Annotated in this window: 56 protein-coding genes (1 of these 56 only partly in view); 40 read left to right on the top strand and 16 right to left on the bottom strand. The window is 35.2% G+C overall.

Annotation, left to right across the window (positions count from 1 at the left end):
* Positions 1 to 44, bottom strand: partial view of an NAD(P)/FAD-dependent oxidoreductase gene (locus ASG21_RS16750; protein ID WP_056083211.1) — the 5' end (the start) only. Its footprint begins 1162 nt before the window's first position; only the first 44 of its 1206 coding nucleotides appear in the window; it begins with the start codon at positions 42 to 44; the stop codon falls past the left edge of the window.
* A gap of 289 nt (positions 45 to 333) precedes the next feature.
* On the opposite strand from ASG21_RS16750, the gene ASG21_RS16745 reads away from it, so the two are divergent.
* The 3 genes from ASG21_RS16745 to ASG21_RS16735 all read left to right on the top strand — a co-directional run bounded on the left by ASG21_RS16745 (position 334) and on the right by ASG21_RS16735 (position 2280).
* Complete coding sequence (locus tag ASG21_RS16745; protein ID WP_056083208.1) at positions 334 to 828, top strand: acyl-CoA thioesterase; 495 nt, start codon at positions 334 to 336, stop codon at positions 826 to 828.
* Positions 829 to 880: 52 nt separating this feature from the next.
* Positions 881 to 1945 (top strand): thiamine-phosphate kinase, encoded by a 1065-nt coding sequence (gene thiL, locus ASG21_RS16740; RefSeq protein ID WP_056083205.1) that lies wholly within the window; start codon positions 881 to 883, stop codon positions 1943 to 1945.
* Positions 1946 to 2007: 62 nt separating this feature from the next.
* Positions 2008 to 2280 carry a CPCC family cysteine-rich protein gene (locus ASG21_RS16735; protein WP_056083202.1) on the top strand — a complete coding sequence of 91 codons (273 nt, stop codon included), beginning with the start codon at positions 2008 to 2010 and terminating at the stop codon, positions 2278 to 2280.
* 36 nt (positions 2281 to 2316) lie between these two features.
* Here ASG21_RS16735 and ASG21_RS16730 read toward each other — a convergent pair whose 3' ends face one another.
* Positions 2317 to 4446 (bottom strand): carboxy terminal-processing peptidase, encoded by a 2130-nt coding sequence (locus ASG21_RS16730; protein WP_056083198.1) that lies wholly within the window; start codon positions 4444 to 4446, stop codon positions 2317 to 2319.
* Between the two features lie 214 nt (positions 4447 to 4660).
* Here ASG21_RS16730 and ASG21_RS16725 point away from each other — a divergent pair, with 214 nt between their 5' ends.
* The 12 genes from ASG21_RS16725 (at position 4661) to surE (ending at position 13638) form a co-directional block, all read left to right on the top strand.
* Positions 4661 to 5650: a hypothetical protein gene (locus ASG21_RS16725; RefSeq protein WP_056083195.1), complete on the top strand. Its 990-nt coding sequence runs from the start codon at positions 4661 to 4663 to the stop codon at positions 5648 to 5650.
* Between the two features lie 63 nt (positions 5651 to 5713).
* On the top strand, positions 5714 to 6202 hold the full coding sequence (locus ASG21_RS16720; protein ID WP_056083192.1) for a DUF4280 domain-containing protein: 489 nt from the start codon (positions 5714 to 5716) through the stop codon (positions 6200 to 6202).
* A gap of 2 nt (positions 6203 to 6204) precedes the next feature.
* Entirely contained in the window at positions 6205 to 6546 is a 342-nt protein-coding gene (locus tag ASG21_RS16715; protein WP_056083189.1) for a hypothetical protein, read from the top strand.
* A gap of 183 nt (positions 6547 to 6729) precedes the next feature.
* Positions 6730 to 7275 carry a hypothetical protein gene (locus tag ASG21_RS16710; RefSeq protein ID WP_056083184.1) on the top strand — a complete coding sequence of 182 codons (546 nt, stop codon included), beginning with the start codon at positions 6730 to 6732 and terminating at the stop codon, positions 7273 to 7275.
* A 106-nt stretch (positions 7276 to 7381) separates the two neighbouring features.
* On the top strand, positions 7382 to 8077 hold the full coding sequence (locus ASG21_RS16705; protein ID WP_056083182.1) for a hypothetical protein: 696 nt from the start codon (positions 7382 to 7384) through the stop codon (positions 8075 to 8077).
* Positions 8078 to 8142: 65 nt separating this feature from the next.
* Entirely contained in the window at positions 8143 to 8859 is a 717-nt protein-coding gene (locus ASG21_RS16700; protein WP_056083179.1) for a hypothetical protein, read from the top strand.
* 64 nt (positions 8860 to 8923) lie between these two features.
* Entirely contained in the window at positions 8924 to 9766 is an 843-nt protein-coding gene (locus ASG21_RS16695; protein WP_128414345.1) for a hypothetical protein, read from the top strand.
* A 251-nt stretch (positions 9767 to 10017) separates the two neighbouring features.
* The gene (locus tag ASG21_RS16690; protein WP_056083173.1) at positions 10018 to 10272 is read left to right on the top strand and encodes a hypothetical protein; all 255 of its coding nucleotides are present in this window, start codon (positions 10018 to 10020) and stop codon (positions 10270 to 10272) included.
* Between the two features lie 183 nt (positions 10273 to 10455).
* Positions 10456 to 10719 (top strand): hypothetical protein, encoded by a 264-nt coding sequence (locus ASG21_RS16685; protein WP_128414344.1) that lies wholly within the window; start codon positions 10456 to 10458, stop codon positions 10717 to 10719.
* A gap of 19 nt (positions 10720 to 10738) precedes the next feature.
* Complete coding sequence (locus ASG21_RS16680; RefSeq protein WP_056083168.1) at positions 10739 to 11695, top strand: hypothetical protein; 957 nt, start codon at positions 10739 to 10741, stop codon at positions 11693 to 11695.
* Complete coding sequence (locus ASG21_RS16675) at positions 11676 to 12008, top strand: hypothetical protein (protein WP_056083165.1); 333 nt, start codon at positions 11676 to 11678, stop codon at positions 12006 to 12008. The genes ASG21_RS16680 and ASG21_RS16675 overlap by 20 nt, the downstream gene beginning before the upstream one ends.
* Before the next feature lie 859 nt (positions 12009 to 12867).
* Positions 12868 to 13638: a 5'/3'-nucleotidase SurE gene (gene surE / locus ASG21_RS16660; RefSeq protein WP_056083156.1), complete on the top strand. Its 771-nt coding sequence runs from the start codon at positions 12868 to 12870 to the stop codon at positions 13636 to 13638.
* 306 nt (positions 13639 to 13944) lie between these two features.
* Here the strand turns inward: surE and ASG21_RS16655 are convergent, their stop codons facing one another.
* The 4 genes from ASG21_RS16655 to ASG21_RS16640 are packed head-to-tail and all read right to left on the bottom strand — an operon-like array spanning position 13945 to position 16569.
* The gene (locus tag ASG21_RS16655; RefSeq protein ID WP_056083153.1) at positions 13945 to 15348 is read right to left on the bottom strand and encodes a radical SAM protein; all 1404 of its coding nucleotides are present in this window, start codon (positions 15346 to 15348) and stop codon (positions 13945 to 13947) included.
* Positions 15349 to 15358: 10 nt separating this feature from the next.
* The gene (locus tag ASG21_RS16650) at positions 15359 to 15565 is read right to left on the bottom strand and encodes a hypothetical protein (protein WP_056083150.1); all 207 of its coding nucleotides are present in this window, start codon (positions 15563 to 15565) and stop codon (positions 15359 to 15361) included.
* 9 nt (positions 15566 to 15574) lie between these two features.
* A complete protein-coding gene (locus tag ASG21_RS16645; RefSeq protein WP_056083147.1) occupies positions 15575 to 15808 on the bottom strand; it encodes a hypothetical protein in 234 nt (77 codons plus the stop codon).
* Positions 15805 to 16569 (bottom strand): prolipoprotein diacylglyceryl transferase family protein, encoded by a 765-nt coding sequence (locus tag ASG21_RS16640; RefSeq protein ID WP_056083143.1) that lies wholly within the window; start codon positions 16567 to 16569, stop codon positions 15805 to 15807. The genes ASG21_RS16645 and ASG21_RS16640 overlap by 4 nt, the downstream gene beginning before the upstream one ends.
* 70 nt (positions 16570 to 16639) lie before the next feature.
* On the opposite strand from ASG21_RS16640, the gene ASG21_RS16635 reads away from it, so the two are divergent.
* Together ASG21_RS16635 and ASG21_RS16630 are read left to right on the top strand one after the other, a co-directional pair.
* Positions 16640 to 17680 carry a GMP reductase gene (locus ASG21_RS16635; protein ID WP_056083139.1) on the top strand — a complete coding sequence of 347 codons (1041 nt, stop codon included), beginning with the start codon at positions 16640 to 16642 and terminating at the stop codon, positions 17678 to 17680.
* Between the two features lie 769 nt (positions 17681 to 18449).
* The gene (locus ASG21_RS16630; RefSeq protein WP_056083136.1) at positions 18450 to 19958 is read left to right on the top strand and encodes a tetratricopeptide repeat protein; all 1509 of its coding nucleotides are present in this window, start codon (positions 18450 to 18452) and stop codon (positions 19956 to 19958) included.
* Positions 19959 to 20014: 56 nt separating this feature from the next.
* Here the strand turns inward: ASG21_RS16630 and fabG are convergent, their stop codons facing one another.
* From fabG to ASG21_RS16615, 3 genes are read right to left on the bottom strand one after another with little or no spacing between them, the layout of a single operon-like run.
* Positions 20015 to 20758: a 3-oxoacyl-[acyl-carrier-protein] reductase gene (gene fabG / locus ASG21_RS16625; RefSeq protein ID WP_056083134.1), complete on the bottom strand. Its 744-nt coding sequence runs from the start codon at positions 20756 to 20758 to the stop codon at positions 20015 to 20017.
* A 10-nt stretch (positions 20759 to 20768) separates the two neighbouring features.
* Entirely contained in the window at positions 20769 to 21503 is a 735-nt protein-coding gene (gene rsmI, locus ASG21_RS16620) for a 16S rRNA (cytidine(1402)-2'-O)-methyltransferase (protein WP_056083131.1), read from the bottom strand.
* Between the two features lie 2 nt (positions 21504 to 21505).
* A complete protein-coding gene (locus tag ASG21_RS16615; RefSeq protein WP_056083128.1) occupies positions 21506 to 22951 on the bottom strand; it encodes a hypothetical protein in 1446 nt (481 codons plus the stop codon).
* A 60-nt stretch (positions 22952 to 23011) separates the two neighbouring features.
* Between ASG21_RS16615 and ASG21_RS16610 the strand changes: the two genes are divergently transcribed.
* From ASG21_RS16610 to ASG21_RS16585, 6 genes are all read left to right on the top strand, one after another.
* Entirely contained in the window at positions 23012 to 23605 is a 594-nt protein-coding gene (locus ASG21_RS16610) for a thymidine kinase (protein ID WP_056083125.1), read from the top strand.
* A 139-nt stretch (positions 23606 to 23744) separates the two neighbouring features.
* A complete protein-coding gene (locus ASG21_RS16605) occupies positions 23745 to 26192 on the top strand; it encodes a bifunctional UDP-N-acetylmuramoyl-tripeptide:D-alanyl-D-alanine ligase/alanine racemase (protein ID WP_056083123.1) in 2448 nt (815 codons plus the stop codon).
* 2 nt (positions 26193 to 26194) lie between these two features.
* Positions 26195 to 28351, top strand: a complete 2157-nt coding sequence (locus ASG21_RS16600) for a patatin-like phospholipase family protein (RefSeq protein WP_056083119.1) — start codon at positions 26195 to 26197, stop codon at positions 28349 to 28351.
* Positions 28352 to 28356: 5 nt separating this feature from the next.
* A complete protein-coding gene (gene ybeY, locus ASG21_RS16595) occupies positions 28357 to 28761 on the top strand; it encodes an rRNA maturation RNase YbeY (protein ID WP_056083116.1) in 405 nt (134 codons plus the stop codon).
* A 198-nt stretch (positions 28762 to 28959) separates the two neighbouring features.
* Positions 28960 to 30822 carry a tRNA uridine-5-carboxymethylaminomethyl(34) synthesis enzyme MnmG gene (mnmG, locus tag ASG21_RS16590; protein ID WP_056083114.1) on the top strand — a complete coding sequence of 621 codons (1863 nt, stop codon included), beginning with the start codon at positions 28960 to 28962 and terminating at the stop codon, positions 30820 to 30822.
* A gap of 100 nt (positions 30823 to 30922) precedes the next feature.
* Entirely contained in the window at positions 30923 to 31744 is an 822-nt protein-coding gene (locus ASG21_RS16585; RefSeq protein WP_056083111.1) for a class I SAM-dependent methyltransferase, read from the top strand.
* 640 nt (positions 31745 to 32384) lie between these two features.
* Here the strand turns inward: ASG21_RS16585 and ASG21_RS16580 are convergent.
* On the bottom strand, positions 32385 to 33575 hold the full coding sequence (locus ASG21_RS16580) for a phosphoglycerate kinase (RefSeq protein ID WP_056083108.1): 1191 nt from the start codon (positions 33573 to 33575) through the stop codon (positions 32385 to 32387).
* 700 nt (positions 33576 to 34275) lie between these two features.
* Between ASG21_RS16580 and ASG21_RS16570 the strand changes: the two genes are divergently transcribed.
* The 13 genes from ASG21_RS16570 to tsaB all read left to right on the top strand — a co-directional run bounded on the left by ASG21_RS16570 (position 34276) and on the right by tsaB (position 46806).
* Positions 34276 to 35895: a DUF4139 domain-containing protein gene (locus ASG21_RS16570; protein ID WP_056083102.1), complete on the top strand. Its 1620-nt coding sequence runs from the start codon at positions 34276 to 34278 to the stop codon at positions 35893 to 35895.
* Between the two features lie 36 nt (positions 35896 to 35931).
* Complete coding sequence (rpiB, locus tag ASG21_RS16565) at positions 35932 to 36366, top strand: ribose 5-phosphate isomerase B (protein WP_056083099.1); 435 nt, start codon at positions 35932 to 35934, stop codon at positions 36364 to 36366.
* A 199-nt stretch (positions 36367 to 36565) separates the two neighbouring features.
* A complete protein-coding gene (locus ASG21_RS16560; RefSeq protein ID WP_056083095.1) occupies positions 36566 to 38227 on the top strand; it encodes an ATP-binding protein in 1662 nt (553 codons plus the stop codon).
* A gap of 100 nt (positions 38228 to 38327) precedes the next feature.
* Complete coding sequence (rnr, locus tag ASG21_RS16555; RefSeq protein WP_056083091.1) at positions 38328 to 40478, top strand: ribonuclease R; 2151 nt, start codon at positions 38328 to 38330, stop codon at positions 40476 to 40478.
* Positions 40478 to 40990, top strand: a complete 513-nt coding sequence (locus tag ASG21_RS16550) for a hypothetical protein (RefSeq protein ID WP_056083086.1) — start codon at positions 40478 to 40480, stop codon at positions 40988 to 40990. Before rnr ends, ASG21_RS16550 begins: the two co-directional genes overlap by 1 nt.
* 132 nt (positions 40991 to 41122) lie before the next feature.
* Complete coding sequence (locus tag ASG21_RS16545) at positions 41123 to 41809, top strand: LysE family transporter (RefSeq protein ID WP_056083083.1); 687 nt, start codon at positions 41123 to 41125, stop codon at positions 41807 to 41809.
* Between the two features lie 160 nt (positions 41810 to 41969).
* A complete protein-coding gene (locus ASG21_RS16540; RefSeq protein ID WP_056083079.1) occupies positions 41970 to 42896 on the top strand; it encodes an LD-carboxypeptidase in 927 nt (308 codons plus the stop codon).
* A gap of 1 nt (position 42897) precedes the next feature.
* Complete coding sequence (locus ASG21_RS16535; RefSeq protein WP_056083077.1) at positions 42898 to 43251, top strand: MauE/DoxX family redox-associated membrane protein; 354 nt, start codon at positions 42898 to 42900, stop codon at positions 43249 to 43251.
* 54 nt (positions 43252 to 43305) lie between these two features.
* A complete protein-coding gene (locus ASG21_RS16530; protein WP_056083075.1) occupies positions 43306 to 43677 on the top strand; it encodes a YraN family protein in 372 nt (123 codons plus the stop codon).
* A gap of 92 nt (positions 43678 to 43769) precedes the next feature.
* Entirely contained in the window at positions 43770 to 44522 is a 753-nt protein-coding gene (locus tag ASG21_RS16525; protein ID WP_056083071.1) for an SDR family NAD(P)-dependent oxidoreductase, read from the top strand.
* Positions 44523 to 44534: 12 nt separating this feature from the next.
* Entirely contained in the window at positions 44535 to 44987 is a 453-nt protein-coding gene (locus ASG21_RS16520; RefSeq protein WP_056083068.1) for a DUF4440 domain-containing protein, read from the top strand.
* Between the two features lie 26 nt (positions 44988 to 45013).
* Positions 45014 to 46018 carry a virulence RhuM family protein gene (locus tag ASG21_RS16515; protein WP_056083065.1) on the top strand — a complete coding sequence of 335 codons (1005 nt, stop codon included), beginning with the start codon at positions 45014 to 45016 and terminating at the stop codon, positions 46016 to 46018.
* A 107-nt stretch (positions 46019 to 46125) separates the two neighbouring features.
* On the top strand, positions 46126 to 46806 hold the full coding sequence (gene tsaB, locus ASG21_RS16510) for a tRNA (adenosine(37)-N6)-threonylcarbamoyltransferase complex dimerization subunit type 1 TsaB (protein ID WP_056083057.1): 681 nt from the start codon (positions 46126 to 46128) through the stop codon (positions 46804 to 46806).
* Between the two features lie 15 nt (positions 46807 to 46821).
* On the opposite strand, the gene ASG21_RS16505 is transcribed toward tsaB, so the two are convergent.
* The 5 genes from ASG21_RS16505 to ASG21_RS16485 form a co-directional block, all read right to left on the bottom strand.
* A complete protein-coding gene (locus ASG21_RS16505) occupies positions 46822 to 49434 on the bottom strand; it encodes a tetratricopeptide repeat protein (RefSeq protein ID WP_128414342.1) in 2613 nt (870 codons plus the stop codon).
* Between the two features lie 83 nt (positions 49435 to 49517).
* Positions 49518 to 50072 carry a Maf family nucleotide pyrophosphatase gene (locus ASG21_RS16500; RefSeq protein WP_056083054.1) on the bottom strand — a complete coding sequence of 185 codons (555 nt, stop codon included), beginning with the start codon at positions 50070 to 50072 and terminating at the stop codon, positions 49518 to 49520.
* Between the two features lie 41 nt (positions 50073 to 50113).
* Positions 50114 to 50632 (bottom strand): HAD hydrolase family protein, encoded by a 519-nt coding sequence (locus ASG21_RS16495; RefSeq protein ID WP_056083051.1) that lies wholly within the window; start codon positions 50630 to 50632, stop codon positions 50114 to 50116.
* A 93-nt stretch (positions 50633 to 50725) separates the two neighbouring features.
* Entirely contained in the window at positions 50726 to 51481 is a 756-nt protein-coding gene (locus ASG21_RS16490; protein ID WP_056083045.1) for an SIMPL domain-containing protein, read from the bottom strand.
* 29 nt (positions 51482 to 51510) lie between these two features.
* Positions 51511 to 52263 (bottom strand): DUF2520 domain-containing protein, encoded by a 753-nt coding sequence (locus tag ASG21_RS16485; protein ID WP_056083042.1) that lies wholly within the window; start codon positions 52261 to 52263, stop codon positions 51511 to 51513.
* Between the two features lie 379 nt (positions 52264 to 52642).
* On the opposite strand from ASG21_RS16485, the gene ASG21_RS16480 reads away from it, so the two are divergent.
* From ASG21_RS16480 to ASG21_RS16465, 4 genes are all read left to right on the top strand, one after another.
* Positions 52643 to 53194, top strand: coding sequence for an RNA polymerase sigma factor (locus ASG21_RS16480; RefSeq protein WP_056083040.1), 552 nt, complete (start codon positions 52643 to 52645; stop codon positions 53192 to 53194).
* Between the two features lie 17 nt (positions 53195 to 53211).
* Entirely contained in the window at positions 53212 to 53919 is a 708-nt protein-coding gene (locus ASG21_RS16475; protein WP_241773520.1) for a hypothetical protein, read from the top strand.
* A 7-nt stretch (positions 53920 to 53926) separates the two neighbouring features.
* Positions 53927 to 54421 (top strand): hypothetical protein, encoded by a 495-nt coding sequence (locus ASG21_RS16470; RefSeq protein WP_056083037.1) that lies wholly within the window; start codon positions 53927 to 53929, stop codon positions 54419 to 54421.
* A gap of 106 nt (positions 54422 to 54527) precedes the next feature.
* Positions 54528 to 55556, top strand: coding sequence for a hypothetical protein (locus tag ASG21_RS16465; protein WP_056083035.1), 1029 nt, complete (start codon positions 54528 to 54530; stop codon positions 55554 to 55556).
* A gap of 39 nt (positions 55557 to 55595) precedes the next feature.
* Here ASG21_RS16465 and ASG21_RS16460 read toward each other — a convergent pair.
* A partial coding sequence (locus ASG21_RS16460; protein WP_241773519.1) for a GH92 family glycosyl hydrolase occupies positions 55596 to 57671 on the bottom strand: 2076 nt, incomplete at its 5' end.

Below are 57671 nucleotides of genomic sequence, written 5' to 3'. Positions count from 1 at the left end.
AAAAAGCCTGCTGCACCGCCTCCGATAATGATTATTTGTTTCATAGTCTTTACTTAACCACAAAAGGCACAAAAGTTTTCAGCTTTTTCAGTTCTTTCAATAAGTGCAAAAAAGTACTGCGAAATGACATACTTTTTTTTAAAATTAAAAGCTTTTATGCAATGGATTATTTCTGCAAAACTACAATTTTTATAAACCATCTTATTTGAGTAATTTTGTGACAGTAAATCAACTGCTCAGACACAATATTTTTTTGAACTTTAATAAGCTGAAATTTAGCTTTAAGATGATTATTTAATCTTTTGTGACTTTTGTGGTTTTAAATAAATTTAAATGACTTTCTATCATACTTTTGAAGTGCGCTGGAGCGACCTCGATGCCAATAAACACCTTGCCAACTCATCTTATGTGCAGTACTGTGCCCAAACGAGAATGGCTTTTATGAAAAAAGAAAAAATGGGTGTTACCCAAATGAGCCGTTGGGGAATCGGTCCTGTGATTATGCACGAGAGATTTTCTTTCTTTAAAGAAATTTTTGCAGATCAGAAAGTGATTGTGAGTCTTGAAATAGACGGATGTGCAGAAGATGCTGCGATCTACCGTTTTATACACAAGTTTTATCTTCCGGATGGTTCACACTGCGCTACTTCAGAAGCTACAGGGGTATGGATCGATACGATGCTCAGAAAAATGACTACTCCACCGGATGACGTTGTTGAAGCAATGAACAAATATAAAACCGCGGAAACAATTTTGATGACGAGAGAAGATTTTAAAAAGCTTCCTTTCCGCCCGGAGAATATTGACCCGCAAGTATTCAATATTTAAGATTTAAAATTTTAAAAATTACTCATTACCAATTACTTATTACTCATAAAAAATGTTTGAAGATAAAGAACCGGAATTGACGCCCATTTCCAAGTTAGGAGAATTTGGCCTGATAAAGCACCTTACACAGTTTTTTCCGATTGTCAATGATTCTACGGAACTCGGCGTAGGCGATGATGCCGCTGTGATTAATCCCAACGGTAAAAAAGTTGTTTTAACAACTGATGTTTTGGCTGAAGGTGTACATTTTAATTTAGGATATGTTCCTTTGAAACACCTTGGTTACAAAGCTGTTGTGGTCAATCTGAGCGACATCGCTGCGATGAATGCAAAGCCGACACAGATTCTGGTTTCGCTTGCCGTCTCCAACCGTTTTCCGGTGGAAGCACTTGAAGAATTGTACTCAGGAATTCAGACGGCCTGCAACCACTACAAAGTTGACTTAATTGGCGGAGATACAACGAGTTCCAATGCCGGTTTGATCATGAGCATTACCGCTGTGGGAATTGAAGATGAAGAAAACCTCGTTAAGAGAAGCGGCGCACAACCCAATGATCTTTTGGTGGTAACCGGTGATTTGGGAGGTGCGTACATGGGACTTCAGATTTTAGAGAGAGAGCACGCTGTTTTCCTTGCTGATCCGGATATGCAGCCGGAAATGGAAGGTTTTGACTACATTTTGGAAAGACAGTTGAAACCTGAGGCAAGAACTGACGTGAAGGCGACCTTGGAACAGCTCGATATCAAACCTACTTCCATGATAGATATTTCAGACGGCTTAGCCTCAGAAATCCTGCATCTTTCTGACCAGTCGAAAGTTGGTTTCAGATTGTATGAAGAGAAAGTTCCGATGGATAATCTGACGATTACGACTGCGGATGAATTTAATTTAAATCCTGTGATGACAGCTTTAAGTGGTGGAGAAGATTATGAATTGTTATTCACAATTTCCCCGAATGATTTCGAAAAAATGAAAAATCATCCTGATTTTACCATCATTGGTCATGCAGTAGAAAAAGAAGAAGGAAACTTTATGGTTGCAAGAGGTTCAAACCAGTTGGTGGCTTTAACAGCACAAGGTTGGGATGCCTTTTTGGGGAACCAGCAGAATGATTAGAATTTAATTTCAAATATTGTGAAACCACTGCATTTGTAGTGGTTTTTTGCTATTTTTACTACATGGATAAAAACAATCATACATCAACTTCGCAATGTATTTGTTGTGGATATTTTTCTTTAGAACAAAAAGGAGCTGCAGAGATTTGTACTGTCTGTTTTTGGGAAGATGACGGAGAAACTGATTTAGATGTGATAAGCAATCCTAATGTGATGACTCTACGAGAAGGTAGAGACAATTTTTTAAAATTCGGAGCTCACGATAAACAATATATCAAAGATGTGGTTAAAAACCCTGAGACCATATTTAAAAAAGGAAATCTACCTACATATTAAACTAAAAGCCAGCTAATCGAGCTGGCTTTCTTTGTTTTATGATTTCTTACTCATGTCAGCAATAATATTCATCGCTTCCTGGAGGTAAGTATCTTTGCGGAGGTTTTTAACCCAGATTTCAGATTTCTTTTTGAAAACTTCGTCTTTCTTCTCTCTTTCGATTTCGGCAGGATACATATTGAATTTCAATCCGTTATCGTATTTCGTAAGAACTTTAAACTTCTCGATCTGTGCTTTTCTCTGCTTCATAAGATCGTTGAATTTATTCATATTTAAAGTGATGGTTTTCTCTTTATCTAATTGCTCTCTCCACTGTGCAGACTCCATCAACAGTTGATAATTGGCGTTTTTCGCCATTCTTGCATTGCTGGCAGTTTCCAATGCTTTTACATCAAAAAAGCTTAGTTTCTCGTACTTTGTAGATGGAATTTTGTCCCACGCCAAAGAGAAGTCATCGTAGCGCTCTCCTATTTCTGCATAGCTGAAGAAATCTTTCATCTGAACATCAGAAACAATTCCTTTTCGCTGGTTAGATTCTCCGGTAATTCTGTAGAATTTCTGAATGGTTAATTTTAATGATCCAAAATCATCTTCGGTATTTAAAAATCTGTTTAAGTCAACGAAAGTCTGAACCGTTCCTTTACCGAATGATTGCGGTGAACCAACCACAACAGCTCTGCCGTAATCCTGCATCGCGCCTGCCAGAATCTCAGATGCTGAAGCTGAAAGTTCATTTTGCATAATTACTACAGGACCTGTCCAGATTGGAGTTTCCTGCTTATTTTTCAGTGTTTGGATTTTACCGTTAGAATCTTTGACCTGAACATAAGGTCCGGCATTCATAAATAATCCCATAATATCGCCTACTTCCGTCAGTGAGCCACCGCCGTTATTTCTGAGGTCTAAAACAATTCCCTCAATGTTCTGAGCTTTTAACTTAATGATCTCATTTTTGATGTCATCAGAAGCGTTTCTTCCTTTTGCATCTTCAAAATCTGCATTAAAACTTGGCAAATTGATGAATCCGTATTTTTTTCCGTTAGGAGAATTTACGATGATGCTTTTTGCGAAAGTGTCTTCAATAGCCACTTCTTCACGAATCATGGTCACTTCTCTTACAGTTCCGTCTTTTTTCTGAACCGTTAAAGTTACCGGCGTTCCTTTTTCACCACGGATCAGTCTTACAGCTTCGTCAGAAAGCATTCCCACAACGTTAACGTGGTCTTCTTTAGGTTTGGATCTAACTTTCAGAATTTTATCACCTTCAGAAAGCTGTTTTGATTTCCATGCCGGAGCTCCAATGGTAAGTGCCCCGAGATAAAGATTTCCTTTTTTCTCCTGGATAATAGCTCCGATACCGATTACTTTACCGGTAAACTGAGTATCAAAATCTTCCTTATCTTTAGGAGAATAATAGTTGGTGTGCGGATCGAAAACTTCTGTGTACGAATTCATATACACAGAGAACCAATCCATTTTCTTTCTCTTTTTGAATCTTGTAAATGTTTCTTTTACCAGATCTTTCACCTCATCGGTAGCTTTCTGAATCTTCTGCTGAGGCGTAAGAACTTCAAGTTTGATGGTATCCTGCAGCTTGTATTTCTGTACAGAATCTTTCTTTTCCTTCTGTGCATCGTATTTACTGTTCATTGATTCCACCTCCTGAAGAATGTTGTACTTGATGTATTTTCTCCACTCATTGTACTGCTCCTGCTTATTTGCCGGAACAACTTTATCTTTTGCTTCCAAAACCAAGGTTTCATCTTCTTCCAGGTTTATTGGTTTGCTGAAGATATCCTGAGTGATTTTATCGATCTCGTCTACTCTCTGGTAAAGTCTGTCGATAGTAAGTTTATAAAACTGAAGATCGCCCTGATTGAGATAGTCATCAAGTTTTGTTTCGTGCTTTGCAAATTCTGTCATATCAGACTGCAGGAAATATCTTTTTCCGGGATCTACCATTTCAAAATAATGCTTGTAAACATCTTTTGAGTAAGCATCGTTGATGGGTTTTGGGCTATAATGTAAGTATGAAAGTGTGTTTTTAACGCTCACCATTATCGTCTGCATCTTTTCGTCATCATTTTTCGGTGAATTGAAACAAAACATCAAGCTTGTTAATGGAATGAGGAGTAAAAATTTATTCAGTTTAAAATTTTTCCACATAAATCTTTAAGGTATAATATTATTTTCTAAAAATTGTTTGCTAATTAGTGTATAAAACCGTGAAGCTGTTACAAACTATCAAAAGTAATACCTTATTTACAAATATCAAGCAGTTTTAAGTATTTTTTAATAGCAATTTTCATTAATTTTTACTGTTAAATTATTTCATTTTTTCGGGATAATTTCTATTTTTGTGTAAACACAAATGACATAAATGAAAGAAATTACGCTCTCCAAAAAAGAGTTGCAGCACCGGCTCAACAGCATAAAGATCAATTATGATGGCCTGAAGCCCCGAAAATACGGTGTTTCTGTAAAATATTTTTCCGGAACCGAAAACAAACCTTCAAAACGTATTGACTACGAAGTAACCGCTGATTTACAGATCATTAACGGAATCGGAACAATCAGTTTAGATAAAAAAAATATTTTTTACAACCAGCATAGCCCCGATCTCATTAACGAAATTTTTACGGATGGCATTACAAAATCAATGTATCCCATTGAAACCACTATTAACGAAAGAGGAAATTCTACCTGCGAAATTTTAAATCATGATGAAATAATCAATCGCTGGAAGCAGAATAAAGAATTGTTATCAGAAAAATATCAAAGCGAAGCACTCGATGAATTTTTTGCTGTAGCGGACCGGAAAATCAATTCAAAACCGCAGATTGAAAGAAGTTTGCATCACGATTGGTTCTGGAATTTATTTTTCCATCCGAGACTGATCAATTATGGTGACTACAGACAGGTCGAAACAGATTTACTCCTATCTGTTATTCCATATCAGGCTCCTGTAAGATTTCATGGAGTTCAGACGATTGAAAAGATTCCGACGGATTATCATTCTTTTGTGATCCGGTTTGAAAGCAATGAAATAAAAGCTCCTGAGTATTTCTATCCCAAAAACAGTGCAGATGATTTTGTACTTTATATTTCTCTGTGCGTAGAGTTTGATTCAGATCTTTACCATCATTTTCCGATGCATATCCGTGCTATATTCCAGATTTATACTAAAAATCCGGATGGCTCAAAATTGATTTTCAAAAAAATTGAATTTACGGTGTATCAGATCAATTCTGATGGGTATCAAAACAAAACTTTAAGTATGAAGAGTCCTTTTATTACCGGCGGTTTGGTGAAACTTCCACCCAATAAATGGGGCTTTGACAATTTTGAAAACCTGGAAAATAATTGGTAATTATCATTTTTTATTGAAATAATTATTATATTTATATACCACAACTACAAAATAATAAACACAATGTCACTGAAAGAAAAAGTAGTACAGGGAGCAATCTGTATGTGCAACTTCGGCACAACTCCCGACACGTTAAAAGTTCTTACTCAGAGCAAATACTACCTCAACGATTACGAAGGAAAACAAAAACTGGCAGCGACGCATAAAGATATCGGGCCAACTTTTGAGAAAAATACTTTCGGTCCCTGCAAAATGCAGCCCACACCCGGAGGCTACAAACCCTGCCAGGCCATTGTCACAGAATGGAGCGGCTATTATGAAAAAGAAAAATACTCCCCACCCGATGGCTACATACTACTGGAAGACAGCAAAGCAACCTGCCCCATTGGCGGTAAAGACTGTATAAAAATCATAAAAACCGGCCAGATTGGAGAACCATCAAAGAAGAATTTTGAGAATGCTGACAGTGAGTTGCAGTCGCATGTGAATCCTTTGGTTGATATGAAGAATTTTGACAAGAAAGATCCTTATGAATTTTTAAATGCAGAATAATTATGCCTGATACTATTAAAAATACAGTCGGATTACAACACTGCTACTGGAGTACGAACGGAAAACTTGCAGCCGTTACCAAAGGCGGTACTTATTATTTGTATACAAGAGATAAAAACGAATTTATCGTTGATGAAAGTTGTGTTGGTGGAAAAACGGCCAACCCTAAATATACGGCAGATCATGCCAGATGGGCTTTTATTTATGACCTCTTTTTTCAAAGCTTGGAGAAAGCAAAACCTGAGGATATTACAGAAAATCTCTGGGGACCTTTAAGCGGCGGAACTATTCCTGTTAGTAAATATGGATTAGAGAAAAAATATAAAGTTGGGCGTTCTTTATAATTTAATCCGTCTGAAGGCTCATATTATTTTGGACATAAACAGAGAGTTGAGCTTTTCAGCGAGAGTCCGGGAACAGGATTTTATTTTTATATCGTTCCCATAACTTCATCAAAAATAAATTATGCCTATTTTCATAAGAGTGAAGATATTAAACACTACGGAGAAAACGTAAGTCTTACCGTGATGTTTCATGGCTATAATCTTGAAAAGAAAAATAAATACAAAGCAAAAGTTTATCTGCTTGAGGAGACAGAAGCGATAGGATTAACACAAACAGAAGACTTTGAAGACAAAAACCTTTGGGATGCTGTAATTACTGATGATTTATCTTCAACAGGAAAAGATGATGATTTTAATCATTATCTAAAGCACAATTTTAATATTAATATCGACTGGAAAAAAGGAGAAAACAGGAAGAAAAACTTCACCGTTGCAGTTGAGGTTTACAGAGTTTGGGAAGAACCGGGAATGATATACGGCACAAATGCAAAAGAAGAAAGAGTCGCTTTTAAAAACTATGCCGATACTCCTACTACAGATCTCATCAATTATAATGCTGAATTATTAAAAACCCAGGATGTAGATAAAAAAGATTCTATCTCCAGCCGTTTTATGGTTTCTGAAGAATTAATGGATCATTATCTTACCCGCATAGAACAGGACAAAAAAAATATGATTCAGTATATCGGGGATATTGAATATACCCAACGGGAATTAACCAGCCAATGAAATTGATAAAACGGAACACGCATTTGCTATCATAGCAGGCGACAATCGAAAAGAGATAACCATTATTCTTGATGGTTTACAAACAAAAAACCAGTTCTGTCAAGGTTTGCTGCTGGATAAGGGACAAAAACACACAGAATATAAAAATGTTTTTCAGGTAGATAAAGTGTATTCTGCATCTTTCAGAGGAGAAATCACAACACCAGACTCTACACATCAGCAGCAGCAGAAAGACGCTGGTATTGACACAACTGAGGAAAATAAAAATGACACTGATGTTATAAAAACCGACAATATCTCTAATCCATCTGCAGCACAACAATGGGAGGACAGAATTGATTACAAAATTGAAAGTGATAAAGAAATTACTTTGAAACTGAGGTATTTGTATAATAAGACGGCGTTTGAAAGTTTACAAGGTTCTAATAAGACACTAAATAATGCGGTAAATTTATTTTGGGTTTTTAGATATTTTTGGTTTACAGATAGGATTGTTCAAAAATATTTCCTTCCAATTTCAACATGCAGGTATCCAAATCAAATAGCAAAAATAAATGTTTATCCAGATATTGAATGGTTAATAAGTTTGAAATTAAGCTCAACAATACCCAATGTATATTCGCATACTAATATGCCATCTGGTCCCACCTATGAGCATCATCAGGAAAGAGCTATTGAAGTTGGTCAAAATAGGAGAAGACTAAATAAAGAAGTATCTTTTGAATTGGTAATTAAAGCAACGACAGACTCTGTAGAACGTTCAATCGGTATTGCTTATGAGGACAAAATTGAATTTTATTAAAAGCTTTAATTAAAGTCAAAGAAATTTTAGATAATATTACAGGTGTTACAAGTGCTCGTAATGGAATGGCAGGAGAAATTGCAGATAGACTTCCAGGGTTTTTAGGAAAAAGTCCAATTACATTTCAATTAGATTATCCCACAATTTCAATTGACGGGGGTTGGAAATTTGGATTTGAACCCTCAAAAAGAACTGTGGAAGCCCAAGGTAAACTTGCTGTTGCTCTAACACCATTAATAAAAGGTACGGGAAAATTAGATTTAATTGCTTGTGCCGAATTTATTCCTCCAGCAAAGCCCATTATTATGGCAATTAGAACTGCTACAAAAGCAGTTGGTGTAGACATTTGGTTTAATTTATATGCGTTTGGACAGATAGATATAAGTTACACTTTTTTATTTGGTGCTATTGTGGGAGCAGAGCCTTTGAATATTGCTACAACAGTAGGCATCGGTGCTGAACTCGGAGTTAGAGCATCTGCAGAAGTGCCGAAATTGAGCTTTGGAAATAAAACCGTAGATAATATGAATATTGGTTTTGAGGCTTCTGCTAAAGGGGAAACGTCATTAATAATTTCTGGTAAACAAGGTTCTACTACAGAAGGTGTTTATATTGAACCATCAATTGGTTTTGGTGGAATGGTTGTTATAGTAACAGCAAAAGCCAGTGTATGGAAGATGGGAGTTGGATTTGAAGATAAACCATATGAATTAATAAAACCTGAGCCAGATCTTTTAAAAGATAAATTTTATATAATAAAAGCAAACAATGATAAGAAATAGTATAATTTGTCTCTTAATGATGATGTTGATTTCATCATGCAAAGGACAAGATAAAGATCAAAAGATGGAAAAAATTACGGAAGAAATAATTAGCTTAATTCATCAGTATCCTACTACCCCTATGTACTCTTTACAAATGAATAAACAAGGATGTAAACTGGTAGTTGAAATGGAAAACAACGTAGATTATAGGTTAGTAGAAAATAATGGCGAGAGTATAATGATTCCCCTAAATGTAATGATAACAAGAAGTGGAAAACAAAGATTAAAAGTGAAAATTTATCCTAAAGATGGGGATCAATACCTTACCAAGTATGCACATGTGCAGATAAATATTTTTAACGCTCCTTCTAAAAACAGCTCATTAAAGGAGTATGTTAAAATTGCTGAATTTATACTACCTCAAGGATTAGAGGCAAAAAAACTACCATATTATGAACAAAACATAGATTTTGAGGCACATGTTCCTTTCGATTATAGTGAAGAACTTAATACTGCAATGGATCTGAGTAAAATAAAAGGTATTGAAGAAAAAGTTGTAAAAAAATATAACGAAGTCAGAGAAATTTGTGAAAATTCTGATATTATCGCTTATAATAAACTCTCAATACATTCTTCTGCTCTGGTCTATAATACTACTTACACATCGGCTGAAGATATTAAAAACGGTCAGAAGTCTAATAGATTTGGTATTGTTGAATCAAATTTAAAAAACATAAAATTTTTACCTATAGAAAATTATATTGTACAGTTTTATGCCAATAATAAAATTGTAGCACTTTGGCAAAAGAATCATAATCCATCGCTATTTATGAATGGAGAAAATTCTACTGGTAAAATTATGGAAGGCGGAGATCCTTTATTTCTATATATGCCCGAAGGTAGTACAGAATTAAAAGCTTGGTAGTTTCATAAGTAAAAATGTGAACCTCTTTAAATATTAGCAAGAAATAATTTCTTGCTTTTTAGCTATATGCAATCTTATATGTTTTTATGAATTTATCTATAAATAAATGGTTTTCAGTAAATAAAAAAAACATTTTTCAAATTTGCTAAATTAATCATTTATAATCCTAACCCCCTTTAGAAAACATTTATATTAAAGAAGGTAAAAAATAATAGAAATGAAAGATACTTTTATTAACACTATGCTTTTTATTGATAATAAGTTGTAAATCCCAAGAAAAAGAAAACCCTAAGGCACTGGGTAAAAAAGATCAGAAATTTTATTTGGATAGACTGTCATTTAATGAAAGTAAAGATGTTTTATTTTCAAATGTAAAATATGTAACAGGTAATATTAATGATAAGGCAACCTTATACAATATTAATAATCCAGAAAATATTTCACTCAATATTGGGGATGTAAATATTATTTTTGATTACAGGCAATTTTGGATTAATAAAAAATAAATTTATTTTTCTCGAGTTGAAGCCGATGAAAATAAAACATCTGATATTATAAAAAATCTAAGTGAATCATTTAAAAAGATTGATTTAACTGATAAAGAAATATTAGAAGAGGATATCTCAGACAAGAATACTTTCATGTATCATAAAAACTACTTATTTAAATCAAGTAACATGTATATAAATTTGGAAACAATTGAATTTAAAGATAAAAGAGAACAAGACAGAATTCGTTTAAATTTTTATTCATATCCTTATGACAACATTTTAATTGAATCCAATCAAATAAGTGACAAAATATTAATCAATAAAATGTATAAGAATCCTTTTTATATAGCTGAATTACAAGCTAGTAATTGTCAAGTTGAGTTATTAGTTAATGATCTGCCGTGCTTTAATCAATATACACAAAATTTTCCTTCCCAAATAGTAATAAAAGATTTGGCATGATCCAGAATAAAATATTCAGATGATGAATAATACAATAAATATATTAACCTGCACAGTATTATTTTTGTTGACGATAGCTAGTTATAGTTGCTCAAATAAATCTAACGATAATAAATTAATCATTCAAAATAAAACCCAAATTGAGAAAAATAAACACATAACTTATGCCGTGCATGTGAATGCCAAAACACCATATGAACTTTATCTCGATGATATATTGATAGATCGTTTTTATGAAAATAATATGAATCGTAGTACAGATTTAAACACTTATCTTTTAAACAATGGAACACATAAACTAAAAATTAGATATCTGCCATTGTCTGACAGTCAGGATGGTTTGTTGGATCCTAAAGATATTATATTTAATAAAGATTCGAGATGGCACATTTACTTTGTCTCGCTTAACAAGGACCCTGAAGCTCCTTTAGGGTATACCAATGAAATAGATTATGGAAGTAGTGCTTTGAATATTATAACGCCACCAAAAAAAGTCCCTTTTTGGGAACAGGAATGGGATTTAGAAATAAAAGACTTACCCTATAAGTTAAAAGGATGGAGTGAAAGTGAAGATTTATCAAAGGTAAATCAAGACGAGTTGAAAAAAGAAGTTGTAGCATTCTTTGAGGAACAAAGACTTTTATTAAATGAGGGAAAGGTTGACGAGTATCTACAATTGGGATTAAAAAAAGATCAGGAAGTAATTGTTGCTACTTATGGAGAAGATTTAGAGTATTATAACTCACAAGAAAGAAAAAAAAATATATTAAGAGCAAAAGGAGATATGCTTCCATTAGAAAATTATACATTGGAGCTGTTTGCCAACGGAAGATTAGCAACATTAAAAATAGCATCCGGACAATATAAAAATTGGTCAGCATTATTAAGTAAAAGTGAAAAAGGAAGAGTTAGCGGATGGGGAATCTTAGTACATAAGCCTAAAGGCTCATCCCAATTTGAAATTATTAGAAAATAAAACAATTTTGAAGCAGCTTTTAAATACCGGAATCAAAATCGTAGGAATTATATGTTTAATTGCTACAATCATGATCTCTATTACTGCATATACTCAAAAGATAGAAATTATACCTACTTATTTGGCTATTCTTTTTTGTGGAATTTTATTTGAAAGTTTTAGAATTTCAAATAAAAGTAAATCAATCTTTTACGTTTTATTATATGCCTATTTTATAAGTTTAATAGTTTTCTTTCCTGATCAGGGAAATGATGCTTATCATTTGAAGAAAGAATTAAGCGATTACCGTATGTTTTATGTTTTGTCTATTTAATAATTTTAGTTGCTTCCCATAAAAAAATAATAATCCCTAGACTCACCGAAGGGGTAACCTTACTGCTTTCGGTTTCTATTATATATTGGTTATTAAGTAAGCAATTGCTAAATTTTGAAACCTGGTACTCATCAATAATAACAATAGTTACTTTATTAGTATCCTTATTTTCTGTCATTAATGGATTGTTTTTGGTAAAACTTTCTAAATTAAACCGTTTAATTTTAAGTATTTGGAGTACAATTATAGTATTTGTAATAAGTGTAGATGATTTTATAGGTTTGATGGATTATATTAGTTTTGATGATCAGAATGGTTTTTCTGATTCATTTAAGATTGTTATTCAATATTTTCTTTTTGGGATGAGTAGTATTTACTTAATTCAAAACTTTTTTTTATTATTTCTGTTCATACCATCGAAAGAAGATCAAGACAATATTTTGTTTCATGAAAACATCAGAGATCATTACGGTCGGTATTCTGAAAGTCAAGTAAAAAGACTCTTTTCTATTTTTTGCATTATATATTGTTTTGTATTTTTTTACCTAAATCATATCCTAAAAATTTTACCCATAAATACAATTATTTGGATCGTTACATTTACATTTCCAGTTGTATTAAATGTAATGATAAAAATTAACTATAAAAAAAGTGAGTTCATTGATTAATGATGGATTGGTTTGTTTGTAGAAAAAAAGATAATCAAATTATTAGATTAAAATTTTTTTTAATGTTTAACAACTTACAATTATATTCTCAATAACTAAAAAGTATCTCAATAATTTTAACAAAACCTTCACCCCACCCTCTCAAAAATCAATTTCCATTTTAGTAAATTTGTTCAAATTAAAAATAATATATGGAAAAACCACTTATTCTGGTAACCAATGATGATGGAATTACGGCTCCCGGTATCAGAAATCTTGTAGAATTTATGAACGAAATCGGGGAAGTGATCGTGGTAGCTCCCAACTCTCCCCAAAGTGGAAAAGGTCACGCCATTACCATCAACTCGACTTTAAGTTTCGAAGAAGTACAGCTTGAAGGGCCTCAAAAAGATTATTCGTGCAGCGGTACTCCCGTTGACTGTGTGAAGATGGCTTTGGATAAAATTCTTCCGAGAAGACCGGATATTGTGGTTTCAGGAATTAATCACGGTGCGAATTCTTCAATTAATGTAATTTATTCAGGAACGATGTCTGCAGCTGTGGAAGGCGGTGTGGAAGGACTTCCATCGATTGGATTTTCACTTTTAGACTTCAGTTGGGAAGCAGATTTTACGCAGGCAAAGGAATATATTCAGAATATTGTAAGAAAAACTTTAGAAAACCCAATGCCTAAAGGTGTTGTGTTAAATGTGAATATCCCTAAACTTTCGAAAGAAGAGATCAAAGGTGTGAAAATTTGTAAGCAGGCCAATGCAAAATGGGAAGAAAGTTTTGACGAAAGAATCAATCCGCACGGTAAAAAATATTATTGGTTAACAGGTTATTTCAACAATATGGATGAGTCTGAAGATGCTGACGAAACCGCTTTGGCTAACGGATACATCTCGATTGTCCCCGTAAAATTTGATATGACGGCTTATGAATATATGAACACGCTGAATGAGGTGATGAAGTTTGATTAAAAGAATTATTCTTTTGTCTTGAAATCGCAGATTCGACGTAGTCAAACAAAAGAATCAAAAATTCAAGACTTGGAATCTGAATGTTAAAAATTAAAATTTAATCCTAAAATTCTCAAAACTTGCGCGATTGAATATTTTTTCTTCGATTCAAAATTTCTACCGCGCTTCGAACAGTGGGAATTTCTTCACGGATTAAATTTTAATTTTCTTAACGCTTCAGTTTCTTATGTCGTTTCTGATTCATCACAATATAAAAATCTGTGAAATCTGTGGGACATTTTACTTTAAGTTATTGTTCTGTGGGATTTAGAATAAGATTTTATCCTCTCTCCTCAATTCCTCCAGATATTTAATTTTATCATCACGGTAGAATAAATTCATCGTCTCAAACGGAATCATTTTTAAATCTTTATTCACAATGTGCACACAGGATTTTTTGATAGCCCGGACATCAAAGTCATGGGCATCCATAAAATTCATAATGATGATTCTGAAAAGATTATCATAATCCAAATTCGGAGCTGAAACTTCTGGCAGACAACACAATAACTGGTTTACTTTAGGCTGAACTTTATCCACAGAAATACCGGTACTGAAAATATCCAGAAGCTGCATCTGTAACCCTTGATCCTGTTCGTAAACAATAGTGTTTTTAGTTTCATTATTCAGCAGATCAGCAGGATTAATGTATCGAGTTAAAGGAATCGTCTCACCTTCGAGCTTTAAAATATAACCCATGGCCAAAGAATCGGGATTACACGGAACAGGAATAATATCATCTCCATTCAGCAGCGGAAACTGATTTAAGATTTCCTGACGGACTTCAGTTAACGTAATTTTTTCGTGCGCTGAATCTTCACGGTTTCTTCCGGCAACCTCAACGGGCTGAAAGGTAATTCCGCGGACGCATTTCTGCTTTAAAGCAAAATCAATCAGCTTCCCAATCTCATCAATATTTTTTCCTTTCTGAAGAACAATCACGAGCGTTGTGGAAAGATTTAACTCATTCAATTTCTCCAAAGCTTTCATTCGGACGTTCGTGAGATCTTTTCCTCTGAAATCTTCCAGAACTTCAGGCTTAAAAGAATCAAACTGAAGATAAATTTCAAATTCCGGAGCGTAAGTCGCCAGCTTTTCTGCGAAACCGGGATCATTCGCGATACGGATTCCGTTTGTATTGAGCATCAAATGTTTAATGGGTTTCGTTTTGGCGATATCCATTATTTTAAAAAATTCAGGATGTATCGTTGGCTCGCCACCGCTGATCTGCACGACATCAGGCTCGCCTTCATTTCTGACAATCGTGTCAAACATCGCTTCGATCTGCTCCAAACTACGGTGACTTCCGTAATGCGGTGAAGACATCGCGTAACAGGTCGGACACGTCAGATTACACCGGTCGGTAACCTCAACAATCGACAGACAGCTGTGCTGCTCATGATCTACGCACAATCCGCAGTCGTAAGGGCAGCCATATTCCACATCTGTTCCGAAGTGAACAGGCATTTCTGATGCTTTGTTGTAGTTTCTGATATTTTTATAGTAATCAACATCCGAAGCGATCATTGTTTTGAAAAAGCCGTGATCCGGACATCTTTTGGTCATAAAAACCGCTTCATCTTCAATGATAATCTTCGCTCCTACCCTTTTCAGACATTCGGGACAAAGGCTTATTGTATAATCGTAATAGGTATAATTTCTTACAGGCATAATTTTTTATTTAAAGTACTCCGCCACAGACCATTCCGCTTATAATCAGAATAAGAAGGGCTGCTATTGCAATAGTCTGCCAAAACTGCTTTGAAGAAAATTCTTGCTTTCTCCAATGAAAAATAACTTTTGTAATTTTTGCAATGACAAAAGATATGAAAAAAACGATGGCTCCTCCCATCAAAAGAAGCATCAAAATTCCAAAGATGATTTCCATTTAAATTTTTTACATTCCTCCACAAACAGCTCCGCTTATCAATCCGCAAATCAGCATTGAAATAAGTACGGTTGTCCAAAACTGGCTTTTAGAAAATTTTCGTCCGTCTTTACTTTCGTAAATAAGTTTTGCAAAAACGGCAACGACCAATGATACAACGAAAGCTACAGCAAGAATCATCAGAATGATCATGGCAACCAATCCTTCTAAACCACCAACTTCCAGGAGTGTCAGCATTTTCATAATGTAACTGTGTTTTTAGGTTTAATTAAATTTCTTTCCGTTTTTAATACATAAATATAATAAATAATCATTAAAAGACAGACCAGTTGAATCGTTCCGAGATTTCCGATGATGACAATTTTAGGTTTAATAAAATCTAAAAGAAATCTGAATGAAAAATAACTCAGCATAAACATTTTAAAGAGAAATCCGGAAACATATTTGTTTTTCCGGGCAATCATCTTCAGTTCGAACCAAAGAAAAAGTAAAAATGCGATCTCATACAGGGCTACAGGATGTCTCAGATATTCATCACCGAGATGCATTCCGAAAATTGAGGTTGTTGGTAAGCCATAGGTTTCTTCATGAACGCCTGTCAGAAAACAGCCGATTCTTCCGATGATCATGGCTAACATTAAGGGATAAACAATTAAATCTCCTGTACTTTCTTTATGACCAACGATTTTTTTTGCCAGTTCCACTCCAATCAAACCAAACGCCAAACCACCGACGATGGTGTTATTGGTCCAGAATCTTTTAAAATTAAAATCACTGAAAAAAACGTGAGGATTTTCAAGATTTCCGATGAGTTTTGAGCCAATCAGAGCGCCTGCAGTTGCACCGATCAAAACCGCTGCAGAAGTGTTGAAAGACAGTTTTTCGGATGATTTTCTTTTCAGATAAAAATAAAAACGCATTCCGAGAAAAATCCCTACCGTTTCAAACACGGGATGTGCCAGAATTGTTTTGCCAAAAATCTGAAAAGTAACAGGGAAATCCATCTTACCAAAAGTAGTATATTTAAGGTAAATTATTAATTTTAATATTTAAATAAAAATAAATTTCACCAAAATGCGAATAGAAAATGATATAAAACTGGGTTTTAAAGACGTTATGTTCAGACCGAAGCGTTCAACCTTAAAATCCCGCTCAGAAGTTGATCTGGAAAGAGAATTTACCTTTCTTCACACCCAAAAAAAATGGAAAGGAACCCCAATTATCGCTGCGAATATGGATACGGTGGGCACTTTTGAAATGGCTGTGGAGCTGGCAAAAGACAAAATTACCACTGCGGTACACAAACATTACACCGTCGAAGAGTGGTCAGAATTCCTTGAAAATCAAGATACAAGCATTCATCAGTACATTGCATTAAGTACCGGAACAGGGAAAGCTGACGAGGAAAAAATTAAAAAAATTCTTGATAAGCATCCGCAGATTGAATTTCTGTGTATTGATGTCGCCAACGGATATTCAGAACACTTTGTGCAGTTTGTAAAGAAAGCAAGACAGGATTTTCCTGATAAAATCATTATTGCAGGTAATGTAGTGACTGGTGAAATGGTGGAAGAACTGCTTTTGGTAGGTGCAGACATCATCAAAGTAGGAATCGGGCCGGGATCGGTCTGTACTACGAGAGTGAAAACCGGTGTTGGTTATCCCCAACTTTCCGCTATAATTGAATGTTCTGATGCCGCTCACGGTTTGAAAGGTCATATCATCGCAGACGGTGGCTGCAAAGTTCCGGGTGACGTTGCCAAAGCTTTTGGCGGCGGAGCTGATTTTGTAATGCTCGGAGGAATGCTTGCCGGACATGAAGAAAGTGGTGGCGAAATGATAGAAGAAGACGGTAAGAAATTCAAACTTTTTTATGGAATGAGTTCTAAAACAGCAATGGATAAACACGCCGGAGGTGTCGCCGAATACCGTGCCTCAGAAGGCAAGACTGTGAAGATAAAATACAAAGGAAATGTATCTGAAACCGTAAAGGATATTTTGGGCGGAGTGAGATCAACATGCACTTATGTGGGCGCTTCAACGCTCAAAGAATTGTCAAAAAGGACGACATTTATCAGGGTTCAGGAGCAGGAAAATCAGGTTTTTAATGATTAAATTCTGAAAAATCAGCATTAATTATAAAGTTAATATGTACTTTAATACTATCTTCAAACCCTCATCAGTAAAGCATTTATAAAAGTAGAGGGCTACTTGAGGGCCGGATTTTTTGCCCTTTTTGATATTTATCCATCTATTTGCATCATCAAATCAGTGAAAACTGAATGATACACAAATGATGGAGAACAACAAGCTCCGGATACTTTTTCTTTTGGAATAAAGTATTCGGATTTTTCATGTTTTTAAATTTGAATTTGCAGATGAAAATCACAGTTATCAAAACTGTATTTCTTTGTAAAAATAAAGTGCATGCTCAAAAGATCTTCTGACTTTTCTCCTATTTTTTCTGCAGAACCTTATTCTCAATTTACTCTGGAGATTTTCTGTCTTTAAAAATTTATTCTTTAAATCCGCAATTGCAGGAATAAATTACCACCCCATACATTGACGCTTTTATTTTCAGAAAAAAATTTCATTTTAGAATATTTAGCCATAATTAATTATGATCACTTTTCTTTAAAAAAGAAAATCGAGCATCTTTCCAACTATTTCAGACTTTCCGAAAAAAATCTCTAACTTTATACTACAATCAGTGAATAAGGCATAATTATTTATACCTAAATTAAAATTAATCCGGACAAAAACAGGTCCTTATCAACTGTCAAACTAATAACGTGATCTTTATTTGACAGTAAAATCTAAAGGTTGGAACTCAATTTGTTTATGCGATTGACTAATTTAATTATTTAAAAATCAGTATTAAAAAATGGATTATAAAAAATCCTTTCATAACATATTTTACATTTTTCTATTTCTGTGGAGCGGATTTTTATTTTCCCAAAAAAATGAAAAACAAAATCATATTGATCAGCTGATTAATACAACCAATCAACTGTATCTGGACGGTAAAACTGAAAATTTTCTGGCAACGTCAAAAGAAATTATTTCGCTGTCTGAAAGTATGAAGTACGAGAAAGGCATTGCTTATGGTTACTACTATTTATCCGCATATTACTATGACATCGCTGAGTTCAGAGAGAGCATTCATCAGGTAAAAAAAGCGCAGGAATTTAAAGATTATCTGTCAAAAGATAAAACGCTGGCAGCCAGAATTTCGGCCATGCTTGGAGGAAATTACCTGCTTTTGGAGCTGTACACACTGTCTTCAAAAAATTACAGAAACGCACTCAGAGTCTTAGCAGGAAAATCCGGAAAAAACACCATAGATTCACTTACAGAGAGTTCGGCTTACTCGAATCTGAGTTACCTTTTTCATAATATTAACCTGCAGGATTCCATGTATTTTTATCTGAATAAGGAAAATTCGATCCTGAAAAAGATTAAATTTAAAGATTCATACGTCGAAAAAGGATGCTCATGTTTAGGCTTTGGAAACTACCATTCTACCCAAAATAAAACTGATTCTGCGGTATATTATTACAATAAATCTTTAGCTTTTTTTGAGGGTAAAAAACATCCATGCAAAATAGAATCCCTGATTGGCCTCGGCAATCTTCTCACTCAACAACATGACTACCAAAAAGCACATGAATATTATAATTCCGCTCTTCAGAACTTCGAAAACAACAGCTTTCCGGACATCCAGAGTGAACTGTACAAAAAAATTTCAGAACTTTATATAGCGCAAGGCAACGCAACAGAAGGAAAAAAATATCAGGATTTGTACCTCACATCACATAAAAAGCTTGATTCTCAAAAGAAAAAAGAACGGGATTTTGCCCTGAATGAGGCAATGAACGAAGAGAAAGCATTGCACGAGGCAGAGGATAAGAAAAATCGGAAAATTACCTTTATAATAGTTTTTGTATTAATCCTAATCACTCTTTTTATTATTTATTTGCTGAAAAAATCAAAATCAAAAAACGAGAAAGTATTAGAAATTACAAAAAAATTACAGACTGAAAAAGTAATCACAGAAAGGGAAAAAGACAGTTTGAAACTGCAGCTGAGCGATGCTTACGAAGAAGTACGGAAACTGGCCAGAGAAAACAGTCCTGAATTTTTCATCAGATTTCAGGAAGTTTATCCACATTTCAGAATAAAAATGCTGGAAATCAATCCTAAATTTAAGGTTTCTGAACTTACTTTCGGTGCTTATATTTATTTGGGTTATAACACAAAGGAAATTGCAGATTATACTTTTAAGGCAGTAAAAACAATTGAAAATAACCGGTATAATTTCAGAAAAAAACTGGGGATTTCTCCCGATAAAGATCTGTCGGTCTGGCTGAGGAATTTTATCGATTCTGAGTAGAAAAAATCCCTTTCACCAAGTTGATAAAAGGGATTGTATTTTTGATCAAATCTTTCTTACGTTAACATTCCACCGTCAACATTCAGAACCTGACCGGAAATATAAGAAGACATTTCGCTACCGAAGAAAACGCACGCATTGGCTACATCTTCCGGCTGTCCGCCTCTCTTCAACGGAATTCCGTCTCTCCAGCCCTGAACGGTTTTTTCATCAAGAGCTGCAGTCATTTCAGTTTCGATAAATCCTGGAGCAATGGCATTGCAACGGATGTTTCTTGAGCCCAGTTCTAAAGCGATAGATTTTGTGAAACCAATAACTCCTGCTTTAGAAGCGGCATAATTTGCCTGTCCTGCGTTACCTTTCACACCAACTACAGAAGTCATGTTGATGATAGAGCCAGATTTAGCCTTCATCATCGGTTTAATCACCGCTTTGGTAAGGTTGAATACAGAATCTAAATTTACTTTGATAATCGTGTCCCAATCGTCTTTAGACATTCTCATCAGCAGATTATCTTTGGTGATCCCTGCGTTGTTGATCAAAATGTCGATTTTACCAAACTCCGCCATCACATCTTCTACCAGTTTCTGTGCAGCATCATAATCTGATGCATCAGACTGATAACCTTTAATCTGAGTAACAGAACTTAAAGCAGTTTCCAATTCTTTCGCTTTTTCTACAGATCCGGCATAGGTAAAAGCTACTTTCGCTCCCTGCTGAGCAAAAATTTCAGCAATTCCCTTCCCGATTCCTCTTGTAGCTCCGGTAATTAGTGCTACTTTTCCTTCTAATAGTTTCATTATAGTAATATTATTTTTCTAAGTTTTTGTATTTATTTGTGGAAGTTTTCTGTGTGGGTTCTTCCTCCGTACCGGCCGCGTTATTCACAATCAGAACAATTTCTCCTTTTAAAGTTTTGCTTTTGGAAAATTCAATTAATTCATTGATTGTCCCCCGCTTAGTTTCTTCAAATTTTTTCGAAATCTCTCTGCTTAAACTTGCTCTCGTCTCTTCACCGAAAAATTCTTTTATCTGTTCTAAAGTCGTATTGATTTTATGCGGACTTTCGTACAGAACAATTGTTTTTTTCTCCTCTGCCAATTGTTTTAACTTGGTCTGTCTTCCTTTTTTCTGTGGAAGAAAACCGGCAAACAGAAATTCATTATTCGGCAGACCAGACACCACAAGGGCTGGAATTAAAGCCGTCGCACCGGGCAAACAAATCATTTCAATATTGTGATCTGATCCTGCTTTTGCCAAAAGATATCCGGGATCTGAAATCCCCGGTGTTCCTGCATCGGTTATAATCGCAATATTCTGACCGTTTGTAAGGTCTGCAATTACTTTTTCTGTGGCCTGATGCTCATTGTGAAGATGATAGGATTTTAAAGGTTTCGATATTTCATAATGTTTCAGTAAAATTCCCGAGGTTCGGGTATCTTCACACAAAATATAATCTACGTCCTTCAGTGTCTTGATTGCTCTGAAAGTCATATCCTCAAGGTTCCCGACCGGTGTGGGAACAAAATACAGTATTCCGCTCAAAACTAAAGGAATTTATTTTCTACCAATACCCAAAGTCTTTGGGCATATTCATCTACTTTCTCCCACTTTTTGTCGTAATATAGCTCGCTCAGATATTCTTTAGCTTCATCAATATTTTTGCATCTGTTCAGTACAGAAACGGCATTATTAAGATCTGTCTGGCTTCCACCGAAAAGTACCTTAGTAAATGCAAGTCTGTCATTCAGATCTAGTCTGAATTCAGGTTTTGGTTTTTCAGCTTCCATAAAATCTGTCGGCATATTCGCTTTAAGCAAGCTTCCGGTATCTTCTTTTACAACAGGTTTTACCTCAGTCTGCTCAGGTTTCTGTTCAGGAATTTCTCTCTCCAAAGGATCGTCATCAAACAGAGTCTGGATATTTTTCAGTCCTCTGATGTTGGCCAGTTTTATTTTCTTTTCCTGACGGTAAGCTTCTATATTCTCAAAACTTTCATCGGAACGGAGATTTTCGTTTACCGTTTCAGATTGAGGTTGATCAATGTCAACAATTCTTCTGCGGTCAGATTCTTCAGGTTTTGCTTCAATCTCAGCTTTTTCCAAAACCTGATCATCTCTTTTAATTTCACTTAAAATAGATTCTACATTTGAACTTTCTGTAATGATTTCATCCTGTCCATGATTCAGGCTTGAAACGTATTCATTTTCAGTCTCTTCAATCAAAATGTCATCTTCATTCTGTTCGGTCGCAAAAATGTCGTGAATGGTATGTTTTTCCGTTTTAGGAGCTTCAGAAATTTCGTTTTCTTCAGCATTTATTTCATTTAACTGATCATTAAAAACCTCTTCTTCCTCAGTAACTTCCTCTTCAAAAATTTCTTCATTGATATCGTCATCGTTATCCGGCTCAGAATTTTCCAGAATCCTGTCTTCATCTACAAAACTGAGAACACGATCGGTATTTTCAGCTTCCTCGTCCTCATCAATTTCATTCAGCTGATTGTTGAAAACAGCTTCTTCTTCGAGTTGTAGATGATCTGAAATTTCGTCCGAAACAAAATTTACATCTGCTTCCGGCTCGTTTTCTTCAACTGAGTTGACAATATTTTCATGGAAATCACTTTCAATAATTTCATTTAACTGATTATTGAAAATGGCTTCTTCTTCCTCAACTTCAGACTGCGTTTCAGGCTCAGTGAAAGCTTCGTTTCCGATTTCATTGAGCTGGTTATTGAAAATCGCTTCTTCCTCCGTGACAGGATCAGGCATCAGTAAATCTTCTGCCGGCTGCGTTGAAAAATCAGGGGTTTCCTGGTTATCATTTTTGATATTTTTATCCAACAATTTTAAAAAAGCAATTTTTTCGGCCAAATCTTCTAACAGATTGTGCTTCGAAATCAGTTCGTCAACATTGTTTATTCCACCCAAAATATCGATGATATTTCTGGATTCAAAAAAAATCTTATCCTTTAAATCTTGAATGTTCTGCATCGTAGATTCTTATTAAAATTGCTTACTTTTGATGTTAAAATATTACGGCTAATTTAACAAATGTTTTTAGAAAATACAATTAATCATTCCAAACAGAGCGGTTGGATGGAAGTTATTTGTGGCTCAATGTTTTCCGGAAAAACCGAAGAGTTGATCCGAAGGCTGAGAAGAGCAGAAATGGCGGGACAGAATGTGGAAATTTTTAAACCTAAAACCGATACCCGGTATTCTGATGAAGATGTCGTTTCGCACAACAAAAATAAAATCCGCAGCACAGCAGTACAGAATCCTGATGAAATTATTCTTCTCGGATCAAATTGCGATGTAGTGGGAATTGATGAAGCTCAGTTTTTTGATGAAAGCATTGTGGAAGTTGCCAATCAGCTCGCAAACAGTGGAATACGTGTTGTGATCGCTGGTTTGGATATGGATTTTCTGGGAAGACCTTTCGGACCGATGCCCAACTTGATGGCGACTGCAGAATATGTCACAAAAGTACATGCAATCTGCCGTAGAACAGGGAATCTTGCCAATTATTCGATGAGAACATCAGAAGGTAAAAATCTGGTGGAGCTCGGAGAAACAGAATCTTATGATGCCGTGAGCAGAAGAGTTTTTGTAGAAGAGGTTCTTGAGAAGATAAATAATGTTTAATTTAGTTTGATATAAAAATTAGGCTAATACTATAATTAAAATCTGATTTTGAAATTTTTAATTACTATTTCAAACTTTTCGCATTGGCGATAATCAAAATAACAAATATTAAAGACAGCAGATAAGCAGAAAGGCACCAATGAATTATACCGCAGGACAAATCGCAGAAATAACCAATGCAAAAGTAATTGGCGATAAAAATGTAATGATCAAAAACATCGCTTTTGACAGCAGGATCATTTATTCAACAAAAAATACTGCGTTTATAGCCATCAACACGGGTAAAAATTCCGGTGAAAAATTTATAGAATCTGTTGTCGACAGAGGGATTAATGTGATCATTTCCGAACATCAATATCCTCAGTTTGAAAATATTAACTGGATTTTAGTGGAAAATTCAGTAGAATTTCTGCAGAAATTGGCAAAATATCATTTTGAAAATTCTCATCTTAAATCAATTGGAATTACGGGAAGTAATGGTAAAACTATTTTAAAAGAATGGCTTTATCAATGTCTCTGGAATGAATTCCCGACTGTAAAGAGTCCAAAAAGTTTTAATTCTCAAATCGGATTACCACTTTCTCTGCTTCAGATCAATAATTCTCACGAGCTCGGAATTTTCGAAGTCGGAATTTCCAAACCCAATGAAATGGAAAAACTGGAAGATATTTTCCAGCCACAAATTGGTTTACTCACGCATATCGGAACGGCTCATCTTGCCAATTTCGAGTCTGAAGAAGAATTAATTAACGAAAAAATTAAGCTTTTCAAAAATTCAGAAGTAATTATTTACAATGGAGACAATGAATTGGTTAACAAAAAGATAAATGATTTATATTCAGGTAAAAAATTAATTTCTTACGGCTTTAAAGTAGAAAATCAGGTTAATTTTAAAAGCAATATTTCCAGGGATGAAAATGTGGTAGTGAAATACTTCGGTGAAGAAATCTCATTCCCCGTTCATCAGCGGGACGAAGCAACATTAACTAATGCTCTGGCACTGATAACAGTCCTAAAAGAATTAGGAGTAGAAAATCAAAAAATCATCGAAAAAATCAACGCTCTGAAAGCCGTTGAAATGCGTCTGGAAGCTATTGAAGGACAGAAGAACAATATCGTCATCAATGATTCTTTTAATCTCGATTTGGATTCTTTAAAAACTGCCCTTCAGTTTCTTAATGAATATAAAAAATCCAGGAAATCTTTGGTTCTTACTGATATTGTTGGTGTCAATTCAAATTCAAAAGAGCTGTATGAAGAAGTTTCAGAATTGGTGAACGAGCAAAATTTTGATTCAGTTTTTCTGATCGGGAGTGAAATATCAAATTTTAGTGATTTATTTAAATCTAAAACCTTTACTTTTATTAATACTCAGGAATTAATTGACAGTAAACATCTTACGGAAATTGAGAATCAGATTATTCTGCTTAAAGGAGCAAGAAAATTTGAGATTGAAAAAGTAAAAGATCTTCTCGAACTTCGCAAACACGACACAGTTCTTGAAATCAACTTAAATGCACTGCTGCACAATATCAATTACCATAAATCACTTTTAAAACCTGCCACAAAAATGATGGCTATGGTAAAAGCAAACGCTTATGGTTTAGGAAGTTACGAAATTTCAGAATTTCTGCAGCACCATCACATTGATTATCTTGGTGTAGCTTTCGTAGATGAAGGTGTTGAGTTGCGAAAAAAAGGAATCACTGTGCCAATCGTTGTGATGAATCCCGAGCAGCACAGCTACGAAACCGTTATACAGTACAATCTTGAGCCGGAAATTTACAGCTTTCGTGTTTTGGAACTTTTCTATGAAGCGGTTCAGAAATCAGGTTATGACAAAGAGTATCCCATCCACATCAAACTGGAAACCGGAATGCACAGACTTGGTTTTAAAGAGCACGAACTGGATGAACTGATTCAAATTTTGAGTAAAATAAATGTCAGGGTTCAAAGTATTTTCAGCCATCTTTCGTCTTCAGATATACCAACTGAGAAAGATTTTACGTTGAATCAGTTAGATACATTTGAAAAAAACTCAGGTTATTTGATAGAAAAACTAGGCTACGCACCTATGCGGCATATTTTAAATTCATCGGGAATAACCAATTATACCGGTCATCAATATGACATGGTAAGAATCGGCATCGGAATGCTTGGAGAATCACCAAACAGTGATATACAGAAACAGTTACAGTCTGTTGTCAGTTTTAAAACGGTTATTTCCCAAATTTCATTGGTAGAAAACGGAGAATCAGTGGGTTACAGCAGAAGATTTAAAGCTGATAAACCTTTAAAAATAGCCACAATTCCTGTGGGATATGCAGACGGAATTCCAAGATTAATTGGAAATGAGATTGGAAACGTAGGTATTAATAAAACTTTAGCTCCGATTGTCGGCAGTATTTGCATGGACATGATGATGATTAATGTAGATCATATTCCAAATGTGAAAGAAGGCGATACTGTCACGGTTTTTAATGCAAAACCAAGCCTGAAAGAATTCGCAGAATACTGCAAAACCATCACTTACGAAGTATTAACGTCCATTTCACCCCGCGTAAAACGGATTTATGTAAAAGATTAACTATGAGAAAACTCCTGATTCTTTTATTCGCACTTCAGCTGCTTCTGATTCAATCTCAAGTAAAAGAAAATTTGAAGATTCCTAAAAATCCAAAGATAGGACTTTCTCTTGCAGGTGGCGGAGCGAAAGGATTTTCTCATGTCGGCGTTCTTAAGGTACTGGATTCTTTGGGAGTAAAAGTTGATTACATCGCAGGAACCAGCATGGGTGCCATTGTGGGTGGTTTGTACGCGTCAGGATATTCCGGAAAGGAAATTGAAAAAATCGTGATGGATACGGATTTTTATTCTTTAATCAGAGATCCTAAATCCAGAAAAGAAAGTACTTTTTTTAATAAATCTGTTGACAAATATTTATTTTCAATTCCTTTACAGGACGGGAAAATTACCCTTCCCTCTTCCATCAGCTCCGGACAGAAAAATGTTTACCTTCTAAAAGAGTTATTTAAGAACGTTTCCAACGTCAATGATTTTTCCAAGCTTCCTATTCCCTTCCTCTGCGTTGCCACCAATCTTGAAAGCGGAAATATGGAGATTTTTGAAAAGGGAGATCTTGTACAGTCGATCATGGCGAGTTCAGCATTTCCTACTTTAATGGATCCTGTAAAAATCGGAGACAGTATTTATATTGATGGAGCGATGACGGTTAATTACCCTTCAAAACCATTAAAAGATAAAGGAATTGATATTGTCATCGGCGTAGATCTGAACCAGGATCTTTCAAAAAGAGAGGATTTAAATAATATTATTTCAATTTTAAATCAGGTGATTGATTTTGGGATTCAAAAAGATACCAGAAGACAGTACAAACATACAGACATCAACATCAAACCGAATCTAACCGGAATGACAGCTACAAGCTACGACGACAAGAAGAAAATTCTTGACAGCGGCTATGTGGAAGGGCAAAAATACGCTGCAATATTGGATCAGCTGCCAAAACGAGAATTTGACCGCCTTAGACAGGCCGTAAATCCAATCTATTCTAATGTTTATAAGATAGACAGCATTTCAATTGATGGAGGGAGAATTTACGGTAAAAACTATGTTCTTGGGAAAATGGGGCTCCGTCTCCCATCGATGCAGACCTATGGAAGTATTAACCGTGGTTTGGATAAATTGGTTGCGACGAACAATTACCGATTCATCAACTATGATATCGTTACTGAAAACAATATTAATTATCTTAAATTATATGTCACCGAAGATGAATCAAGACATTTCTTAAAGTTTGGACTTCACTATGATGAAATTTTTAAAACCGGACTTTTACTTAATTATTCCGCTAAAAGACTCTTATTTAAAAATTCAAATCTTTCATTGGATGTGATTGTCGGAGACAGACCCAGATACTATTTAAATTATTTTATTGATAACGGATATATTCCAGGATTTGGTATCTACTCTTCCGGGATGAGTTTCGATATCAAAGGAAATGACAACATTAATATTGACAAATGGGAGTGGCTCAGAAATGAAGCGTATATCCAATCGGTGTGGAAAGATAAATTTGCAATTGGAGCTGGCATCAGTCACGATTATTTCGAAGCGGAAATGAACGGTTTAAATAAAAGATATAACCGCTTTCTCAATCCGTATGTATTTCTGAAAAGCGATACGCAGAATGACCGCGATTTTCCCACCAAAGGATTTTATTTAAACGCAGAAGGTAAAGTTATTGATCTGCTTAAATCTGAAGTGGACAAAAGAGTTGTTCAGGTGAAAGCTGACATCAGGATCAATATTCCACTCTCCAGACAGTTCAGCTATCACCTGAATTTATACGGCGGAATTACCATTGGCGACAATCTTCCAAATTTTTATCAGTACAGATTGGGAGGAATCTTCGAACAGAATGTGGTTAATTTTAAAACTTTCAATGGTTTCTATTTCGCACAGTTGAACAGTAACAATGTCGCTTTAATTTCAAATGATGTTCAGTATAACTTTAAGAAAAACTTTTTCCTAAGCGGAAACTTTTCTTTTGCCAACCTTTCAGACGATATCACGTTTGAAGATGCAGTAAAAGTAAACTACAGTTCAGTTGGTGCAAGTATTGGCTACAAATCTCCTTTTGGCCAGATAAGATTTAATTTCGGTCATTCACTTAAAAATAATCAAAAAGGCATATTCAGTGTCATTCTGGGACACTGGTTTTAAAAATCATGATACAATTCTTTTACGAAAACTTACCTGAAACTGTTAATACAAAATATATAAGCTGGCTGGAAGATATCATTCTTTCTGAAGGAAAAAAGCTTGGAGAAATTAACTACATCTTCTGTGACGACGAATATTTGCTGAAAGTAAATCAGGATTATTTACAGCACGATTACTACACAGATATCATTACATTCGACTATGTAAAAGGCAAAACCATAAGCGGTGAGATTTTCGTATCTTTGCAGCGCATTTCAGACAACGCTTCTACTCTATCCAAAAATTTTGAAGAAGAACTGCGCAGAGTTTTGGCTCACGGTGTTCTGCATCTTTCGGGATATAAAGATAAGTCGGAAGAAGAGGAACTATTAATGCGAAGCAAAGAAGATTTTTATTTAGCAAAATTTTAAGTATTATTTAGGAGCTTATTCCCGGTCAACACACTCGCTTTTTTTCTTTTTCCAAAGAAAAAAGAGCTCAGACAAATGCTGCGATCGGGGCTAAATAGCGTCTCACAGCTTATTTAAGACTGTTTATTAAGATAATGTTTCACGTGAAACATTTATAGAAAAAATTAAAATTTAAAGCTTAAAACAAGCAATAAAGAAATGATTTCAGAAATATATGATGTAATTGTAGTAGGTGCCGGTCACGCAGGGTGTGAAGCCGCAGCTGCTGCCGCGAACTTAGGTTCAAAAACATTGCTGGTTACAATGAATATGCAGACCATCGGACAGATGAGTTGCAACCCGGCAATGGGAGGAATTGCAAAAGGACAGATCGTAAGAGAAATCGATGCGATGGGTGGATACTCAGGAATTATTGCGGACAAATCTGCAATCCAGTTTAAGATGCTGAATCTTTCAAAAGGTCCGGCAATGTGGTCTCCGAGAACTCAGAATGACAGAATGCTTTTCGCTGAAGAATGGCGTCTTGCACTGGAAAATACTCCAAATCTGGATTTTTTCCAGGATATGGTTAAGAGTCTTATTATTGAAAATAACAAAGCTGTAGGAGTTATAACCTCTTTGGGCATTGAAATCAGATCAAAGTCTGTTGTCCTTACAAATGGCACATTTTTGAACGGTTTGATCCACGTTGGAGACAAGCAGTTAGGAGGAGGAAGAATGGGTGAACCGAGAGCATTCGGAATTACTGAGCAATTGGTTTCTCTAGGTTTTGAAGCAGGCAGAATGAAGACGGGTACTCCTGCGAGAGTGGATGGTAGAAGTCTTGATTACTCTAAAATGGAAGAACAGAAAGGAGATGAAAATCCTCAAAAATTCAGCTATTTAAATTCTCCTAAATTAACCAAACAGTTAAGCTGTCATATTGTTTATACCAATGAAACTGTACACGACATTCTGCGTGAAGGTTTTGACAGAAGTCCTATGTTCAATGGTACTATTCAGAGTTTAGGACCAAGATACTGCCCAAGTATTGAAGATAAAATAAACCGTTTTGCAGAACGTACACGACACCAGCTTTTCGTAGAACCAGAAGGTTGGAGAACTGTTGAAATTTATGTGAATGGTTTCAGTTCTTCCTTACCAGAAGATGTTCAGATAAAAGCAATGAAACATATCCCTGGATTTGAAAATGTGAAAGTATTCAGACCGGGCTATGCTATTGAATATGACTACTTCCCTCCTACTCAGTTAAAGCATACCTTAGAAACAAAACTGGTTGATAATTTATATTTTGCCGGCCAGATTAATGGTACTACAGGTTACGAAGAAGCAGGCGGACAAGGCTTAATGGCTGGTATAAATGCTCATAACAAAGTTCATGAGAAGGATGAGTTCATTCTCAACAGAGATGAAGCTTATATCGGTGTTTTAATCGATGACTTAATCACAAAAGGCACTGAAGAACCCTACAGAATGTTTACTTCAAGAGCAGAATACAGATTACTTTTAAGACAGGATAATGCAGATATCAGATTGACAGAAAAAGCATATGAATTAGGCCTTGCAAAAGAGGACAGACTGAGAAAAGTTGAGGAAAAAATCACTAAAAGTCAGGAACTTGAAGCGTATTTGAGAGAAACTTCTTTAAAACCTGGAATCATCAACCCAATTTTAGAAAGTATTGAAAGTAATCCTGTGGATCAGGCATATAGGGCTTCTCAATTTCTTACCAGACCTAATATTACACTGGAAAAACTGGATGAGATTGATTCCATAAGAGAATTCACTTCTCAGTATAGCGACGAAGTAAGAGAACAGGCAGAGGTAAACATCAAGTACAAAGGCTATATCGAAAAGGAAAAAGAAAATGTTGCTAAACTAAATCGGCTGGAAAATGTAAAGATTCCCGAGGATTTTGATTACATAAAAATATCAAGTCTTTCTGCAGAGGCGAAACAAAAAATGAATAAAGTACGTCCTAAAACTTTAGCGCAAGCCGGAAGAATAAGTGGTGTTTCTCCTGCTGATATCAATGTTTTGATGGTGTATTTAGGAAGATAAATCAGATATGTTTCACGTGAAACATTTAAAATAAACAAGGGTATTTAGAGGCGTAAAACACTTTTCTGAATACCTTTATTTTTAAAATAGAATAATCAAAATGAAAATTAAAGATCATTTTCTGTCTCAGGAAATATTTGAAATTGTAGAAACAGATACTAAGGGAGTTTTTAAAACCTCCCCTATTCCATCCAATATTTCGAAATATTATGAAAGTGAAGATTATATTTCGCATCATCAGGATTCTGGAAGTTTAAAGGAGAAACTTTATAAATTTCTACAGTCATTCAATCTACAATATAAAAAAACAATCCTTTTAGACCGAATTAAGAAAGGCTCAAAAGTTCTTGATTACGGTTGCGGAGCTGGTGAATTTGTAAGATATATTGAAAATGACTTTATAACTTTTGGATTTGAACCTGACTCTGACGCGAGGAATGCTGCACGTCAAAAGATATCAAAGGCGAAAATTTTAGATCATCTTAATACGATTGAAGATCAAAGTCTGGATGCGATAACGCTTTGGCATGTTTTCGAGCATGTAGAAAATCAAGATGAAATGCTTGAAATATTTAACAGTAAATTAAAGGAAAAAGGTCTGCTGATTATTGCTGTTCCCAACCCTACATCTTTTGATGCTAAACATTATAAAGAATACTGGGCAGCGTACGATGTGCCCAGACATATATATCACTTTTCTAAAAATGGAATGGAAAATTTGATTTCTAAAAAACCAAACTGGAAGATGAGAAAAATTAAACCACTGATCTTAGATTCATATTATATCTCGATGTTGAGCGAAAAATATAAGAAATCACCGCTTTTTTGGCTTAAAGCAATGATCTTTGGAACGATTTCTAACATAAAGGCTCTTTTTTCGAACGAATTTTCAAGTTTGATATACTTAATCGAAAAAAAGTAAAAAATCGATTTTTAAGCTATTTCTGAAAGTCAATTTTCAGCATTTTAGCGCAAAAAAGACAAAAACTCAGAAAAATCTTCTGAGTTTTTTATTTTCATCCTACTCTAAATCGACTAAAATTGCATATTCAATTTCAATTTAATTTCTAACTTCATTTTTTCGAAAACACAATCTAAAATACAAATCCGAAAACAGGAAGAAATTTTTTCATGTCTTTTCTACAATTATCTTTCACTGTGTTCATTTTCAAAAACTGAATATCCATTGCAAAAAAATAAATAGAAAAAATAACTTTACACATTTTTAGATTACAATTTTTGAGAATTATAAAAAATCACCTGAGAGACGAAAAATATAGATCAAATACAATACAAAAGGCAAGATTGACAAAAGATACATAAAACTACTTTTTGCATCAGAAAATTAATCTTCAAAAGATAAATTTCAACAGAAACCAGCCTTTTCAAGCCTTAATTTTAAATACGATATTACGAGTCGCGGATTTTGACTTTTAAGAAAATATACCTATTTCTGAAAGTCATTTTTTGAGGAATTTCAAGAAAAATCAATTACGCACTTTTGTACAAAAAAGGTCTGGCAGAAAATCTGCCAGACCCGAATATTTTTAAAAAACAAATTCTTACTTATTTATTGCCGCAACTCCGGGAAGTTCCAAACCTTCCAGACTTTCTAGCATTGCACCACCACCGGTAGAAACATAACTTACTTTTTCACCATAACCAAACTGCTTAACGAAAGCAACACTGTCTCCTCCTCCGACTAATGAGAAAGCTCCCAAATTCGTTGCTTCTGCAATACTGTCTCCCAAAGCTACAGTTCCGGCTGAGAAATTTGACATTTCGAAAACTCCGATCGGACCATTCCAGAGAATCGTTTTTGAATTCAGTAACACATCATTGAACTGATCTCTTGATTTCGGACCGGCATCCAATCCCATCCATCCTTCAGGAATTTCATAAATATTTACTTCCTGTGTATCAGCATCATTACTGAAACTTTCAGCAATTACGGTATCTGAAGGAAGATAAACTTTCACATTATGTTCTTTTGCTTTGCCTATAATTTCAAGTGCAAGGGACAGTTTATCTTCTTCAACCAGTGAAGTTCCAATTTTGCCACCAAGTGCTTTAATAAATGTAAATGCCATTCCACCACCAATGATTAAATTATCAACTGCAGGCAAAATATTTTCTATAATGGTAATTTTAGTTGAAACTTTAGAGCCTCCAAGTATCGCTGTAACTGGCTTTTCTCCGCTTTTTAAAACCTTATCGATTGCCTTAAGCTCATCAGCCATCAGTAAACCGAAAAATTTAGTTGATTCAAAAAATTTGGCAATCACAGCTGTAGAAGCATGAGCTCTGTGCGCTGTACCGAAGGCATCATTCACATAAGCATCTCCTAATTTAGAAAGCTTTTCAGCAAACGCCTCATCACCTTTCTCTTCTTCACTGTGAAACCGTAAATTTTCCAGTAAAAGAATTTCTCCGGCTTTCAGTTCAGAAGCAGCCTGTTCAGCCTTTTCTCCAACACATTCTTCCACGAATTTTACTTCTTTGCCAAGAACTTCTGAAACTTCATCAACAATATGTTTCAAAGAAAACTCATCTTTAACTTCTCCCTTTGGTCTGCCTAAGTGAGCCATTAAAATTACAGAACCTCCATCATTCAAAATCTTATCAACTGTAGGTTTTACAGCAACAATTCTTGTGTTATCGGTCACCTTCAGCTGGTCATCCTGTGGAACATTAAAATCTACTCTTACCAGAGCTTTTTTGTCTTTAAAATCGAAATCTTTGATTGTTTTCATATTGTATATTTAATATTTTTCCAAAGTCGTGAGCAATCGCTATTCCACATTTAGTTTCCGCAAGAAACCAAATCCCGAAATGACTTATTCAGACTTAATTTTTCGCAAATGGCCGTTTCCATCAGCACGGATGGATCATTCAAACTCAGGTCGGAATCACTTGCTTTCTTTAAATTTCTGTTTCACAAATGTAAGATTTTAAAGTCTCGCAAAAAATCTAAACTTTTAAAAGTTTTCAAAATTTTCCGCACAATCCACCATTCACTAATCAACACTATTTTCTTTTTTTTAATAAAGAAAGAATGAATACTGTTGTTGAGTGTTGTGAGTTTAGGGGATAACTTTAAAGCAAATACTTCATAACACGCAGTTTTAATTTAATTCATATTTAATTCACAAAGTAAAACGCTGTAGTTCTGATTTTTCTGTTACTTACCAACAAATATGGATAACTTTTCCACGATACCGTTTATGAATAACCGGTTTATGGAGAAACTTCAGAAATGTCTGAGGAAAGTTTTTGAAAATTTGTGCCCGAATATTTGGAGGCAACTTTCATTAGTTAATTTTTGGTGAGAAAAAAAGTTTAATTTCAACAAAGTTTTCCACAGTTATTCACAATGATGCTAACACTCATTCGACGGGAAACTAACAATTGAGATTTAATACTTAAATTTGAACATTCAAAAAAACTGATGTGATGAATAAATTTTATCTGTTTGGTCTTTCATTATTTTCTATTTCGGTTTACTGTCAGAAGCCTGTCTTTGCTGAAGCTGAGCTGAAAACCGCGACAGTATATGAACAGTCTGGAGAGCTTTTTTCGACGACCTCTTTTAAAATTCCAAAAGGTAGTTCGGAGATTATTATTACAAATATTGCTGAAAACATTGATCAGAATTCCATTAAACTGGGAAGTAAAAATAAAATCTCGATTCTCACCTACCGTTTTTCTAATGATGAAGAGATGTACGCGGTTGCTTTAGATAAGAAAAACCCGCAGCATAAGGTTGTTTTAGACAGTATTGATCTGGTTAGGAAGCAAATCAGTAATTTAAATCTTCAAAGAAACGCTCTTACAAAAAGCCTTGAAATTTTAGATATCAATCAAACCATTAATTCAGGTTCTACCTCTTATGCTTCTGAGGTTTCAAAATTGTTGAAATACAACCAGAAGAAAAGATTTGAGTTGGGTAAAGAACTTGAAAATAATCAGGAAATCAGTAACAAGTGGCTTGAGAAACTGTCCACCCTGCAGAAGAAATTTAATCTTAATAATCAGGAAAGAGAAAATTATCCAAAAGGAAAACTCATTCTTCAGGTTTCTTCCGAAGCCAGTGAAAATGTGAATATGGATATAAAATACAACGTTTATAATGCTTCCTGGAGACCTTATTATGACGTTATTGCCAATGGTTTGGGAGGAAAAATAAATTTAGGATATAAGGCGATGATCCGCCAAAACTCAGGTTTGGACTGGAAAAATGTGAAATTGAATTTAATTTCAGGAAATCCTAACCAACGCAGAGTGATGCCTGAGCTTGGGATTTGGCAACTGTACTATCAGCCTCAGGAAGATAGAACAAATGTAGCTACCATGTTGCAGGGAAAAGTTCCCGGAGTTTCTATCAGAGGAAATTCCTCCGCTTCGGTGTCCGAAATTTCTGAAGTGCTTGTAACCGGACCGAGAAATGTAGTTTCTCAAAATCAGTTGAATTTAAGCTACGAGCTGGAAGATAAATTCACCATTTTATCTAATAACAAAGATAACAGCATCAATTTAAATTCCACAGATATCGCTGCAAACTTTATTTATTCTGCGGTGCCAAAATATTCCAATTCTGCATTTTTAGTTGCTGAAATTGAAAATTTAGACAAGTATAATTTGATTCCTGCCGAAGCAAATATTGTTTTCGAAGACACGAATGTTGGCAAAACCGTCATCAACCCGGAAACTACCGACAGTAAAATGATTCTGACCTTAGGTGAAGACCGGAGAATCAGCATTAAAAGGCAGCCGGTGAAAGATAAAACGTTCACAAAAAGTATTTCTTCAACGAATAAAGAACAGCAGTTTGCGTTTGAAATTACGGTGAGAAACAACAAAAGTGAAAAGATAAAAATCAAACTGAAAGACCAGATTCCAATCACCACAGATAAACAGATTATCATCACAATGGTAGATAAAGGAAATGGTGAATATGATGAGAAGACAGGAATTCTGACCTGGAATGTATCTTTAAATGCTAATGAAACTCAGAAAATCAATTTCTCATATAAAGTTAATTCTTTAAAAGGCAGTGATTTGAGAGGTTTATAAACTAAAAATAAATTTAAAATCTAATATAAAAGTAAAATGAAAAGAAAAATCGCAATTGCCGGAGACCACGCCGGTTTTGAGTACAAGGAAATTCTGAAAAAACATCTCGAAGAGCAGTTTGAAGTTCAGGATTTCGGAACTTTTTCTACAGATTCTGTGGATTATCCGGATTTTGTACATCCCGCAGCAACCTCCATTGAAAACGGAGAAAACGAATTGGGAATTTTAATCTGTGGAAGCGGAAACGGTGTGCAGATTACAGCCAACAAACATCAGAAAATCAGATGTGCACTTTGCTGGATGCCGGAAATTGCTGAGCTGGCTAGACAGCACAACGATGCGAATATGATTTCGATTCCTGCGAGATTTATTGCAAAAGAAGTGGCGATAGAAATTGCAAATAAGTTTCTTAATACGCCTTTTGAAGGTGGAAGACACCAGAACAGGGTAGATAAAATCGCAGTTTGCTAAAAATATAAAGGCTTGTAATTCAGTTTGCAAGCCTTATTTATTTTTTATTTTATATATTTGCAGAGTCCAATGGTAATTACTCGACTGTTGATTCCTCCTAAAATTTCAGATATTTTTAAAAAGATTATCAGAAAATTTTCCCCACTCTTCTCCATATTTGTTTAAATTTATAGAATAAAAGTAATCTCACATTATTTCTATGACCGAAACCGAATTACATAATTTTTTGAAGAAAAACTATCCAAAAGAAAATGAAAACTGCGAATGGAAAGAATTTAAGACTTTAAAACATTCCGTATCTGCTCGAGCTGGAGAAGATATAATCTCTTATATTTCAGGTATTTCCAATTCTGGTGGTGGAATATTAGTAATAGGAATCGAAGATAAAACATTACAGATAATTGGTATTCAAGATTTTCACGATTATACAATTGATAATATTAAATTCAGAGTTTTAGGTAATTTAACACATTTTGATTCTGAGGGATTTAAAATTGAAGAAATTTTAACTTCAGACTCAGGAAAAGTAATATGGATTTTTAACATTCCGAAGCATCCATTCAGACAATGTGTTTTTGCTCATAAAAAAGCATGGCAGCGGATTGGCGAAAATCTAATTGAAATCAGAGATGAAAAAAAAGAAGTCATAATTCATGAAAATACACTTGTTGAAGACTGGTCAAAAGAAATTATTTACGATGCTGATATTAACGATTTAGATGAAAATGCGTTAAAAAAAGCCAGAGAAGAATTTATAAAAAGAAATCCTAAATACAGTGACGAGATTTCGTTTTGGGATGATATAAAATTTCTCAATAAAGCTAAACTTACGATTAAAGGAAAAATTACCCGTACCTGCTTTATTCTTTTAGGAAAAGAAGAGGAAGAACATTTTCTCGACTCTGCAGTAAAAATTAGATGGAATCTTAAAACAGTTGATAATCAAGATAAAGATTTTGAAATATTTTCAATTCCTGTAATACTGTCTGTAGACGAAGTTTACAGGAAAATCAGAAACCTTAAGTACAGATACTTACGGGAGGGAACACTTTTTCCAGATGAAGTTTTGAGATATGATCCTTTCGTAATAAGAGAGCCATTGAATAATGCTATTGCCCATCAAGATTACAGTAAAAAATCACGTATTAATGTAGTAGAGTTTGAGGATGACAATTTGGTATTTTCAAATTATGGTACATTTCTTCCTAATTCCGTAGAAGATGTTGTATTAAAAGATACTCCAGAAGAATCTTATAGAAATCCTTTTCTCGTCGAAGCAATGAGAAACCTTGGAATGATTGAAACACAAGGTGGCGGTATCAGGAAGGTTTTTAATTTTCAAAAGCAGAGATTTTTTCCTTTGCCTGAATATGATTTTTCTGATAGAAAAGTGAAAGTTACAATTATTGGGAAGGTTATTAATGAAGATTTTGCTAAAATTCTCATCAAAAATCCTGAAATTAACTTAGAAGATACTTTGATATTAGATAGGGTTCAGAAGAAAAAGGAACTTACAGACAGTGAATTTAATTACTTAAAGAAGAAAAAATTTATTGAAGGCCGGAAAGGAAGTAATTATATTTCTTATAATGCTATTGAACCAACAAAAAATAAAGATCTTTTAGCTGATTATATAAATAACAGAAGCTTAGATGATAGACATTTTAAAGAATTAATTTTAGAATTTATTTCAAAATCTGGTAAAGCTAAAAGGAAAGATATAGATAATTTCATTATTCCCAAATTATCTTCTGCTCTAACAGATTATAAGAAAAAAAATAAGGTTACAAATCTACTTTCTGCTATGAGAGTAGAAGGAAAAATTGAAAGCTGTGAATATGGTACGTGGAATTTAAAATAACGATAGTAATAAGTTTTAAACAATTTTTAAATGAGTTTAAATGTTTTTTAAATGAGTTTAAACGTATTTTAAATGAGTTTATAATTATAAATACATAACAATGCCAAAAAAAAATAAATACATAAGTCAGAAAAATGACTCAAAACTCGTGGAAATCGGGAGATTGATTCTCCGTTTCATGAATCAGAACCAAACAAAAGTTTACAATTACAAACAGATCTCAGACGGGATCGACCACAAAAATCCAAGACAGCGTGAAATGGTGATTCAGGCTTTGCACAAATTACTGTCGAGCCAGAGAATTAAAGAAACCGATAAAGGAAAATACAGCATCAATCTCAATATTGAAGGTACTTTAACGGGAACCATCGATTTTAACCAGAGCGGAAATGCATACGTTACGGTAGAAAACTTAAAAGACGACGTATTCGTTCATTCTAAAAATGTCAAAGATGCTTTGCAGGGCGATAAAGTTTTAATTGTTACCTACAATTTTAAAGGTAAAAAACTCGAAGGCTCTGTTCTGGAAGTTCTGGAGAGAAAAAGAACTGAATTTGTCGGAACTTTTCAACTCGTTCCTCATAAAGAATTTGGGTTTGTAGTTTGCGATAAAAAAACAATCAACACCGATATTTTTATTCCGAAAGGAAAAATAAACGGTGCCGAAAACGGTAATAAAGTTGTTGTAAAAATGACTGAATGGAAACCTGGAGATAAAAATCCTGAAGGTGAAATTCTTCAGGTTTTAGGAAATCCCGGCGAACATGAAACCGAGATCCACTCTATCCTTGCAGAATATGGTCTACCTTACGATTTTCCGGAGGAAGTTGAAAGAGATGCCGACAAAATCGACCGCAGAATTACAGACGAAGAAGCGGCGAAACGTTGGGATATGAGGGATATTTTAACCTTTACCATTGACCCGAAAGATGCCAAAGATTTTGACGATGCGCTGTCGGTGAGAAAACTCGACAATGGAAACTGGGAAGTTGGCGTTCATATCGCAGACGTTTCACATTACGTGATTCCCGGAACCGTTTTGGATGACGAAGCATACGAAAGAGCAACGTCAGTTTATCTCGTAGACCGCGTTGTACCGATGTTGCCGGAAGTTTTGAGTAACGATGTCTGTTCACTCCGTCCGAATGAAGATAAATATACTTTCTCTGCCGTTTTCGAATTGAATGACAAGGCAGAAATCCAGAAAGAATGGTTTGGCAGAACCGTAATTCACTCCGACAGACGTTTCACTTACGAAGAAGCTCAGGAAAGAATTGAGACAAAAGAAGGTGATTTGCAGGAAGAAATCAACGTTTTGGATGATTTGGCTAAAATTATGCGTGCAGAACGCATCAGAAACGGTGCAATTACTTTTGACAGAAGTGAAGTCCGTTTTAATTTAGATGAAAACAATCAGCCTATTGGGGTTTACTTCAAAATAAGCAAAGATTCAAATCATTTGATTGAAGAATTTATGTTGCTTGCTAATAAAAAAGTATCAGAATTTGTTTCACTGAAAAAAGGAAGACCCAATCAGAATACCTTTATTTACAGGGTTCACGACGATCCGGATCCTGCGAAACTGGAAGCTCTAAGAGATTTTGTTTCCACCTTCGGATACAAAATGGATTTGGCAAATACCAAAAAAGTGGCAGAATCTTTAAACTCTTTACTGAAAGACGTAAAAGGCAAAGGCGAAGAAAATATGATCGAAACTTTGGCGATGCGAAGCATGAGCAAAGCAGTCTACTCTACCGAGCCGATTGGCCACTACGGTTTGGGCTTTGATTATTATTCGCATTTCACCTCTCCTATCCGTCGTTATCCCGATTTGCTTGCCCACAGATTGCTTCAGCATTATTTGGATGGCGGAAAATCTCCCGACAGAAATGAGTTGGAAGAAAAAGCAAAACACTGCAGCGCAAGAGAACGTCTGGCTGCCGATGCAGAGAGAGATTCAATTAAGTTCATGCAGGTAAAATTCATGGAGAAACATTTGGGAGAAACGTTCACTGGTGTGATTTCCGGAGTTGCAGAATTTGGTTTCTGGGTAGAAATTCCTGAAAATGGTGCTGAAGGTTTAATCAAACTTCGTGATTTGATGGATGATTCTTACACTTACGATAAAGCAACGCATGCCGTTTACGGTTCTCGCACAGGAAACAGATATCAGTTGGGAGATCAGGTTCAGATTAAAGTGGTTAAAGCCAATTTAATAGCGAAGCAGCTTGATTTTAAGATTGTTGAATAATGACAAAGACAGATAAATATATTGTTTTCAGTATTATCAATGTTGTTTTAATTATTACTATAATATTTAAAACCGTGATCAATTTTTATCTGTTCATTGTGATTATCATTTTTATTTGTTTTATTCTTAATAAATTAATCGATAAAAAATTAATCAGGATTAAAGACGGAGATAAAAAATACTTTTTATCGGTTACATTTCCTTTTATCGTCAATTGCTTTTTTCTGATAAATTATTTTACAGGAATGAATCCTCAAAAGGAAACATACTGTTTTAAAAATATGATTTCTGAAATAGGAGGAAGACATAGCCACCAAAAAGGAAAAACTACATATATCTATCTTAGTGAAAATGCCTATCCGTACTCTTACATGACAAGAAGTTTTTTTATTGATTACAAAAAAATGTGGGGAAACAATCAAATAACCTATACTTTTGAAAGAGGAATTTTCGGTTTGAAAACAATAAAAAAATTTCAATTTATGGATAATGAAAATTGTCCTGATAATTAGAATTTTCTAAAGACCAGAGGCTGTTCTAACAAGACAGTCTCTTTTTTTTTAGAAATTATGAATTAAAACAATGTTCTTTTTAAACCCTAATAAAAATATAATCTCTAAATTTGAATTTGAAACAAATTGTAAATGTTTGAACTCATATTCTCTGCCATCGGTCTGGGCTTCATGCTGAGCCTTGTTTTCATTGGTCCTATTTTTTTCCTTTTAATTGAAACCAGTTTTACAAGGGGGCCTAAACATGCTTTGGCATTGGATTTTGGTGTGATCACAGCAGATTTACTGTGCATTATTGCAGCCTATTACGCAAGTGCTGATATTGTTGATCTGATCGACAAGCACCCCGGTTTTTACAGAATTACATCTATTCTTATTCTCAGCTACGGGATCATTATGATGGTCACAAAAACCAAAATGCACATGCCTGGAGAAGAAAAATTAATCAGCCAGAATTATTTTAAAACATTTATTAACGGGTTTTTATTAAATCTTTTAAACGTTGGAGTCATTCTTTTCTGGTTAGTTACGGTGATTGGCGTCAGAAATCAGTATCCCGATACAGAAACAATGATTTTATACCTCGCCATCGTTATTTCAACCTATCTTTTAATTGATTTGGCTAAAATTTTTCTTTCTAAACAGTTTCACGACAGGCTCACACAAAAACTGGCCAACAGAATCAGGAAAGGCGTCGGAGTCGTACTGATTATTTTCAGTTTTTTCATATTCCTTCAGAGTTTCAAGATGTTTAATCAGTTTGATAAGCGGTTGGAAGAAGCGGAAAAAAAAGAATTAAAATATAAGAAGAACAGATAAACTATTAAAGTTTCATCTTAAATGCAGGTTTATTTTGGCCTTTGCTGAGTAGAAAGTCTTTGTGAACGAAAAGTATTCAGAATTATGATAAAAGAATCATTGCGGACTTTGAATCAAATCAGCACATTTAAAACTATTAATGAAAACAACAAATTGATCAATGAAAATATTTCCAAAATCACTGAAAAAAGGCGACAGAATTGCCATCATTTCCCCCGCAGGAGCCGTTGAACCATCTCAGCTGGAAAAAGGAATTGAAATGATAAAATCTAAAGGATTTGAACCTGTTTTAGGAAAAAATCTATATACTAAATTTTCAAACGGATACAATTATGCCGGAACTGAGGAGCAAAGAACTCATGATATCAACTGGGCTTTAAACGATCCTGAAATCTCTGCAATCTGGGCTTCCCGGGGCGGTTATGGCTGTCAGCATTTAATTGAAAATTTAAATCTAAAAGGTTTTACTAAAAATCCAAAATGGTATATTGGTTATTCAGATAATACTGTTATCCAAAGTTATTTGCTGAAAAAAGGTTTCGCCTCGATTCACGGACAAACCATTAAAACTTCAAGTTTTGGGGTGACTGATGAAAGTTATGATCTGACATTTAATATACTGAAAGGAAAACCTCTAAAATACACGCTGAAATCCAATCACTTTAACAAAGAAGGAAATGTGGAAGGCGAATTGGTTGGAGGAAATTTGGCATTAGTTTATGCTCTTTTGGGAACCAAATATTCCTTTGATTTTAAAGATAAAATTCTGTTTATTGAAGACATTGGCGAAAACTTTTACGCGCTCGACAGAATGATGATGAGTCTGGAAATGGCGGGTGTCTTTACCAAAATTAAAGGTCTGATTATTGGTGGCATGACGAATATGGGCGACGAAAAAGAAAATAAACATTATGAAGACAGTTTTGATGAATTTGCCTACAAATTAATTTCAGACAGAATTTCAGAATATAGCTTTCCTACTGTTTTTGCTTTTCCAAATGGGCATATTCATAATAATATTCCATTGATTTTAGGCTCAGAAGTATCTTTGAAGGCCGGAAAAAATGTTACATTAACTTTTAAATAAAATGCTGTTTTACTCAAAATTTGTACTCGCTTTTTTCCTGATTCTGGCTGGAGTTTTTCATTTTATTAAACCTCACTTCTTCATGAAAATCATGCCCGATTATATTCCGATGCATCTTCAAATGGTATACATCAGCGGCGCAGTAGAAATTTTGTGTGGGATTCTCCTTCTTTTTCCGGAAACTCAAAAGTGGGGAGCCTATCTTTCCATTGCCTTATTCATCGCAGTTTTTCCTGCGAATATAGAGATGGCAAAGAAGTTTTATGAAATTCATCACAAATACTTCTGGCTTACACTTTTGAGACTTCCTTTACAGATTGTTTTGATTTGGTGGGCGTATCAGTTTAGAAAATAAAATGAAGAAACAAAACTCTCATACACTCCAACCCTACAACTCTCCCACACAATAATGGCAGATCACAACGAATTAGGAAAAGAAGCAGAAAATCTTGCAGCAGAATATTTACTTAAAAATGAATATAAGATTCTCGTGCGCAATTTCCGTTTTAAGAAAAATGAAGTGGATATCATCGCCGAAAAAGATAATCTGATTGTTGTAGTAGAAGTGAAAGCCCGTTCAACAGATTTTTTTATTCTGCCTCAGGAAGCTGTGACGAAAGGAAAAATCAAATCAATTGTTTTGGCATCGAATCATTTTATGGAAGAATTTAATAAAAATCAGGAAGTAAGATTTGATATAATTTCGGTCCTCCCCAACCAAAAAGGAAATTTAGAAATAGAACATATTCCGGATGCTTTCCAGGCATTTGATGCAAACTGAACTAATGTAACAATCTATCAATGTAACGGTCTGGCAATAATTGGTAAACTGTTAAACTGATACATTGTTATATTTAAAAATTGAAAATTTTTATGAAAACAATACTCATCACCGGAGCCACCTCCGGAATAGGAAAAGCGACAGCTGAGCTTTTTGCAAAACAGGGAAACAGAATCATTATCTGTGGAAGAAGATCTGAAGTTTTAGAATCTGTAAAAACAGAATTATCAGCTTTAACCGAAATATTTAGTTTAAAGTTTGATGTCAGAAATTTGGAAGAAGTTGAAGCCGCTATTGCGTCACTTCCTGAAGAATGGAAAAATATTGATGTGCTCATCAACAATGCCGGAAATGCGCATGGTTTAGAGCCTTTATCAGCAGGAAGTACAGACGACTGGGATAATATGATTGACGGAAATGTGAAAGGTCTTTTATACGTGTCAAAAACGCTGATCCCGATGATGAAGGAAAGAAGTTCGGGACACATTATCAACATCAGTTCGGTAGCCGCCAGACAGACCTATGCGAACGGTGTTGTTTACTGTGCAACCAAAAAAGCAGTCGACGTTATTTCTGAAGGAATGAGAATAGAGCTCACAGAATTCGGAATCAGAGTGACCAATATTCAGCCGGGAGCTGTGGAAACAGATTTTTCTTTGGTTAGATTTAAAGGCGATCAGGAAAGAGCCGCAACAGTTTATGCTGGTTACGAAGCGTTAAAAGCCGCAGATATCGCCGATGCAATTGCTTATTGTGTAAATGCACCACAGCACGTAACCGTTTCAGATATGACGATTTATCCGAGCGCTCAGAGTGAACCGAGAACGATTTACAGAAAAGGATAATTAAATTTGAAAATGGGTCAATTTGAGAATTTGAGAGTGAAAATTCTTCATTTATCTTTTGTAATTGTATTTGCAATTGGATATTCTCAAGGCTATTCAAAACAAGAAAAAGCAGTTTTGATTCAGGCTAAAAAGCTTGATTCGCTGATGAAGAATAATGATCAATCCATTGTAAATTTATTTTCCGAAGACGTTTCTTTCGGACATTCCAACGGATGGATTCAGAATCTGAAGGATTTTAAAAAAGATTTTACTTCAAAGAAAGTTGTTTACAAAGAAATCCGTCAGACAGAAGTTTCTGAACTCAAAAAGTTTAAAAATACTTTCAGCTTGAGACGAACGATCAGAGTACATGGTTTATATAAAAATCAGGATTTTGAAATGAATCTTGCAGTGCTTGAAATCTGGATTAAAAAGAAATCTGAATGGAGATTGTGGAGTCGCCAAAGTGTGGAAATAAAGTGATAAATTTGTTGTAAAACGAACAAATAATGAACGGAGATTTTCAAAAATTTTTAATTTACCAGACGCCCAATAATGAAGTTAAGGTAGACGTTTTTCTTCAGAATGAAACGACTTGGCTTACACAGAAGTCGATGGCAGCTTTGTTTGATGTCAACGTTCCGGCAATCAGTAAACATCTTTCAAATATTTTTGATGAAGGAGAGCTAAGTCCCGAATCAACTGTTTCCATTTTGGAAACAGTTCAGCAAGAAGGTAACAGAAAAGTAAAAAGAAATGTAGAATATTACAATCTCGACGCCATTATTTCCGTAGGTTACCGCGTCAACTCTGCAAAAGCCACGCAATTCAGGATGTGGGCTACAAAAACTCTGAAGGAGTTTATCATCAAAGGTTTTGTGATGGATGATGAGCGGTTAAAGCAGGGACAGACGGTATTCGGGAAAGATTATTTCAGGGAATTACTGCAGAGAATCCGATCCATTCGTGCGAGTGAGAGACGCATTTATCAGCAGATCACAGATATTTTTGCGGAATGCAGCATCGATTATGATAAAAATGCTGCAGTTACAAAAAACTTTTATGCTACGGTTCAGAATAAATTTCATTTTGCCATTACGGGAAACACAGCCGCTGAAATTATTTATAAAAACGCCGACAGCAAAAAAGAAAATATGGGCTTAACAACCTGGAAGCATTCACCTGAAGGAAGAATTTTAAAATCTGATGTTGTGTTAGCTAAAAACTATCTGGCAGAAAAGGAAATTCAACAGCTGGAAAGAACGGTGACTGGCTATTTCGATTACATTGAAGGTTTAATTGAAAGAGAAAATACTTTTACTATGGAGGCTCTGGCTGAAAGTGTGAATAAGTTTTTAAACTTTAATGAATATAGAGTCTTGGACGGAAACGGTAAAATCGCAAAAATAGTTGCCGATAAAAAAGCAGTCACTGAATACGAAACATTCAGTAAAACACAAAGAATAGTTTCTGATTTTGATAAAGAAATAAAAAAATTGGGAAGAAACCTTTAGTCCTCATATATTGTAAACGTTCTGAGGTTTTCATTCATTCATTTCTTTTGGTACTTTTGCATGAGAAAAAGGCTAATTAAATTGGTCTTTATTTAAAATTTAATTCAATGAAAATTTTATATCTCGAAACCTCCTCAAAAAACTGCTCAGTAGCTATTTCAGACAGTGAAACGCTGCTTTGCGTTGCAGAAGAAGTTTCCGAAAACTATAAACAGTCCGAATCATTACACACTTTTGTAGAATGGGCTCTGGAAGGCGCAGAAATTACTTTAAAAGAAATAGATGCCGTCTGCCTGGGAAAAGGTCCCGGTTCTTATACAGGTTTGAGAATTGGTGCTGCATCTGCAAAAGGTTTTTGCTACGGTCTGAATATTCCTTTGATTGCAGTCAATTCTTTGGAAAGCATGAAAGAGCCGTTTTTAGGGCAAAACTACGACTTGGTTATCCCTTTAGTCGATGCAAGAAGGATGGAAGTTTATACAGCCGTTTATAATGGGATTTCAGGAGAAGAAATAAGTGCTACTGAGGCGAAAGTTCTAGATGAAAATTCTTTTCAGGAATTTAAAGATAAAAAAATACTGTTTGTAGGAGACGGAGCAAAGAAAGCTAAAGATATTCTGCAACTTCCCAACGCTGTATTTAATGAAGATATCTACCCTTCGGCAAAATTTTTAGTAAAGAAAACTTTAGAAAAAGTAAAAGCAAAAGACTTCGAAGATATTGCCTATTTCGAGCCCTTTTATCTGAAAGATTTCCACGGTGTTAAAAAGAAAAAAAGCGAAGATTAGTCTTCGCTTTTCTGTTTATTTTGGTTTTGCAGGAGCTGCATTTGGATTCGTCATATTAAAATTCGGATTATTTCCCTGCGGCTGTTTATCCGATGGTTTGGTCTGAATCGTATTCTGAGTCGGCGGTGTGGAGTTGGGAATATTTCCCATCGGAATTCCCGGTGCTCCCATCAGTGGTGCCTGCTGACTTGAAGGTTGCTGAGGTAGATCCTGAATATTACCGGGCATTTGATTCTGGCCTGGCATCATCTTATTTCCCTGACTGTCTGTGGTCTGAAAAGCAAGATCACTTTTAAGATAATTAAGCATCTGCTTTGCCTTCTCCCCTTCCGGAGTTTTGCCATAGTTGAGAACAATCTGTTCCAGCTGAAGTATCATCACCTCTTTCCCACTCGATTTTCCTGCATTAAAGGCATTCAAAAGAGAAAGTTTTGGTACTAAAGCGTCTTTAGGATTTTTCTGTATTGCCTGATCAATCATGCTCTGACTTTCGGCAAATTTTTCAGATTCATATAATGCAAATGCCGTTTTGTACTCATTTTCTGTATCTGCAGATGACTTAACAAAGGTGTTGTTTTTCGGATTTCGTGCAAATTCAGCAAATGAGGTATAAGGATAATCCTTTAGTAGAATCTGTTTTGCACGCTCAGCAAACTGTGGATTTTTTTCATAATTCATCGCGAAGATTTCATAGAGCGCCTGCAGCATTACCTTTTCTTCCGGTTTTACATCTACAAGATCGTAAAGTGTTTTTGTAGCTAAAGTTGTGTTGGTAAAATAGTTTTGGTACATTACACCAAGCCCTAATGAAGCCGTATCACGGTCTTTTTTCAGCTGACCCAGTTTACCTGCATCGGTAGGAATCTGTTCGATATAATATGCGGGTTCAAAACGTCTCGGATTAGGTACAGAGGTTACACCCAAAGCCTCATTTTTCATATCTTCAATGGTCGCCATTTTTTTTGAAAAACGCCAGTTGTCTGACAGTGCCCTATCGCCCCAAACCTGCTTAAAGGTTGATGTACCTTTACTTACAGTTCCGGTGTTGCTGAAGTAGAAACCTTTCTGGCTCACACCAAAATCTTCAAACGTGTTTCCCGAGTTGGCAAACATCGAATTTGCGCTGTAATCTCCTGTGTCAAAGCCTTTATTCCGTTCTGCCCTTCTTCTTTCAATTTCTTCTTTTTCTTCCTTTGCTTTAAGTTTTGCAATGTGTTTGCTGAAGAAATCTGTTTTTTGCTCAGGACTGAGTTTCGCCAGAGAAAGAATACTGTCATTTTTCTTGATCAGATAATAGTTGACTGAGATTTTTTTGATATACGTACTTTGGTCTTTCAATAAAATTTTTGAAGGCTCATAAGTCATCACCGCCAAAGCTGAATCGTAATAAGCTCCCGCACCGATATAATCGTTTTTATCTAAATAATTCTTCCCGATTTCGTAGTAAGCAAGACCTCTCACCTGCCCGTCTGAAACTTCTTCCTTTAAAGATTTTCTGAAAAATTCCTGAGCTTCGTCTTTCTTTCCTGCATTGTTAGCCATCAAACCTAAGGCGTAGTAAAATTCATTTTTTCTCGAGCCGTAAGTACCCTTCTTGCTTATTTTTTCAAGGTATTCTCTAGCGCCATCGTAGTTTCCTTTTCCGTTGAATGTTTTGGCAATCTGGATCTGGGATTTCACTTCAAATTCAAAATCATTGGCATATTTGTAGGCTGCCATAAAGCTTTCTCTTGCTTCATCATTTTTACCTAATTCCTGCTGTACCTGACCTTTCAGGAAAGCAATTCTGCTTTTCAGCTGTCTGTTGCTGTTTAACGCATAGGCACGGTTCAGTTCTTCTAACGCTTCCGCTTTTTTACCGTTATCCAGTAAAGCTTCTGAGCGGTAAATGCTTAAAAGTTTGTCATAATCTTTCTTTAAACCTTCATTTTTTACCTGCCCCCAGATTTGTTCAGATTTGTGGAAATTATTCATTTTAGCATAAGCTAATCCTTCATAAACCTTGGCTAAAGGAAGTCTTTTATCTTCCTTCATGTGCGTGTAAACATAGTTAAGCGCGTCTAAAGCTTGTAAATTTTTACCCTGATAAATTCTTGACTGAACTAAAATGATATAAGCGTCAAAAATCGTTTTGTTAACCTCTTCATTTTTTCTGATGACAGAATATTTATTAATAGCCTTTAAAGCCTTTGCTTCAGCAATTTCAAGAATTGTTGCTCCTTTATTTTCCGGTTTGATCTGTGATCCCTGACCCCCCATCATTGGACTGTTACCTCCCAAAGGACCTGGCATACCCGGAGGCCCCTGAGGTCTTCCTCCATTTTGCGGTCGGTTTACTTCTGCCATTTTCATGGAGTTTTCTGCAAACGCAGAAGACTGTCCCAAATCACTTCCCAAAGGTTGTTCTTCGTAAGTTAAAATAGGAATATAAGGCGCATAAAAATTGTCTTTATGGGCTTTATCTCTGTTTTCAAACTCGGTATTCAAAGCGTCTTTTGCATTGAAAAGCGTGTTGTAGTATGTTGAAAATCCTTTGATAAACTTCGATCTCGCTTCCGGTTTTTTTACTTTTGTAGAACAGGAAACAACGAAAATCGCCGCCATAAGGAATAAGATATTCTTTTTCATTATCTAATATAACTCTCTAATCTGCTTTTTATTATGACAGAATGATGATTTTGTAAAAATAACAAATTTTTATTTGGAATTTTTTAAATATTTTTCAAAATTTGATAAACAAGATGCGTCGGAAGTCCCATTATCGTATAATAACTTCCTTTTATGTTTTTAATTTTTGCCATTCCCAGCCATTCCTGTATTCCGTAGCTGCCTGCTTTGTCGAATGGTTGGTAGTTTTTTATGTAAAAATCAATTTCCTCATCGGAGATTTCCTCAAATTCCACATCGGCAACGTCGGTTTCCGTGATGGTTTTATCTAAGGTTTTAATCGTAACAGCTGTGTAAACCTGATGTGTTTTACCAGATAAAAGTTTCAGCATCTTTCTGGCTTCATCTTCATCCAGAGGTTTTCCCAAAAACTGATTTTCTGTCGCAACAACGGTATCTGCAGTAATCAGCACTTCATCATCCGCCAAATCTCTGAATACATTGGCTTTTAATTCAGACAAATACGCGGCAGACTCTCCTACTTTTATGTCTTCAGGAACAATCTCTTCGCAGTCAATTTTAACGACTTCAAAACCGAAACCTAAGCTGGATAAAAGTTCTTTTCTTCTGGGAGACTGTGATGCTAAAAGTATTTTCATTGAATTTATAAACTATTATTGATTTTTTCTGATTTTAAAAATCAGACCGATTGTGTATTGTCGTCATGCCATTTTCCCTGCACCTTCATTACCTGCTCAATCACATCCCGTACAGCTCCGCTCCCACCTTTTACTGTAGAAATGTAGTCTGAAATATTTTTTACTTCAGGAACTGCATTTTCGGGACACGTCGCAATTGCAGAATTTTCCATCATGTGAATATCCGGAAGATCGTCGCCCATCGTGAGAATTTCTTCGTTTTCTAAATTATATTTAGACTTAAAATTTTCATAATCCACCATTTTGTTGTGTGATTTTGCATAATAATCTTCAATTCCGAGATAATTGATGCGGTGTCTCACCATTTCGTCATTTCCGCCTGTGATCACACCGATTAAATAGTCATTTTTTAAGGCCTTTACTACAGCATATCCATCCAGAACATTCATTACTCTGCTCATATTTCCGCCGGGCATCAGATAAACGCTTCCGTCTGTGAAAACACCGTCTACGTCAAAAACGAAGGCTTTTATATCTTTTAATTTTTCTTTATAACTCATTTTTCTTTATGATTGATAAATGATAATTGATGAATGATAGAAGATTCAGGTCAATTGCATTCACTTATCGTTTTTATTGTATTTTAAATTAATTTAATCAAGATTATACGTCAGTCTTACCGTAATTCTTGCTGATTTTTCTTTGCTTGAAGTGTCGAAATTTCCGCCATAGCTGTCTTCATCTGTCGAACCTTTCGCTGTAATCTGAAAAACACCCATCGAAGCATCTTTTAATTTGCCTAAATCACCATCGGCACTTTCAACAATTTTTTCAGCCCTTTCTCTGGCATCTTTTGCCCCTGCCTGTATCAGACTGTGTTTCAGAGATGAAAGATCAGAATAAGTATACTGAGCAGCGGATGGCTCAAACTGTACTCCACTATTGATGAGTTCGGCAGTTTTATCCATTACCGTTTCAATTTTTTTCATCAGATCCGGATTTTTCTTTGCTCTGAAAAATACATTCTGTGAAGCTCTGTAACCGTCGAAAATTTCTTCTGACCTTTCTGCGCCGTCTGCATCTTTGGTGGTAACTGTGCGGAAAGATTTTGAGAAATTAACTCCGCCGAAAGCAAATTCTCCGGCTTTAAAACCTTTGCTGTAGAAGAAAGCTTTCACTTTTTCCTTATCCTGCGAAATTATGCTGTAAGCATCTTTTGCATCCATCGCACTGGCATCAAAACTTCCTCCCCAACTCATTTCGTCTGAAAGAAAATCTTTAGAACCTAGCCCGGTAACGGAAATGGTATCCTGTTTTAAGTTTCTGTTTTTAAAACTTGAACCTAAGATGAGAGCAGTAATCACGATGGCTGCTCCAATAATGAGAGAATGGATGACTTTGGTTTTCATTTTTGTCGGTTTTCATCAAAGTTAATACTTTATGGCAACTGATACATTTTTTTGATGGAAAGATTCATCGTTTTATAAATTTCGAGGCTTTCATTTTTCAGCAATTGCTCGTGTAATTCTAAAATTCTTTTATCGTTCCTTACCGCTGGACCGGTTTGGGCAAATTTGGGATCAATTTCACTGATTTTATGAACGGTTTCATCGATTAATGGCAAAAAATAATCAAACGGAATTTCCTGAGCGTCTGAAATTTCTTTTGCTCTCGAAAAAAGATGATTCACAAAATTGCAGGCAAAAACCGCTGTCAAATGAATGTATTTTCTTTTTTCATACGTACTTTCCATCACATTTTCTGAAATTTTTAAAGCAAGTTTAGTCAAAGTTTTCTGGTCTTCTTCATTTTCAGTTTCAATAAAAAAAGGAATTTTTGAATACTCTAAATCTTTTGATTTTGAAAATGTCTGTAACGGATAAAAGCTTGATTTTCTGTACGCTCCTACCATAATTTCTTTAGGCAAAGATCCTGAAGTGTGTGCAACTAAACAGTCTGTTTTTGTAATCAATTCAGAAACATTTTTTACCGAACTGTCGCTTACACAAATCAGATACAAATCCGCATCTTCCGGTTTTTCATTTGAGAAAGGAATATTTAATTCTGAAGAAATTTTTTGAAGTTCAGTTTCGTTTCTTCCAAAAATCTGAGCGACAGGAATTTTATTTAAAACGAAAGCTTTCGCCAGATGATAAGCGACATTTCCGGAACCGATGATTACAATTTGCATAAAACAAAGATAAAGATTTTGGTTGTGATTTATGTTTGACGAAATATTTTAAAGGTTTGAACCATTAAGATCTTTAAGTTTTTAAGGTAAATTATACTTTAGAATTTTAAGGTTTACCAAGGTAAAAAATTAAGGCAATGTCAATGTGAACAGGAATGTTTCTAAATTTTTCAAGCTTTTCTTTTGTGACTTTGACTTAGTTAAATATTCGATTTATGATTTTTAAAATCTGCAGTTATGAGTGGATAATTTTATTTTCAATAAATTTAGGGTTAAATTTAATCTCTTTTTTAAACTAATAATAATTTAATGGGCTCAAAATTGAAGAAGTAATTTAACTTTCAGCTATTTTTGTAATCCAAAACAATGAAAGCATCTTATGAAGAATAAAGACGCGGAAATAATTTCGTTGATGCAAGACCCGCAAACTCGTGAAAAAGGAGTTCGTGCTTTGATGGATGCTTACCAGAGCCGGCTGTACTGGCACATCAGGAGAATTATCGTTGATGGAGATCTGGCTCAGGATACTTTGCAGGAAACATTTATTAAAGCTTATCAGAATTTTCATCAGTTCAAAAATGACAGTCAGCTTTACACCTGGCTGTACAGAATTGCAACTAACGAGTCGCTGCAACAGCTTAATAAACTGAAAAAAATGCAGAAGACAGATGAAGATCCTGATTATCACATGCAGAATCTTGTTGCAGATAATGCAGGAACCGATGCAGAAGATATACAGATTTTGCTGCAGAATGCGATACAGAGCCTGCCGGAGAAGCAGAAACTCGTCTTTATGATGAGGTATTATGATGATCTTCCTTACGAGGAGATCTCAAAAATTGTGGATATGTCTGTTGGTACTTTGAAAACCAATTATCATTACGCCAAACAGAAAATAGAAGAGTATATAAAAGAAAATTACGAAAAATAATTTTTCAAAACCAAAACATGAAAGACTTCGATATAGAAAAATTAGAACGGAAAAACATTTACAGAGTTCCGGATAATTTGTTCCAGAATATTCAGGATAAAGTGTTGACCGGAGTGAATGATTTCGATGTTGAGAAATTAGAGCGAAAGAACATTTACAAAGTTTCGGATGATTTGTTTGAAACAGTTCAAAATAATGTGATGTCAGAAATCAGAGGTTTCAATGTAGAAAACCTTGAGAGAAAAAACATTTATAAACTTCCGGAACATTTGTTTGAAAGTGTTCAGAATAAGGTACTTGCGGAAATCAAAGTTGAGAAAAAAGCACCGATTATCAGACTCAACTGGGCATATACAGCAGCTGCTTGTCTAGCGCTTGTATTTGGAGGATCATTAGTGTATAACGGAATTTCAGATGTAGCACCGGCAAATAATCTTGCAGAAGTTACTCCGAAAAAAGAAAGCCAGATTGCATATGAAACTTTACAGGCAGATTTAACTTCTGTAGAATCGGATAATCAAACAGCTGAAGATCGGAATATAAAACCGGTTGTAAGCCATGCTTCACAGAATGTGAATACTGTCCAAAAAGTGAAAACAGTATCAGCATCAGCGAAACAGACCGAAAAACAGATGAACGAATATCTGGATTCTTTTACCAGTTCTGAGATTGCAGATCTTGCAGTGAACGGTAATCAGGATGTGTATTTGGATCTTTATAACTAAACAGAAGATGAAGAAACTTTTTTTAATATTATTTGCATTCTGCAGTTTGGGAGTTTTTGCCCAGAAAGACTACGACTGGAAGAAGATGGATCCCAAGCAGCGCAAAGAAATTATCAATAAAATGTCACCGGAAGAAAGAAAAGCTTTGCTCATCAAATTCCGGAATAATATGGTACTGGAGCAGTTGAATATTGATGCCGACGATAAGGAAGAATTCACAAAACTGTACAATGAATATATGGATAAGCAGAAACAGATTAAATCACAGTTTGATTCTGATTTTAATCCTGAAACGCTTTCTGAGGAAGAAGCCAAAACAAAACTGAATCAAAGTTTTGATGTAGGACAACAGATGCTGGATAACAGAAAAGAATATGCAGAAAAAATGCAGAAAGTAATCCCTTGCCAAAAGGTTTTGAAGCTTTTTAATTCTGAGTCAATGATGAGAGATAAAATGAACGAAAGAAAACCTCACGGAGACAAAAAAGGCTCAAGACCGTAAAAGCAGTCTACATAATAGTTTATTTTTTTAATGTTTGAACGACCCTCGCAATTGATTTTGTGAGGGTCGTTTGATTTAAATTCATACTTTTGAGAAAAATCTGGAAATGACAAAATTTATCTTTTTATTACTGCCTTTCCTGGCATTTTCACAGAAAACCGAAACCATTGATCTTTCAAAATCAATTAAAAACAATAAAACAAATTATAAAAGCTTCACAGTAATCGACAAAAGATCAAATCCGGAGATTGGTTCTGTGATGTATCATAAAGATCAGGTTAATCTGGTGTTTGAAAATAATGCTGAAACAGATTTTAAAAACTGGTTTTACAAGTACAATCCTTTGAGAGGAAATGAGGAACTGGTTATGCTTCTTGAAAATATTACTTTGAGCGAAGATAAAAAAGAGAAATTCTCAATCGGAAAACTTGAAATCCGGGCAAGTACTTTTATAAAGAAAGAAGATGGATATCATTTTCTGTATAAAAAGGACACTGTTACTACCGTATCGTCCCGTACAACACCTTATTTAGCACAAAGTCTCTCAAAAAAACTGACGCTTACTTTCACCGATCTCCTGAAAAAATCCTACGAAGCCAGACAGTGGGATTTTGCAGTTTCCGAAACAGAACTTCCAAACTATGCCACGATTTTAAAAGATAAACTTGAAATTTTAAAAGCAGACGAACTTAAAGAAGGTGTTTATAAAGATTATTACAGCTTTTTCACCCACAATCCAGAGGCAGGTTTTACCATCGAAACCGATAAAAAAGGCGTTGTGACCAAAGCAGTTAACGGAGACAAAAAAGAGCCTATCAGAAACTTTTATGCATTTGTTCATAATGGTATTCCTTTCAAGGTAATTCCAGTGGGTTATGTAGAAATTTTCAGAGATGAGCAGGGATTATTCATTGAAGCTAAAAAAGAGGAGCTCTATCCTGAATCTAATAGTTCTCCAATGATTATGCTTGGTGGCGGCGTCGCGGGCATTATTGGTAGTGTGGTCGCCAATGTTGCCATATCAGCAATTGATACAAATGCAGCGAAGAAGAGAAGTGCCATGGCAGGTTCCGAAGTAATTCTTGATCCTCTGACCGGAAATTATATTTTGCCGGAGGGTTTTATGAAAAAATAGATAATAAATAATAAAGAGAGACCCGAAAGTCTCTCTTTATTATTTGTAACCAGTCGAATACGAATAAGGAAAATCCTTCTCATCAGTCCCACGCTGTTTATTGGGCTGTGAACTCATCTCAAATTTCAGAGTGGCACCCTTCATCAGTTCTTCATGGCTGAGCCAGTTTTTTGAATATTTCTTTCCGTTATATTTCAGCGCATTGACGTAGCGGTTTTCTTCGCTGTTCTTGTCTGCTTTAATTTCAATGGTGTTTCCGTTGTTCAGATGAATTTTTGCATTTTTAAAAAGCGGCGCTCCCAAAACGTACTGATCCGTTGCCGGAGTAACGGGATAAAAACCCAATGCAGAGAAAATATACCAAGCCGAGGTTTGTCCGTTATCCTCATCACCGCAATATCCGTCGGGAGTTGGCTGGTAAAGGCGGTTCATCGTTTCCCGAACCCAATACTGTGTTTTCCAGGGTTCACCTGAATAATTGTAGAGGTAAATAATGTGCTGTGCAGGCTGATTTCCGTGGGCATACTGTCCCATATTCGCATTCACCATTTCCTGAATTTCATGAATGGTTGAGCCATAATAGGAATCATCAAAAACCGGAGGCAGCTCAAATATTTTATCTAAATTTTTCGAGAATTCTTTTCTTCCGCCCATCAGTTTTGCCAGTCCGTCAATATCCTGAAAAACCGACCAGGTGTAATGCCACGAATTTCCTTCTGTAAACGCATCGCCCCATTTAAAAGGATTGAAAGGCGTCTGAAAACTTCCATCCTGATTTCTTCCGCGCGCTAATTTTGTTTCAGGATCGATCACTTTCTGAAAATTCTGCGAACGTTTGTAATATTCTTTCCATTCAGATTCCGGTTTACCCAAGGCTTTTCCGAGTTGCGCGATGGCAAAATCATCGTAAGCGTATTCTAAAGTCCGTGCAGCATTTTCATTAATTTTTACATCATATGGAACGTAGCCTAATTTGTTATAATATTCAATTCCCAGCCGTCCTGTTGCCTGCGGACCTTCATTATTGGCACCGTGAAGCAAAGCCTGATACAACGTTTCGATATCATATCCTCTCAGACCTTTGAGGTAAGCATCTGCCACCACAGAAGCAGAATTATTTCCAATCATAATATCTGAATAGGAGGGACTCGACCATTCGGGCAGCCAGCCGCCTTCTTTGTAATCACTGATCAAACCTTTCTGCATTTCAAGATTGATGTCGGGATAAACAAGGTTCAGAAAAGGGTAGAGTGCTCTGAAAGTGTCCCAGAAACCGGTTCCTGCAAAGCGATATCCGGCTTCTGTCTTTCCTGAATACGGACTGTAATGGACAATTTTTCCTTCTTTATCGACTTCATACATTTTGTGCGGAAAACAAAGCATCCGGTAGAGTGAAGAGTAGAAAGTCCGCATCTGATCAATGGTTCCACCTGCGATTTCCACTCTTTTTAATTTTTGGTTCCACGCTGTTTTGGCTTTATTTAAAGTTTCATCAAATGAATCTTTGCTGAGTTCCCGCTGTAAATTTAATTCAGCCTGCTCTAAACTGATAAACGAAGAAGCAATTCTCAGGTTCACTTTTTCACCCGTTTTTGTAGCAAAACCGACTACTGCGCCACAATGATCTCCGGTAATTTCAAGAGCATCTTTTACAAAATCTTTGTCTTTCCAGGTGGAATATTTGGTGAATGGTTTATCGGCATAAATGACAAAATAGTTTTTAAAACTTACCAGTTTTCCACGGGAATACCGTGTGGAGTAGCCGACAATTTTATTTTGAGACGGAATAATGGTAATGCTTGATCCTTTATCAAAAGCATCCACCACAAACCATGAATCGCTGGACTCGGGATAGGTAAGGCGCATCTGTGCTGCTCTTTCGGTCGGTGTCAGTTCGGCAGTCACGTTATGATCAGCGAGATAAACACTGTAATAATAAGGTTTTGAAACTTCAGATTTATGTGAAAACCAGCTCGCTCTTTCTTCTTCATTAAAACGTGTTTTCCCCGTCACTGGCATAATCGAAAACATTCCATAATCGTTCATCCATGGGGAAGGCTGGTGCGTCTGTTTGATCCCTCTGATTTTGTCGGCATCGTAGGTATATTGCCAACC

Source organism: Chryseobacterium sp. Leaf394 (assembly GCF_001424105.1).
Classification (GTDB): Bacteria; Bacteroidota; Bacteroidia; order Flavobacteriales; family Weeksellaceae; genus Chryseobacterium.
This window is presented reverse-complemented; position numbering and strand designations above follow the sequence as displayed.

Excerpts from the sequence above, each read along its gene's own strand:
- ASG21_RS16745 (WP_056083208.1), top strand. The coding sequence starts at position 334 with ATGACTTTCTATCATACTTTTGAAGTGCGCTGGAGCGACCTCGATGCC.
- thiL (WP_056083205.1), top strand. The coding sequence starts at position 881 with ATGTTTGAAGATAAAGAACCGGAATTGACGCCCATTTCCAAGTTAGGA.
- ASG21_RS16735 (WP_056083202.1), top strand. The coding sequence starts at position 2,008 with ATGGATAAAAACAATCATACATCAACTTCGCAATGTATTTGTTGTGGA.
- ASG21_RS16730 (WP_056083198.1), bottom strand. The coding sequence starts at position 4,446 with ATGTGGAAAAATTTTAAACTGAATAAATTTTTACTCCTCATTCCATTA.
- ASG21_RS16725 (WP_056083195.1), top strand. The coding sequence starts at position 4,661 with ATGAAAGAAATTACGCTCTCCAAAAAAGAGTTGCAGCACCGGCTCAAC.
- ASG21_RS16720 (WP_056083192.1), top strand. The coding sequence starts at position 5,714 with ATGTCACTGAAAGAAAAAGTAGTACAGGGAGCAATCTGTATGTGCAAC.
- ASG21_RS16715 (WP_056083189.1), top strand. The coding sequence starts at position 6,205 with ATGCCTGATACTATTAAAAATACAGTCGGATTACAACACTGCTACTGG.
- ASG21_RS16710 (WP_056083184.1), top strand. The coding sequence starts at position 6,730 with ATGTTTCATGGCTATAATCTTGAAAAGAAAAATAAATACAAAGCAAAA.
- ASG21_RS16700 (WP_056083179.1), top strand. The coding sequence starts at position 8,143 with ATGGCAGGAGAAATTGCAGATAGACTTCCAGGGTTTTTAGGAAAAAGT.
- ASG21_RS16695 (WP_128414345.1), top strand. The coding sequence starts at position 8,924 with ATGGAAAAAATTACGGAAGAAATAATTAGCTTAATTCATCAGTATCCT.
- ASG21_RS16680 (WP_056083168.1), top strand. The coding sequence starts at position 10,739 with ATGATGAATAATACAATAAATATATTAACCTGCACAGTATTATTTTTG.
- surE (WP_056083156.1), top strand. The coding sequence starts at position 12,868 with ATGGAAAAACCACTTATTCTGGTAACCAATGATGATGGAATTACGGCT.
- ASG21_RS16655 (WP_056083153.1), bottom strand. The coding sequence starts at position 15,348 with ATGCCTGTAAGAAATTATACCTATTACGATTATACAATAAGCCTTTGT.
- ASG21_RS16650 (WP_056083150.1), bottom strand. The coding sequence starts at position 15,565 with ATGGAAATCATCTTTGGAATTTTGATGCTTCTTTTGATGGGAGGAGCC.
- ASG21_RS16645 (WP_056083147.1), bottom strand. The coding sequence starts at position 15,808 with ATGAAAATGCTGACACTCCTGGAAGTTGGTGGTTTAGAAGGATTGGTT.
- ASG21_RS16640 (WP_056083143.1), bottom strand. The coding sequence starts at position 16,569 with ATGGATTTCCCTGTTACTTTTCAGATTTTTGGCAAAACAATTCTGGCA.
- ASG21_RS16635 (WP_056083139.1), top strand. The coding sequence starts at position 16,640 with ATGCGAATAGAAAATGATATAAAACTGGGTTTTAAAGACGTTATGTTC.
- ASG21_RS16630 (WP_056083136.1), top strand. The coding sequence starts at position 18,450 with ATGGATTATAAAAAATCCTTTCATAACATATTTTACATTTTTCTATTT.
- fabG (WP_056083134.1), bottom strand. The coding sequence starts at position 20,758 with ATGAAACTATTAGAAGGAAAAGTAGCACTAATTACCGGAGCTACAAGA.
- ASG21_RS16615 (WP_056083128.1), bottom strand. The coding sequence starts at position 22,951 with ATGCAGAACATTCAAGATTTAAAGGATAAGATTTTTTTTGAATCCAGA.
- ASG21_RS16610 (WP_056083125.1), top strand. The coding sequence starts at position 23,012 with ATGTTTTTAGAAAATACAATTAATCATTCCAAACAGAGCGGTTGGATG.
- ASG21_RS16605 (WP_056083123.1), top strand. The coding sequence starts at position 23,745 with ATGAATTATACCGCAGGACAAATCGCAGAAATAACCAATGCAAAAGTA.
- ASG21_RS16600 (WP_056083119.1), top strand. The coding sequence starts at position 26,195 with ATGAGAAAACTCCTGATTCTTTTATTCGCACTTCAGCTGCTTCTGATT.
- ybeY (WP_056083116.1), top strand. The coding sequence starts at position 28,357 with ATGATACAATTCTTTTACGAAAACTTACCTGAAACTGTTAATACAAAA.
- mnmG (WP_056083114.1), top strand. The coding sequence starts at position 28,960 with ATGATTTCAGAAATATATGATGTAATTGTAGTAGGTGCCGGTCACGCA.
- ASG21_RS16585 (WP_056083111.1), top strand. The coding sequence starts at position 30,923 with ATGAAAATTAAAGATCATTTTCTGTCTCAGGAAATATTTGAAATTGTA.
- ASG21_RS16580 (WP_056083108.1), bottom strand. The coding sequence starts at position 33,575 with ATGAAAACAATCAAAGATTTCGATTTTAAAGACAAAAAAGCTCTGGTA.
- ASG21_RS16570 (WP_056083102.1), top strand. The coding sequence starts at position 34,276 with ATGAATAAATTTTATCTGTTTGGTCTTTCATTATTTTCTATTTCGGTT.
- rpiB (WP_056083099.1), top strand. The coding sequence starts at position 35,932 with ATGAAAAGAAAAATCGCAATTGCCGGAGACCACGCCGGTTTTGAGTAC.
- ASG21_RS16560 (WP_056083095.1), top strand. The coding sequence starts at position 36,566 with ATGACCGAAACCGAATTACATAATTTTTTGAAGAAAAACTATCCAAAA.
- rnr (WP_056083091.1), top strand. The coding sequence starts at position 38,328 with ATGCCAAAAAAAAATAAATACATAAGTCAGAAAAATGACTCAAAACTC.
- ASG21_RS16550 (WP_056083086.1), top strand. The coding sequence starts at position 40,478 with ATGACAAAGACAGATAAATATATTGTTTTCAGTATTATCAATGTTGTT.
- ASG21_RS16545 (WP_056083083.1), top strand. The coding sequence starts at position 41,123 with ATGTTTGAACTCATATTCTCTGCCATCGGTCTGGGCTTCATGCTGAGC.
- ASG21_RS16540 (WP_056083079.1), top strand. The coding sequence starts at position 41,970 with ATGAAAATATTTCCAAAATCACTGAAAAAAGGCGACAGAATTGCCATC.
- ASG21_RS16535 (WP_056083077.1), top strand. The coding sequence starts at position 42,898 with ATGCTGTTTTACTCAAAATTTGTACTCGCTTTTTTCCTGATTCTGGCT.
- ASG21_RS16530 (WP_056083075.1), top strand. The coding sequence starts at position 43,306 with ATGGCAGATCACAACGAATTAGGAAAAGAAGCAGAAAATCTTGCAGCA.
- ASG21_RS16525 (WP_056083071.1), top strand. The coding sequence starts at position 43,770 with ATGAAAACAATACTCATCACCGGAGCCACCTCCGGAATAGGAAAAGCG.
- ASG21_RS16520 (WP_056083068.1), top strand. The coding sequence starts at position 44,535 with ATGGGTCAATTTGAGAATTTGAGAGTGAAAATTCTTCATTTATCTTTT.
- ASG21_RS16515 (WP_056083065.1), top strand. The coding sequence starts at position 45,014 with ATGAACGGAGATTTTCAAAAATTTTTAATTTACCAGACGCCCAATAAT.
- tsaB (WP_056083057.1), top strand. The coding sequence starts at position 46,126 with ATGAAAATTTTATATCTCGAAACCTCCTCAAAAAACTGCTCAGTAGCT.
- ASG21_RS16505 (WP_128414342.1), bottom strand. The coding sequence starts at position 49,434 with ATGAAAAAGAATATCTTATTCCTTATGGCGGCGATTTTCGTTGTTTCC.
- ASG21_RS16500 (WP_056083054.1), bottom strand. The coding sequence starts at position 50,072 with ATGAAAATACTTTTAGCATCACAGTCTCCCAGAAGAAAAGAACTTTTA.
- ASG21_RS16495 (WP_056083051.1), bottom strand. The coding sequence starts at position 50,632 with ATGAGTTATAAAGAAAAATTAAAAGATATAAAAGCCTTCGTTTTTGAC.
- ASG21_RS16490 (WP_056083045.1), bottom strand. The coding sequence starts at position 51,481 with ATGAAAACCAAAGTCATCCATTCTCTCATTATTGGAGCAGCCATCGTG.
- ASG21_RS16485 (WP_056083042.1), bottom strand. The coding sequence starts at position 52,263 with ATGCAAATTGTAATCATCGGTTCCGGAAATGTCGCTTATCATCTGGCG.
- ASG21_RS16480 (WP_056083040.1), top strand. The coding sequence starts at position 52,643 with ATGAAGAATAAAGACGCGGAAATAATTTCGTTGATGCAAGACCCGCAA.
- ASG21_RS16475 (WP_241773520.1), top strand. The coding sequence starts at position 53,212 with ATGAAAGACTTCGATATAGAAAAATTAGAACGGAAAAACATTTACAGA.
- ASG21_RS16470 (WP_056083037.1), top strand. The coding sequence starts at position 53,927 with ATGAAGAAACTTTTTTTAATATTATTTGCATTCTGCAGTTTGGGAGTT.
- ASG21_RS16465 (WP_056083035.1), top strand. The coding sequence starts at position 54,528 with ATGACAAAATTTATCTTTTTATTACTGCCTTTCCTGGCATTTTCACAG.